The sequence below is a fragment of the Modestobacter lacusdianchii genome, from assembly GCF_054177765.1.
Genome location: NZ_JBJJTJ010000003.1, coordinates 111889 through 168392, shown reverse-complemented (window position 1 = coordinate 168392; position 56504 = coordinate 111889). Strand labels below are relative to the sequence as shown.

Below are 56504 nucleotides of genomic sequence, written 5' to 3'. Positions count from 1 at the left end.
GGACGTCGTGGTGGTCGTCGGCGACGGTGCCGGCAGCCTGCGGTTCGGGCCCGGGGACGCCGGTGACCTGCGCGGCTTCGGCGTCGACCTGGAGGTGCCCTTCGCCGGACGGGTGCGCCCGCAGGGCCACCGCGTGCCGTTGCCGCACGTGGTCGGAGCCTGGCTGCTGGAGCACGCCGGGCACACCGGGGCCCGGCTGGGTGTGGGCCCGGACGACCTCGGGCCGGCGCTGGCCGACGTCCCCGGCCCGATCGGGGTGCTGGCCATGGGCGACGGCTCGGCGCGCCGCGGTGACAAGGCCCCCGGTGCCCTCGACCCGGCCGCGGCGCCGTTCGACGCCGCGGTCACCGCAGCGCTCGCCGCCGGCGACCCGGACGCCCTCGCCGCCCTGGACCCGGCGGCGGGCGAGCAGCTGATGGCCGCGGGCGTGCCGGTGTGGCGGGCGGTGGGGGCGGCGCTGCGGGGCCGGGAGCCCGCCGCCCAGCTGCGGTACGACGACGCGCCGTTCGGTGTGGCGTACCCGGTGGCCACCTGGCGGGTGCGGTGAGCGGGCCGCCGGTGGTGGCGGTCGTCGGCCCCACCGCCACCGGCAAGACCGCGCTCGCCGTGGCACTGGCGCACCGGCTGGCCGCCCGCGGGGTGGGCGCGGAGGTGGTCAACGCCGACTCGATGCAGCTCTACCGCGGCATGGACATCGGCACCGCCAAGCCCACCGCGGCCGAACGGGACGGCGTGCCGCACCACCTGCTCGACCTGTGGCACGTCCGCGAGCCCGCCTCGGTGGCCGAGTACCGGCAGCGCGCCCGGGCCGAGGTCGACCGGCTGCGCACCGCCGGCGTCGTCCCGCTGCTGGTCGGCGGCTCGGGCCTGTACGTGCGGGCCGTGCTCGACGAGCTCGACTTCCCCGGCACCGACCCGGTCGTCCGCGCCCGGTTGACCGATGAACTGGCCACCGAGGGCGCCGCCGCGCTGCACACCCGGCTCGCCGGGCTCGACCCGGCGGCCGCAGCGGCGATCCTGCCGAGCAACGGGCGGCGGGTGGTGCGGGCGCTGGAGGTCATCGAGCTGACCGGGCAGCCGTTCACCGCCCGCCTGCCCGAGCCCACCGCCCACTACCCGGCGGTGACGATCGGGCTGGACCGCGCGCCGGCCGAGCTGGACGAGCGGGTCGCCCGCCGGGTCGACGTCATGTGGGCCGCCGGGTTCGTCGAGGAGGTGGCGGCGCTGGCCGCCGACGGCCTGCGCGAGGGGCCCACCGCGTCACGGGCGCTGGGCTACGCGCAGGTGCTCCAGCAGTTCGACGGGGAGCTGTCGGCCACCGAGGCCCGGGAGCGCACGGTCACCACGACCCGGCGGTTCGTCCGGCGGCAGCGCTCCTGGTTCCGCCGGGACACGGCGACCAGCTGGTTCGACGCCGCCCGCCCGGACCTGGTCGAGGCGGTGGAGGCGCTGCTCGCCGACCGTACGATCGAGCCGTGATCGACAGCGACGGCGGCCCGCGGGTCCTCCTGGGGCACGGCACGGAGAACGACTTCGTCGTCCTGCCCGACCCCGACGGCTCGGTCTGGCCGGAGACCCGGCTGGACGCCGAGCTGGTCCGCCGGCTCTGCGACCGGCGCGCCGGGCTGGGCGGGGACGGCGTGCTGCGCGTCGTCCCGAGCCGGCTGGTGCCCGACGCCCCGGCCGTGCTGGGCGAGGCGCTGGAGCGGTGCGAGTGGTTCATGGACCACCGCAACGCCGACGGATCCCACGCGGAGATGTGCGGCAACGGGATCCGGCTGTTCGTGCACGTCCTGCTGGCCGAGGGCCTGCTGGACCGGGCGGCGGCCGAGGCCGGTGTCCTGGTCGGCACCCGGGGCGGCCCGCGCCGGGTGGGTGCCCGCCCCGAGGGCGGCTACTGGGTCGACATGGGCCCGGCACGGCCGCTCGGGCAAGGCACGGCGCGGATCGCCGGCCGGTCGTTCCCGGGGGTCGGGGTGTCGATGGGCAACCCGCACCTGGTCTGCCTGACCGACGCCGAGATCGACACGCTCGACCTGTCCGGGCTGCCCGGCGTCGACCCGGCGATGTTCCCCGAGGGGGTCAACGTCGAGGTGGTCAACGTGCTGGCCGCCGAGGACGCGCCGGCCGGGGCGGGCGCGCACGTGCGGCTGCGGGTGTACGAGCGCGGGGTGGGGGAGACCCGGTCCTGCGGCACCGGCGCCTGCGCCGCCGCCTACGCGGCGCTGGCCGCCGGCGGCCGGACCGCCGGGACCGTCGCGGTCGACGTCCCGGGCGGCCGGCTGTCGGTGGAGTTCGACGGCACGACGACCGTGCTGTCCGGCCCGGCCGTCGTCGTCGCCACCGGCGAGCTCACCGCGGAGTGGCTCGCCGGCTGAGCCCGGTCAGGGCCGGTCGGGCTCGTCCGCGCGGGTCTCGGGGGCGTCGGTCGGGGCCTCGGGCTTGTCGCCGGGGCCCACGTTGCCGGTGCCCCGGGGGGCGCCCCGGCCGGTGTCCTGGTCGGCGCCGCCGAAGAGGTTGCGCGGCGGGTCCAGGCCGGCCGGGTCGCGGCCGGGGTCGTCGATCTCCTGCTCAGGGCTGGTCATCGTCGTCCTCTCGAGCGGTGGACTGGTCCAGCCGCCCTACCCGGCGTCCGGCCGGTCAACCGGCCGGACCGTTCAGCCGGCCCGCTCCGGGTCGGTGCCGGCCGTGGGGGTGCGCGCCTCGGGCAGCGACGTCGCGTCGACCGCCCCCGCGGTGGCGGGGACGGGGTCGTCCGGACCGTCGGGCAGCTCGCGCAGGTGCCACAGCGGGCTGAGGACCACCCAGCCCGCGGCGAGCAACTGGCCGGCCACGGCGATCCACAGCGTGGGCAGCACGCCGACCCAGGTGCCGAGCACGCCGCCGATCAGGCCGCCCAACGGCATCGTGCCGAAGACCAGGAAGCGCACCGAGGCGTTCATCCGGCCCAGCAGCGCCGGGGGGCAGAGCCGCTGCCGGAAGCTCACCTGGGTGACGTTGTAGACCACCACCGCCCAGCTGAAGCCCAGCTGGCCCAGCGTCAGCAGCACCAGTGGCGCGCCGACGGCGGCGAGGGGCGTGAGCGCGGTGAACGGCAGCGCCACCACGATCGACAGCGGGATCGCCCGGCCCTCGCCCACCCACCGGGCGAACCGGGCCGCGGTCGCCGCGCCGACCAGCCCGCCCACCGCCCCGGCGGAGAAGACCAGGCCCAGCGTGCTCTCCGACAGCTCCAGCTCACGCAGCGCGTAGAGCACCAGCAGCGTCGTGGTGATCGAGGAGAACAGGTTGGAGGTGCCGGTGCAGGCCACGATCCGGCGCAGCAGCGGCTGCCGGACGACGAAGGACAGGCCCTCGGCGATCTCGGCGCGCAGCGACCGGCGGCCGGCCCGGTCGGGGACGACGTCGGGTCGGCGGATCCGGCCGAGGAAGAACGCCGACAGCAGGAAGGACGCCGCGTCCAGGGCGATCAGGAACGGGGCGCCCATCACCCGCAGCAGCACGCCGGTGACCCCCGGGCCGGCGACCTGGGCGACCGCGCGGCTGGCCTCGAGCTTGCCGTTGCCGTCGACGAGCTGGTCGCGGTCGACCAGCGCGGGCAGGTAGCTCTGGTAGGCCACGTCGAAGAACACCGTCGCGGCGCCGGTGAGCGCGGCCACGACGAACAGCTGGCCCAGGCTCAGCACGTCGAGCAGGTAGGCGACCGGCAGCGTGGCCAGCAGTGCCGCGCGCGTCAGGTCGGCGGTGACCAGCACCCGCTTGCGCCGCCAGCGGTCCACCCAGGCGCCGGCCGGCAGCCCGATGAGCAGGAAGGCGGCCGTCTCCAGCGCGGTCAGGAAGCCCATCTCCAGCGGCGTCGCGTCCAGCAGTGAGACGGCCAGCACCGGGAGGGCGAGCAGGGTGACCTGGGTGCCGACCTGGCTGACGGTCTCGGCGGCCCAGAGCTGGCGGAAGTCGCGGTGCCTGAGCAGGCTCCGGTCAGTGGTCACCGGACGAGCCTCCCGCCAGCGATTGGGGGATGTCAATCAGTCGGGCGGCGCGTCGTCCTAGGCTGGTCGCGATGACCGAGCAGCCCGCACCCGAGCCCGCCGGGCGGATCTCGGGGGAGCGCCGGCCGGCCACCGACGCCGAGGCGCGCGCGCTGGCCTCCGCCGTCCGGATCCGGATCCTGCGGCTGTGCCTGGACCAGGCGTTGACCAACAAGGAGATCGCCGAGCGGCTGGGCCGCAACCCGGCGACGGTGCTGCACCACGTGCGGACGCTGGTGGACACCGGCTTCCTGGTCGCCGAGGGGGTCCGGCGCGGCACCCGCGGCGCGCGGGAGGTGCCCTACCGGGCGACCGGCAAGAGCTGGCTGATGGACCTCGAGGGCCGGCCGGCCCCGGCGCGGGACCCGCTGCTGGCCGCCTTCCTGGCCGAGGTCACGGCGGTGGGGGAGCAGCGGCTGTCCAGCAGCCGGCTCGGGCTGCGGCTGGGGACGGCGGACCTCGCCGAGTTCCGCCGCCGGCTGTACGGGCTCCTCGACGAGTACGCCCGGCTGCCGGCCGACCCGGAGGGTGAGAAGTGGTCGGTCTACCTCGGGATGCACCCGGACCCCTGATGCGTTGTACCCGGCGATGACAACAGCTCGCACGACAAGTCAGTCGCCCTCCACGGAGAGGCGTGTCAGGCTGGACACGATGACGACAGCCCAGAACCGCGCAGTCCTCGACGAGGCCGAGGCGCGGGTTGACAAGGCCGCCCGCGCCCGCGCCGCCGGCACCCGACCGGCGCCGGCCGGCCAGTGGGACACCCCGGACGAGACCACCGGCTCCTACGTCCGGGAGGAGCGCGGTGCCCTGCGACGCGTCGCCGGGCTCTCCACCGAGCTCACCGACGTCACCGAGGTCGAGTACCGGCAGCTGCGCCTCGAGCGCGTCGTCCTGGTCGGGGTCTGGACCGAGGGCACCGCGGCCGACGCGGAGCGCTCGCTGGCCGAGCTCGCCGCCCTCGCCGAGACGGCCGGTTCCCAGGTCCTCGACGCACTGATGCAGCGCCGCGACAAGCCCGACCCGGCCACCTACGTCGGCTCGGGCAAGGCCGCCGAGCTCCGGGACGTCGTGGCCGCCACCGGCGCCGACACGGTGATCTGCGACGGGGAGCTCGCCCCCGGCCAGCTCAACCAGCTGGAGAAGATCCTCAAGGTCAAGGTCGTCGACCGGACCGCACTGATCCTGGACATCTTCGCCCAGCACGCCACCAGCCGGGAGGGCAAGGCCCAGGTCGAGCTCGCCCAGATGCAGTACATGCTGCCGCGGCTGCGCGGCTGGGGTGAGTCGCTGAGCCGGCAGGCTGGTGGCCGTGTCGCCGGTGGTGGCGGGATCGGTACCCGTGGCCCGGGTGAGACCAAGATCGAGACCGACCGGCGGCGGATCCGTTCGCGGGTGAGCAAGCTGCGCAAGGAGATCGCCGGCATGGCGACCGCCCGCACCACGCAGCGCAACTCCCGCGACCGCAACGCCACCCCCAGCGTGGCGATCGCCGGCTACACCAACGCGGGCAAGTCCAGCCTGCTCAACCAGCTCACCGACGCCGGGGTGCTGGTGCAGGACGCGCTCTTCGCCACCCTGGACCCCACGGTCCGGCGGGCGCAGACCCCGGAGGGCCGGGAGTTCACGATGACCGACACCGTCGGCTTCGTGCGCCACCTGCCCCACCAGCTGGTCGACGCCTTCCGCTCCACGCTCGAGGAGGTCGCCGCCGCCGACCTGCTCCTGCACGTGGTCGACGGGTCCGACCCCGACCCGCTGGGGCAGATCGACGCGGTGCACATCGTGCTCCAGGAGATCGACGCCCGGTCGGTGCCCGAGCTGATCGTGGTCAACAAGGTCGACGCGATGAGCGAGGACGACGTGCTCGCGCTGCGCCAGGCACTGCCCGGGGCGGCCTGGGTCTCGGCCCGGACCGGCGAGGGCATCGAGGCGCTGCGTGACGTCATCGCCCAGCGCCTCCCGCACCCGCACATCGACGTCGACGTCCTCGTCCCCTACGACCGGGGTGACCTGGTCGCCCGGGTGCACCGGGACGGCGAGGTGATCGAGGAGCGGCACGAGGCCGAGGGCACCCGGCTGACCGCACGGGTGGACGCCGGACTGGCCGCCCAGCTCGAGGACTTCGCCGCGCCGGTCGCCGGGGTCTGACCGACGACCCCGCTGCCCCCGCCCGCACGTATGGCGTGCGGCATGTGGCAGCGGGGTAGCGGTACGGCCCGGCGGGTCACGGGGAGGTCACGATCCCGGTACCGTGACGCGGTGACCAGGGGAGCGGTGGACCAGCCGTCCACGGCGGCGAGCCCCTCGCCGCCGCCTCCGCCGCGGGGCATCGACATCGGCCGCCCGCCCTGGTGGGTGCTGGTGCTCGCCGCCCTGGTCACCGTCGTCGTCACCGTCGACCTGCTCAGCCGGGGCTGGCTGGAACGGATGGACCTCCGGGTCTCCGAGGTGGTCAGCGACTGGGACCTGCGCAACTCCGATGCCTACTGGCTGGTCTGGGTGTTCACCCAGGCCGGCGGGCGAGGGTTCATCCTCATCGTGCTGGCCGGTCTCGTCGGGTGGTTGGCCCTCCGGCAGCGGACGCTCGTCCCGCTCCTGCGCGTGGTCATGGCGCTGGCGCTGCTGACCACCGTCGTCTACGCCTTCAAGTGGGGCACCGGCCGCACCGCCCCGGCCTTCCCCGGCTCCTTCTTCCACCGCGACGGGGCCAGCTACCCCTCCGGCCACGTCGCCAACGCGGTGCTCATGTGGGGCGTCGCCCGATGGCAGGCGGTGGAGTTCTCCCTGCCCGCCCCGGTGCAGCGAGCGGCCTGGCTGCTCAGCATCGTGGGGCCGGTGGTGACCGGAGTGGCCATGGTGGCACTGGACTTCCACTGGGTCACCGACGCGGTCGTCGGCCTGGCCGTGGGGCTGCTGCTCTTGGGCGTGGTTCATGCACTCGACGCGATCACGGTGTCACGCTGGGCCCGTGCCAGGGCAGGCCGAACGCAGGCGTAGCCGGACCGGCCGCCGCGTGCGGTCCTCCGGGGTGCTGGCCTGCGCGCCGCTCGGCGTGCTCGTCGCCCTCCTGCCGGCCGCTCCAGCCGTTGCAGAGGACGCCGCTCCCTACGGCACCCCCAGCACCCGCTGCGAGATCACCGACCCGCGGCTGCCGGAGCTCTCCGGCCTGGCCGGCGCCGGCGACACCATGCTCGCGATGAACGACGGCGGCGACCAGGCCGAGGTCTTCGTGCTGGCCGGGGACTGCACGGTCGCCGAGGTGCGCACAGCCGCCATCGACCCCTACGACCCCGAGGACCTCGCCCTCGCCGCGGACGGCACGCTCTGGTTGGCCGACATCGGCGACAACCTGGGGGAGCGGGCCACCGTGGCCCTCATCGGCATCCGGCCCGATGGCAGCAGCACGCTGACCCGGCTCACCTACCCCGACGGCGCCCACGACGCCGAGGCGCTGCTGATGGCCCCGGACGGCACGCCCTACCTGGTCACCAAGGAGGTGCTGGGGGCCAGCTCGGTCTACCGGCCCGACGCGCCGCTCGCCGACGGGGCGACCGTGCCGATGAGCCGGGTGCTCGGGCTGGGCTTCACGCTGACCGGCACCCCGGGTGGCCCGGTCGGCCGGGCGGGGCAGCTGCTGGTCACCGGCGGGGCGGTCTCCGCCGACGGCCAGCGGATCGCGTTGCGCACCTACACCGACGCCTACGTGTGGCCGCTGTCCGGGTCCGACGTGGTGGGTGCCCTCGGCGGCACGCCCGTGCGGGTCCCGCTGCCCGAGGCGCCCCAGGGCGAGGCGATCGCCTTCGCGGCCAACGACCGCGACCTGCTGGTCGCGAGCGAGGGGCTGCCCTCAGCGGTCACCCTCGTCCCGGCCACCGGCGACCTCTCCGTCGCAGCAGTGAGCGCCCCGGCGGCGGAGGAGGCTGCCGAGGCGGGCGGGGACACCCGGCCTGTCGCACCGGTGACCGCCGGCCTGATCGCAGCCGGGGTCGCCACGGTGCTGGTCTGGCTGGGCGGCAAGCTGCGTCGTCGCCCTGCCTGACGCGGTCAGCTCCCCGGCCGGCCGCCCAGTTGCCGGCTGCACTCCTGCGCGGCACCGGCCACCTGCTCCCCGTAGACCGGCCACAGGCGCCGGGGGAACCGTTGCACCGGCAGCGACAGGCTCAGGGTGGCCACCGGCCGACCCGTCTCGTCGACGATGGCGGCGCCGACCGCAGCGATGTCGGGGTGCCGGGTGCCCACGGTGACCGCGTAACCGCGCCGGCGCACCCGTTCGAGCTCGCGCAGCAGCGCCTCGACGTCGGTGTCGGTGTGTGGGGTGAGCGCCTCCAGTGGAGCGGCCCGGAGCAGGGCCGCTGCCTGTATCTCCGGCATCGCGGCCAACAGGGCCTTGCCGGACGCCGTGGTGTGCATGGGCGCGCCGTGGCCGACCACGGCGTTGGTCCGCACCGGGTGGACGCCCTCGATCTTCTCCAGCAGCACGACGCGCCGCTCCTGCGGCACCGAGAGGTGGACGGTCTCGCCGGTCGCCGCGGAGAGGGTGTGCATCGCCGGCAGGGCGATCTGCCGGATCTCGTCGTCCCCCCGGTGTCGGGAACCGATCGCCATGGCCTTGGCGGTGAGCGACCACCGGGTGGGTTCGTCCCCGGTGGACCGGATCCAACCCAGCTCGCCGAGGGTCGACAGCATCCGCTGGGCGGTGGACTTCGGCAGGGCCATGGCCCGGGACAGCTCGCTGACCCCGACCGGTTGTCGTTCCGACACAGCCTCCAGCACGGCCAGGGCGACGGCCACCGACCTCATGTGGTTGACGTCACCCCAGCGCCTCCCTAGTGTGGCCCGCGTCATACCGTGCCATCGTGCGGCAAAGCGTGCCACACAGTGGCACAGCAGGTCAACAGTCTGGAGCGTCGACGTGTCAGATCCCGTCCGGACGGGCGCCCTGTCGGGGGTGCGGGTCCTCGACCTCACCCAGGTGATGGCGGGGTCCTACTGCTCCCTGTTGCTGGCCGACATGGGTGCCGACGTGGTCAAGATCGAACGTCCGGAGGGCGGGGACGACACCCGCCGCATGTCCCGGGGCCCCGACGTCGAGCTCTCACCCGCGTTCAACGCCATGAACCGGAACAAGCGGGGCCTGGCCGTCGACCTCAAGGACCCCCGCGGCGCCGATGTCGTCCGACGGCTGGCCCGCGACGCCGACGTCCTGGTGGAGAACTTCCGCCCCGGTCTGCTCGACCGGTTCGGGCTCGGTCAGGAGGCGCTGCGCGCCGACAACCCCGCGCTCATCTACTGCTCGATCTCCGGCTTCGGGGCGACCGGCCCCTACGCCGGTCGTGGCGGGTACGACCTGGTCGCGCAGGCGATGAGCGGGCTGATGAGCATGACGGGCGAGCCCGGCCGGGCGCCGGCGAAGGTCGGCGTCCCCGTGTGCGACCTCAACGCCGGGGTCTTCGCCGCCTACGGGGTTCTCTCCGCCTACGTCCACCGGCTGAAGACCGGGGAGGGGCAGTTCGTCGACGCTTCCTTGCTGGAGGCGGGTATCGCCTACACCGTCTGGGAGACGGCCATGTTCTTCGGCCTCGGGGACGTCGCCCGGCCCATGGGGTCGGCGCACCGCCTCTCGGCCCCCTACGAGGCGCTGCCCACCGCGGACGGCTGGATCGCCATCGGGGCGGCCAACCAGCGGAACTGGGAACGGCTGTGCGTCGCCCTGGACGCGGAGGACCTCGCTGCCGACCCTCGCTTCACCGACAACGCGGCCCGGATGGAGCACCGCATCGAGCTCGCCGGCGAGCTGGCGACCAGGCTGCGTGCCCGGCCCACCGCCGAGTGGCTCCGACTCCTCGAGGCCGTCGGGGTGCCCAGTGGTCCGCTGTACGACATCGAGCAGGTCTACGCCGACCCGCACGTGCAGGCCCGCGGCATGGTCGTCGAGACCGTCCACCCGCGGATGGGCACGGTCCGCCACATCGGCGCCCCGGTGAAGCTCTCGGGCACCCCCTCCGCCGTCCGGCGTCCGGCGCCGCTCCTCGGTCAGCACAGCCGGGAGGTGCTGACCGAGGCCGGCATGGCGTCGGCGGAGATCGACGAGCTGCTCGCCGCCGGCGTGCTGCTCACCACCCCCGTGGACGACCCGGCCGGACCCGCGCCGGAGGCCGAGCCCCAGACCACCGAGCCGACGGAGGCACTCGCGTGACCCACCTGGTGATGTCCGGACTGACCAAGGACTTCGGCGCCGTACGCGTCGTCGACGGGGTCGACCTCTCCATCGAAGAGGGCGAGGCCGTCGTCCTGCTCGGGCCCAGCGGCTGCGGGAAGACGACCTGCCTGCGCATGATCGCCGGCTTCGAGCGCCCCGACGCCGGGGAGATCCGGCTGCGCGACCAGGTCCTGGTCGGGGGGCGCACGTTCGTGCCGCCGGAGAAGCGCCGGATGTCGGTGGTGTTCCAGAGCTACGCGCTCTGGCCGCACCTGAGCGTCCGGGAGAACGTCGGGTACGGCCCGACGACGGCGAAGGCGAGCCGGGGCGAGGTCCGCCGGCGGACGGATGAGGCGCTCGCCATGGTCCAGCTCGACGGGCTGGCCGACCGTTACGCCCACCAGCTCTCCGGCGGCCAGCAGCAGCGGGTCGCCCTGGCCCGCGCGCTCGTGAACGACCCGGCCCTGCTGCTGCTCGACGAGCCGCTGTCCAACCTCGACACCCGGCTGCGCGAGGAGATGCGCTCGGAGGTCAAGCGGATCCAGCGGTCCTTGGGCGTGACGATGGTCTACGTCACCCACGACCAGGCGGAGGCGTTGTCGCTGGCCGACCGGCTCGTGGTCATGCACGACGGGCGGGTGGTGCAGGTCGGCCCGCCCGAGCAGGTGTACCGGCGTCCGCGCACCGGGTTCGTGGCCCGCGCACTGGGCGCGACCAACGTGCTCCCGGCGACCGTCTGCGGCGTCTCCGGCGGTGACACCGTCGTCCTCCGCCTCCCCGGTGGGGTGCTCACCGAGGCTCTCCTCCCGGCGCCGGCCAGGCTGCGCGAGGGCGACGAGGTGCTGGTCTCGGTGCGGCCCGGGGACGTGCGGCTCGCGGCTGCCCACCCGGGGGTGCCGGTCGGCGGGGTGGTGCGGGAGGCGCTGTTCTTCGGCGACCACGTGCAGTACGCCGTCGAGGTCCCCGGCCTGGCCGAGCCGCTCAAGGCCACCGGCCCGAGCGCCGGCCGCCTCGACGCCGGTGCGGCGGTCGCGCTCACCGTCGACCGGGGGGCGGCCGCCGTGCTCGGCGACCGTCCGCAGTCGGCAGCACCCGACACCACTGCCGCCGCCCCGGCGCCCGCCACCACCCCGACCGCGGCATGACCCCCGGTCGGATGGTCCGTTCCCCCCGCCCCGCCCACCCGAGAAGAGGTCCCGTGTCCACCCATGGTCCCGCGCGCCGCCTGTCCAGCTGTCTGACCATCCCGCTCGCCGTTGTGCTGGTCGCCGCCTGCGGCAACGGCTCCGACAGCTCGGCCTCGGGTGCCGGATCCGGCGGATCGGGCGGTGCGGCGGCCGTCGAGGGGATCGACCCGGCGCTCGTCGAGGCGGCCCAGGAGGAAGGTGGCGTCGTCCTGTACGCCGGCGGGCACACCCGGCCCGGGCTGGAGCTGCTGCAGCAACGGATGCAGGACGTCTTCGGCATCCAGGTCACCTTCACCCGCGAGGACTCCGGCGCGATCGCCAACTCCATCTCCGCGGAGCTGGCCAGCGGGTCGGTCAACGCCGACGTCGTCAGCCTCACCGACCCCGGCACCATGCAGGACTGGGCGGACGAGGGCGTCATCGCCGACGCCGGGGTGGCCAACCTCGACGACGTCCGCGAGGGCCTGGACGACCCGGGCAACCCGCAGGTGCCATACAGCCTGGCCCCGCTGGGGATCATGTACAACTCCGCCAACACCGACCCGGCCGATCTCCCGACGACCTGGGAGGAACTGGCCACCGGGGACTTCGGCGCGGTCATCAGTGCCGATCCCGGGGCCTCGGGCACGGCGCTGGCCTACTACACGATGGTCACCGGCCTCTACGGCGAGGAGTGGCTGGAGCAGCTGGCCGGTCGCCAGGTCGCCGTCACCGACAGCAGCCTCGCGCTCGCCCAGCTCGTGCTGACCGGCGAGGCCGACATCGGCATCCCTGCCATCGAGTCCGCGGTGATCAGCGCCGCTGACGAGGGCGAGCCGCTGGAGATCGCCTTCATGGAGGACGGCGTGCCCTCGTTCGCCTCCGAGCTCGCGATGCTGACGGACGCGCCGCACCCGAACGCCGCGAAGCTGCTGGTCCAGTACCACCTCAGCGAGGACTTCCAGGCCGCGCTGGCCGAACAGGGTGGCCGCAGCGTGCTCGAGGACGGCCCCCAGCCGCCGGACGCCGCCGACCTCTCCGAGGTCACCCTGCTCACCGCTGACCTGTCGGAGATCGAGTCCCGTGGCGGGGACGTGGTCGCGCGCTTCGCGGAGCTCTTCAACCGATGAGCCGGCGAACGAGCGGTCCGACCGTGCAGTCGGGGTGCCGGACATGGCGCTGACCAGCTCGGCCGCCACCACCACGGCGGTCAGCGACCTGGCGGGGGCCCCGCCGGGGGCCACCGCGCCGCCGCGCCGGAGAAGCCCGGGCCAGCGGCGGGGCACCGGCTTCGAGCGGGCGATGCGCTGGGTCTGGGTGCTGGCGATCGTGGCGTTGATCGGCTACCCGATCGCGCAGGTCTTCGGGCAGAGCTTCGTGGCTGACGACGGCGGGTTCACGCTGGGCAACTACGGCCTGCTGGTGAGTGAGCCGCGTCTGGTCGAGGCTGTCCTCAACTCACTGTGGATCGCGGTCGGCACCGTGGTGGGCAGCCTGCTGCTGGGATTGCCGGTCGCCTGGTTCGCGGTGCGCACCGACCTGCCGTTCCGGCGGTTCTTCCGGGGCACCGCGGTGCTCACCTTCGCCGCGCCGAGCTTCATCGCCGCGCTGGGCTGGATCCTGCTGCTCGGGCCGCGCAACGGGCTGCTGAACACGACGTTGATGTCGCTGTTCGGCCTGGAGTCCGCGCCCTTCGACATCTTCAGCCCGTGGGGGATCATCTTCGTCCTCTCGCTGTTCCTCTACCCGCTCGTGTTCCTGCCGGTCTCGGCCGCGCTGGAGGGCATCGACCCGGCCCTGGAGCACGCGGCTGCGAGCTTGGGTGCCTCCCGGCTGCGGGTGCTGCGGACGGTCACCTTCCCCGTGATCGCCCCGGCCCTGATCGCGGGTTCGATCCTGGTCTTCGTCAGCGCTGCGGTCATCTTCGGCCCGGTCGCCATCCTCGGGGCGCCCACCGGCTTCCAGACCATCCCGACCGTGCTGCTGAGCCTCATGCAGTTCCCGCCCCGGATCGAGGCCGCGGCGGTCATCTCGGTGCCGATCCTGGTGATCATCGCCGCGCTGCTGCTGGTCCAGCGGCGCCTGGTCGGCGGCCGGAAGTTCACCGTGATCGGTGGCAAGCCGGGGCGTCAGGAAGTCACCCGCCTCGGGCCGGCGGCGCGGGCCGCCGGGCTGGCCTTCTGCTCGCTGGTCGTCGTCCTCAGCATCGTGCTGCCGTTCGGCATCCTGCTGGCGACGTCGTTCCGGGAGGCGCTGGGCCGGCCGTTCGGGGCGGACAACTTCACCCTGACCGGCAACTACGAGCAGGTGTTCAGCCAGCCACTGATCACCGCGGCGATGGGCAACAGCCTCCTCCTCGCCCTCGCGGCGACGGTGATCGCCCTCGCTCTCGCGCTGCTGGCCTCCTGGCTGGTGCACCGGACCCGGGCCCGCAGCAACGCAGTGATCGCGCCGGCGATGGCCGCGCCGCTCGCCTTCCCCGGCGCCGTCCTGGGGATCGGGCTGATCATCGCGTACGCCGCCCCGCCGTTCGGGCTGGGCGGGTCGATGTCGATCCTGCTCATCGCCTACGCGGGCAGCGCGCTGCCGCTCACCTTCGCCTACGTGCACGCGGGGATGGGGCAGATCGGCGCCGAGGTCGAGGAGGCCTCGAGGAGCCTGGGCGCCTCGTGGGCCCGTACCTGGCGGAGGATCACCGTCCCGCTGCTGCGCCCCTCGTTGCTGGCGGCCGGGCTGCTCAACTTCGTCCTGCTCTTCCGGGAGCTGGAGATGTCGGTGTTCCTCTACACCGGCGCCAACCCCACCATCGCCACCGTCCTCTACAACCTGTCCAACGAGTCGCTGTACCAGCGGGTGGGCGCCCTGTCGGTGGTCATCCTGCTGATCAACATCGTCGTGGCGGTCATCGCCATGCGCCTGCTCGACCGCCGACCGGGTGAGTCCGTCCGGCGCCGTCGCCCCGCTCCGTCCCGCACCCCCGCACTCTCGGAGGAGAACGCATGACCGTGACCACGACCGACGTGGGCCCCGGGGTTCAGCTGCGCTACGAGACCCCGCACATCGCCGTCCTGACGCTGGACAGTCCGCCGTCGAACACGTTCAGCTGGGAGAGCCGGCGGTCGTTCATGAGGGCGCTGGACGTCCTCGACGCCGACGAGCAGGTCCGCTGCCTGGTGATCACCGGCGAGGGGCGGGCGTTCACCGCGGGCGCCCACCTCGGTGAGGACCAGTCGATGACCGACGAGCAGCTCACCGACTATCTGGCCGAGTTCGGCCGGGTGCTCAACGGCGTGCAGCACTTCCGGACGCCGGTCGTCGCCGCCATCAACGGCCCGACGATCGGCGGGGGACTGGAGTTCGCCCTCTGCTGCGACATCAGGATCGCCTCCACGGACGCCTTCTTCGTCGCGGCCGGCGTCAACGTCGGGCTCATCGTGAGCTTCTGGCGGCTGCCGCGCGTCGTGGGGCTAGGGCCGGCGAAGGAGATCCTGCTGACCGGGGCCCGGTACACCGCCCAGCAGGCGCTGAACTGGGGGCTGGTGACCGAGGTGCACGAGCCGGCCGACCTGATGGACGCCGCGCTCGCCAAGGCCCAGCGGATCGCCACCCGGGCTCCGCTGTCGGTCGAGGTCACCAAGCAGGCGGTCACCGGCGCGTTCGAGATGGACTTCGCTCAGGGGCAGGCGCTGCAGACCCAGCGCTTCCTGGAGATGTTCCGGACCGAGGACCACCAGGAGGCGCTCCGGGCGTTCTTCGAGAAGCGGGACGGGGACTACCAGCGGCGCTGAACGGCATTCCCCGAGACGGCCGGCGACCCCGCGGGGTCGCCGGCTGTCGACAGGTGGGTCAAACCCGGCGGAGCACCGTGACCACGCGGCCCAGCACGGTGGCGTCGTCGCCGGGGATCGGCTCGTAGGCGTCGTTGTGCGGCAGCAGCCACACGTGCCCGTCGCGGCGCTTGTAGGTCTTCACCGTCGCCTCGCCGTCGATCATGGCCGCGACGATCTCGCCGTTCTCCGCGGTCGGCTGCTGGCGGACGACGACCCAGTCGCCGTCGCAGATCGCCGCGTCGACCATCGAGTCGCCGGCCACCTTCAGCATGAAGAGGGTGCCCTCGCCGACCAGCTCCCGCGGCAGCGGGAACACGTCCTCCACGGCCTGCTCCGCCAGGACCGGACCACCGGCGGCGATCCGGCCGACCAGCGGCACGTACGTGGGGCGGGGGGTGGCGGCCTCGTCGAGGCCGCTGCCGGCCCCGGCGCCGGCCAGCGCGGCCGGGTCGGCGGCGGGCGCCCCGGGGGTGTCGCCGGGCAGCCGGACGTCGAGCGCGCGGGGCCGGTTCGGGTCGCGCCGCAGCCAGCCCTTGCGCTGCAGCACCGACAGCTGGTGGGCCACCGACGAGGCCGAGGACAGGCCGACGGCCTCGCCGATCTCCCGGACCGAGGGCGGGTAGCCGCGCCGCTCGATGGAGTCGCGGATGACCTCGAGCACCCGGCGCTGCCGCTGGGTCAGGCCGTCGCCGGCCTCGCCGCGGTCGGGGAACTCGCGGACCGCCGCGCCACCACCCGCGACGGCGTCGTCGTCCGTGGCGCGCGTGCGCCGGGAGGAGCTCGCGCCGCCGTCTGCTGTCGGGCCGTCGGCCGCCATGTGTCCTCCTCGTCCGGCTGCCGGGGCAGCGTCTCCGGGTGCCTGTCGACCGGGGCGCCCGGCCGCCGGGCCGGTGGCCGGGCAGGGCGGCCCCGTGTCGATCGCAGGTGCACCGTAGCGGGTTGCACCGGTGTAGTTCAAACAGGTGTTCGAAGAAATCCGGTGTCGAGGGGTGGATCTGTCACTGCCGTGCGGTAGACATCGCACAGACGTTCGAGTCGAACAGGCGTTCGAGTGCACCACCTGGTCGCCCGGTCCCTCGGTCGTCGTCCCGTCCGGCACAGTCAGACAGCAGGAGCGTCCCGATGGTCAGCCCGCAGCGCAGCCTCACCGCCTCCACCCCGGCGTCGTCCCGCCCGGGTCCGGTCCGGCCGGCCTCGGCCCGCCCGGCGCCGGCCCGTGCCGTCGGGGTCCGGGGTGCCCAGTCCGTCGCGCCGGCCGTCGCCCGGCGCGACCCGGCCAGGCCGGGTGGTCGACCCGTCCGGGTCGACGGGGTCGCCGCGGCCCGTCCGGTGCGGGGCGGGTGCGGGCGCGACGGGTCCGCCACCGGCAGGGTCGCGGGGGAGTGGCCGCCGTACGACCTCGGTCCGGCGCCACTGCGGCTGACCGACCGTGGCCGGCGGGTGGCCGCCGGGCTGTCGGTCGCCATCGGTCTGTCGATCGCTGCGGCCACCGTGGTCGTCGTCGAGCTCGGTGACCGGGACGGCGGCCTCCGGCTGGCCGGTTCCTCGACCGTCGTCGTCCAGTCGGGGGACACGTTGTGGTCCATCGCCCGGGAGGTCGCGCCGGAGGAGGACCCGCGGGCGGTGGTCGACGCGATCGTGGAGCTCAACGGGCTCGACAGCGTCGACCTGCTGCCCGGTGCGGAGCTGGAGCTGCCCTGACCTGCCCGGCAGTGGCCTCAGGGCTGGGTGGCAGTGGCGCTCCACGCCTGGTGCGGACGGGGCGGACGCGACGGAGGAAGACGACACGCCGCCCCGGGGTTGCGTACCTGTAGGGGTCGGGAGCTAACCTGACCCCAACATCTTGTGTGACAGAGATGTAGTTCTCATCCACAGGCGCTTCCCCAGGTCAGTCCCAGGACATCCACCGGATGTCCCCCGGTCGGTCCACAGGGAGCGTCGGACGGTCGCTCTCGCGGCCCGCCGATCGAGGAGGTGCCCGGTGCGCTGTCCCTTCTGCCACAGCCCTGACAGTCGGGTCGTCGACTCGCGGGAGACCGACGAGGGGGCGACCACCCGTCGTCGTCGGTCCTGCCCGGTCTGCGGCCGCCGGTTCACCACCGTGGAGGAGCCGGTGCTCGCCGTCGTCAAGCGCAGCGGCGTCAGCGAGCCCTTCGACCGCAACAAGGTCATCGCCGGGGTGCGCCGGGCCTGTCAGGGCCGGCCCGTCGACGAGGCTCAGCTGGCCGTCCTCGCCGCCAAGGTCGAGGACGCCGTGCGGGCCACGGGGTCCGCCGAGGTGCCGAGCAACGAGGTCGGCCTGGCCATCCTGGGCCCGCTCCGCTACCTCGACGAGGTGGCCTACCTCCGGTTCGCCAGCGTGTACCGGTCCTTCAGCTCCGCGGCCGACTTCGAGAAGGAGATCGCCGAGCTCCGGCGGCTCCGCTACGGGGCCACCGGCCGCCCCGAGTCCGACTCCACTGACCCGGAGTCCACCGACCCCGCTGACGGGGCCCCGCCCGGCGACGCCGCCGGGCCCGCCCCGTCCCGCTGACACCGGCGCCCGTGCCGTCAGCAGCACCGACCACCGCCTCCCGACGCCCATCGACGTCGCAGCCACCACTCGCACACCCGAACGCCTTCCAGGGGAGCACGCCTTGACCGAGACAGCCGACCGCGTCGCCACCAGCCGCAACCGCCGCACCGCCGCCAAGGCCCCCACCCGGGGCAAGGGGCTGAAGGTGAAGCGCGTGTTCACCACCGCTGGTGTGCACCCCTACGACGAGGTCGTCTGGGAGCGCCGCGACGTCGTCATGACCAACTGGCGGGACGGCTCGATCAACTTCGAGCAGCGCGGGGTCGAGTTCCCGGCCGAGTGGAGCATCAACGCCACCAACATCGTCACCACGAAGTACTTCCGGGGTGCGGTCGGCAGCCCGCAGCGCGAGACCAGCCTCCGTCAGCTCATCGACCGCGTCGTGCTGACCTACGGCGCGGCCGGCCGCGAGCACGACTACTTCGCCAGCGAGGCCGACGCCGAGGTCTTCGAGCACGAGCTGACCTGGATGCTGCTGCACCAGGTGTTCAGCTTCAACTCGCCCGTCTGGTTCAACGTGGGCACCGCCTCCCCGCAGCAGGTGAGCGCCTGCTTCATCCTCGCGGTCGACGACACGATGGACTCGATCCTGAACTGGTACCGGGAAGAGGGCCTGATCTTCAAGGGCGGCTCCGGCGCCGGCCTCAACCTCTCCCGCATCCGCTCCTCCAAGGAGCTGCTCTCCTCCGGCGGCACCGCCTCCGGCCCCGTCTCCTTCATGCGCGGCGCCGACGCCTCCGCCGGCACGATCAAGTCCGGTGGCGCCACCCGCCGCGCGGCGAAGATGGTCGTCCTCGACATCGACCACCCCGACATCGAGGAGTTCATCGAGACCAAGGCGCGCGAGGAGGACAAGATCCGCGCGCTGCGGGACGCCGGGTACGACATGGACCTGGGCGGCAAGGACATCACCAGCGTCCAGTACCAGAACGCCAACAACTCGGTCCGGGTCAACGACGAGTTCATGCGTGCGGTCGAGAACGGCACCGAGTTCGGCCTGCGCGCCCGCTCCGACGGCTCGGTGATCGAGACCGTCGACGCCCGTGAGCTGTTCGGCAAGGTCACCAAGGCCGCCTGGGAGTGCGCCGACCCGGGCATCCAGTACGACGACACGATCAACGACTGGCACACCAACCCCGAGACCGGGCGGATCAACGCGTCCAACCCCTGCTCGGAGTACATGAGCCTGGACAACAGCTCGTGCAACCTGGCGTCGCTGAACCTGATGAAGTTCCTCAAGGACGACGGCACGTTCGACGCCAAGAACTTCGTCAAGGCCGTCGAGCTGATCATCACCGCGATGGACATCTCCATCTGCTTCGCCGACTTCCCGACCGACCCGATCGGTGAGACGACCCGGGCCTACCGGCAGCTGGGCATCGGCTACGCCAACCTCGGCGCGATGCTGATGGCCACCGGCCACGCCTACGACTCCCGGGGCGGCCAGACGCTGGCGGCGGCGATCACCTCGCTGATGACCGGCACCGCCTACCGCCGCTCCGCCGAGCTGGCCGGCGTCGTCGGCGCCTACGAGGGCTTCGCCCGCAACGCCGACGCCCACGCCCGGGTGATGCGCAAGCACGCCGCGGCCAACGACGCCATCCGCCCGGTCGGCGCCGACGACGCCGACGTGCTCAAGGTCGCCACCCAGCAGTGGCAGGACTGCCTGGCCATCGGCGCCGAGAACGGCTGGCGCAACGCGCAGGCCTCGGTGCTGGCCCCCACCGGCACCATCGGCTTCATGATGGACTGCGACACGACCGGCATCGAGCCGGACTTCTCGCTGGTCAAGTTCAAGAAGCTGGTCGGCGGCGGCTCCATGCAGATCGTCAACCAGACGGTCCCGCGGGCGCTGAAGAGCCTGGGCTACCAGGAGGAGCAGGTCGAGGCGATCGTCGAGTACATCGCCGAGCACGGGCACGTCGTCGACGCCCCGAGCCTGCGCCCCGAGCACTACGAGGTGTTCGACTGCGCGATGGGCGAGCGCTCCATCTCCCCGATGGGCCACGTCCGGATGATGGCCGCGGTGCAGCCGTTCATCTCCGGCGCGATCAGCAAGACGGTCAACATGCCGGAGTCGGCGACCGTCGAGGAGGTCGCGGACATCTACTTCCAGGGATGGAAGATGGGCATCAAGGCCCTGGCCATCTACCGCGACAACTGCAAGGTCGGCCAGCCGCTGTCCGGCGGCAAGGGCAAGAACGACGGCACCAAGGCCGAGGCCACCGTCGAGGAGACCGCCCCGGCCGCCACCGCCCTGTCGCACCCGGTGCGCAAGCGCCTGCCGAAGAAGCGCACCAGCGTCACCACCTCGTTCAGCGTCGCCGGCGCCGAGGGCTACATGACCGCCGGCATGTACGAGGACGGCAGCCTGGGTGAGGTCTTCCTCAAGCTGGGCAAGCAGGGCTCGACCCTGGCCGGCGTGATGGACGCCTTCTCGATCGGGATCTCCCTGGCCCTGCAGCACGGGGTGCCGCTGGAGACCTACATCCAGAAGTTCACCAACATGCGGTTCGAGCCGGCCGGCATGACCGACGACCCGGACATCCGGATCGCCCAGTCGGTGATGGACTACATCTTCCGTCGCCTGGCGCTGGACCACCTGCCGGTGGAGACCCGGGCCAGCCTGGGCATCTTCTCGGCCGAGGAGCGGGCGGCTCAGGTGTCCGGCTCGTACGGCAGCACCTCCGCCTCGACCCCCGCGGTCACCGAGGAGGAGGACGTCGACCTGGAGCAGCTGCGCGGCTCCGCGCCGATCGAGACCGCCAAGGTGGAGGAGAAGGTCACCCCGGCCGGTCCCAAGTCGGTCAAGGAGGCCCACTCCTCGGCCGAGCTGCTCGAGCTGGTCACCGGAACCGCCACCGACGCCCCGCTGTGCATGACCTGCGGGACGAAGATGCGCCCGGCCGGCAGCTGCTACGTCTGCGAGGGCTGCGGCTCCACCAGCGGCTGCAGCTGATGCGGTCGGCCACGGAGTCCAGGCCCGCAGCTGACCTGGACTCCCTGGCCTGAGCGCCCGGTCCCACTGGCCCGGTCCCCTTCGCGGGGGCCGGGCCAGTGGCCTCTCGGGCGCCTGCCCGGGTCGGTCGGCCACGAGAGGGGCGGCCGCGCCGCGGCGGGCAGGGCGGCATGATGATCACCGCTGGGCGCCACGAGGCCCGGACTGGACAGCGGCGGTGGCCTCGACCGGCCGCTCACGGGGGCGGGGAGGGTGGAATCGGTGGGGGTCGCGGTGAGCGGCGGGCACCAGCTCGCCCAGAGCAGCGGGCGGGCGTTCGGCGGTGCGCTGCTCTTCTCGCTCCCGCTGCTGATGACCATGGAGCTCTGGCAGCTGGGTGTCGCCATCCCGCGGTACCGACTCGCCCTGCTGGTGGTGGGCACCGTGCTGCTCGTCGTCTTCCTGTCCCAGCACTTCGGTGCCGGGTCGCCGGGGATCGGCTGGCGCGGGTCGCTGGCCGACGCCGGGGTGGCGTTCGTGATGGCCGCGGTCGCCGCCGCCCTGGTCCTCGGGGTGCTGTCGGTGATCGAGCCGCTGCGCGGCTGGCGGGACGCCCTCTCGGTCATCGCCATCGAGATGCTCCCGGCGGCCATCGGCGCCTCCTTCGCCCGCAGCCAGCTCGGCTTGGGCGGCCGGCGGGTAAGGACGACGACCTACGGCGGGGAGCTGCTGCTGATGGCGGCCGGGGCGATCGTCTTCGCCGCCAACATCGCCCCCACCGAGGAGGTGGTGCTGCTGGCGGCCGAGGTCGGTCCCTGGCACCCGGTGGCCCTGGTCGTGCTGTGCCTGGTGTTCATGCACGGGTTCGTCTACTGGGTCGGGTTCCGCGGCCAGGAGGCTGCCGTCGGCGGCGTGCTGCGCTCGTTCCTGACCCTGACCGTCGTCGGCTACGTGATCGCACTCGCCCTGTCGGCCTACCTGCTGTGGACCTTCGGCCGCTTCGACGACGTGGGCCTGGTGATGGCGGTGACCGAGTCCGTGGTGCTGGCGCTGCCGGCCAGCCTCGGCGCGGCCGCCGCCCGGCTGATCCTGTGAGGAGGAGATCGTGAGCGGGCAGACGGCGGACGAGGGTCCGGCGCGCGAGGGTCTCGCGTACGAGGGTCCGGCGCGCGAGGGGCCGGCGCGCGAGGGCCCGGCGCGCGATGGGGACGCCCGCGAGCCGGGCGTGGACGCCGCGGGGGAGACCAGCCGCGGCGAGTACGCGCTCGGGGTGCTCGGCGCGCTGATCGTCCTGCTGGTCCTGGGCTTCCTGGTGCACCAGGCGGTCGTCGTCCGGGACAGCGACCCGGAGCTCTCGGTCACCACGGCGCCGGCCGAACCGGTGGACGGCGGCTGGTCGGTGGCGTTCGAGGTGCGCAACGACGGCGGCACGACCGCCGAGCAGGTCCAGGTGACCGGGGTGCTCGAACGCGACGGCGAGGAGGTCCAGGAGGCCACCGCCACGATCGCCTACGTCCCGCCGCACAGCCGGCAGTCCGGTGCGCTGCTGTTCACCGTCGACCCCGGCACCGGCAGCCTGGAGGTCCGGCCGGCCGCCTACACCCTGCCCTGACCCGGGGGGGGGCGGTACCGGCACAGACCGAGCCCGGTCACCGCTCGGGTTGCTCGCGCGCGCGGGCAGGAACGGTGTGGCGGGTCGTGCGGTCGCGGCGGTCGTGGTCCCGGCGTCGGTGGCTCGTGGTGAGGTGCGGTCATGACGTGGGAGACGCACCCGGTGACCCCGGACCGCTTCGACGACTTCGCCGACGTCGTCAACCGCACCCGGCGGGCCGACCACTGCTGGTGCCTGTCCCACCGGCTGCGCGCCGCCGAGATCGAGGAACTGGGCGGTGGCAGCCGGGAGCAGGCCATGCGGCGGTTGTGCGAGCGCGAGCACCCACCGGGGGTGGTGACCTACCGCGACGGCGAGCCGGTGGGCTGGTGCAACACCGGTCCGCGGTCCGAGATCACCCGGCTGACCGGCTCGCGGCTCATCCGGCCGGTCGACGACCTGCCGGTGTGGAGCATCGTGTGCGTCGTGGTCCGCGCCGGCCGTCGCCGGCAGGGCGTGACGCAGCCGCTGATCGAGGGCGCGGTCGCCTACGCCGCCGCGCACGGGGCACCGGCGGTCGAGGCGTACCCCGTCGACCCGCCCGGACGGATGGACCTGACCATGGCCTTCGTGGGCACCCGGTCGATGTTCGAGCGCGCCGGGTTCCAGGTGATCGGGAGCACCGCGGCGAAGGCCAGCCGGATGCCCCGGCTGGTCATGCGACGGACACTGCCCTGACCCGGCGGGCCGACCGTCCGATGCCGTCTACCGCTCGGCCGGACCGGGTAGGCCGGTGGGGCCGGTGGGTCGTGCAGCCCCGCCGGGAGCCGGAGCAGGACAGAGGAGCAGACATGCGCAGTGCCCCCGATCGGCCGGCTGGACGCCGTGCGGCCGCGGCCGTGCTCGCCGTCCTCGGGGTCGGCGGGCTCGTGGGCTGCGGTCAGGACGAGGCGGCCCCCGACGGCGTGACCGCCGAGCAGCTCCAGGACGTGCGGGACGACGTCGCGACGCTGCGCGAGCGGGTGGACGAGCTCGAGGCCGCCCGCTCGTCGGCTGCCGCGACCACGACGTCCGCGAACACGACGTCCGCGACCACGACGCCGACGACCACCGCACCGGCCGAGCCGACGCCCACCTTCTCCGCGGGGGACGACGTGTCGCTGGGCGGCGAGGTCACCGGGCTGATCTCCACGACGGCGGTCGGCAGCGCCTTCCGGCTGGCCACGAGCGAGGGAGCGACGGTCACCGTCATCTCGCCGACCCCGGTCGCGGAGCTGGGCACCGGGGACGCCGTGCAGGTGTCGGGGGTGGCCACCCGCGTGCAGCGCAGCTCCTTCGAGCGTGACTTCGGCATCGCCGCCGACGTGCTCCTGGACGACCCGGGCGCCTTCCTGACCGAGTACGCCGGGCAGCTCGCCGTCGCGGCCGACCGGGTGCAGCAGGGGGAGGGGACCGCGGACTGAGCCCGGCTCAGCCCGGCTCAGGAGATCCCGGCGGTGCCGGGGTCTCCTCGGAGGAGGCCGGGTGGGTGCGCAGGAACTCCGCGACCCGGTAGGCCACCGCGAGCACCGGCACGGCCAGCAGCGCACCGGCGACCCCGGCGGCCAGCCCCCCGGCGGTCACCCCGAGCAGGATGACGACCGGGTGCAGCTGGACCGCCCGCCCCATGATCACCGGCTGCAGCACGTTGCCCTCGACCTGCTGCACGACCAGCACCACGACCAGCACGACGACCGCGTCGGTCACGCCGTTGGTGACCAGGGTGACCAGCACGGCGACCGCCCCGCTGACGGTGGCGCCGACGATCGGCACGAAGGCGCCGAGGAAGGTCAGCAGGGTCAGCGAGAGCCACAGCGGCACGCCGAGCAGCAGGAGTGCGGCCCCGATGCCGATCGCGTCGATCAGCGCCACCACCAGCACGCCGCGCACGTAGCCGGCCAGCGTCGCCCAGGCGGCGCGGCCGGCGCCGTCCACCCGGGCACGGTTGCGGTCGGGCACCCGCTCCAGCAGCCAGGCCCACATCCGGTCGCCGTCCTTGAGCAGGAAGAACACCAGGAAGAAGACCAGCACGATCGCCCCCAGCACGACCACGCCCATCCGGGCGCCGTCCTCGGGGCTGGGCGTGGCCTCGTAGAGGCGGCTGACGATCTGGTTGCGGACGTCGGCGACCTGCTGCGGGTCCAGCGAGAGCGGCCCCTCGATCGCCCAGACCCGGATCCGGTCGATGCCGGCGGCCAGCGGGCGGGTCAGGTCCTGCAGGCTCTCCGCGGCCCGGAAGCCGACCAGGAAGGCGATCCCGCCGATCACGGCGAGCAGGGTCAGGACGCCGGTCAGTGCGGCGAGCGCCGGTGGGGCACCGGCCCGGCGCAGCAGCCCGGCGATGGGTGCGGTCAGCGCGGTCAGCAGCACGGCGACGGCCAGCGTGAAGGTGACCATCGGCAGCCGGAACAGCAGCCAGAAGACCAGCCAGACGACGGCGCTCAGCACGACCGCCGCACCGCCGACGGCGATCACCCGCAGCGCCCACCCGGGCACGGCGCCGGACGCCGCGTGGTCGGGCTGCGGGGCGAGCGGAGGCGCCGTGGCCCGCGGCGCGAGCGCTGCCACGGGGGCCTCGGTCAGCACCGAACCGGTGCCCTGGCCGTCCCGGTCGGCCGCGGGACCGGCCTCGCGCGGCCGCGTCCGGTCGGCGGTCCGGCCTCGTCGCCTCATCGATCGCTCCTGGGTCGGGTGCCCGGGCTCCCGGGGTGGTGTGCCGCCCCCCGACGACCGGGGAGCCCGGCGGCGGACGGGCCGGGCCGGGCCGGGCCGGGTGCGTGGACGGGACCCGGCGCGCGGGGGGCGGGGCCGGCGGCGTCGGTCGTCTCGCTGCGGCTACCCGGGCGGTGGTGCCGGCCAACCCCGGACCAGCTCACCGCCGGCCGTCCTGCTCGGAGGTCGCCGCCGCCGACGCATCGAGGTCCTGCCCCTGGCGGCGGTCGGCCCGCCGGAGCATCTGCGGGTGGTCCCACGGTGCGGGCGCTCAGCAGGTCGGGCCGTCCTCGTCCGGGCGGGCGATCGGCTCGACCGGCGGGGTGGTGCTGGCCACCGCCGGCCGGTCGGCACCCGCCGTCCGGCCGAACTCCTGGGTGGCCCAGACCGAGCCGTCAGCGGCGCAGAAGACGCCGACGCCCAGCCGGTCCCACCCGGGGTTGAGCACGTTGACCCGGTGGTCGTCCGAGCGCATCCAGCCGACGTGGACGGCGCTGGCGGGTACCGGGCCGGTGGCCCGGAAGATGTTCTCGCCCATCGCGCGGAAGCCGGTCAGCTCCTCGCGCTGCAGCACCGACCCGATGTCCTGGTGCTGGAACCGGCCGGTGTCGGCCATCTCCGCGCTCCAGTCCCGGGCGACGCCGGCCAGCGCGTCGTCCCAGGCCACCGGTTCGAGCCCGCGGGCCTCCCGCTCGGCGTTGACCCGGTCGAAGACGACGCGGGCGATGCGGTCCTCGGCCGGCACCGACGGGTCGTCGGCGGGCGCGGACCCCGGTGGTGGCGCGGAGGCGGTGGAGCCGTTCTCGACCACGGCACACCCGCTGGCGCCGACGAGGACGAGCAGGGCCGACAGCAGGACCCGGACGACGTTCACCGGCTCGGCCTACCCCTGACCGGCGGCCACACGCCCGGTGCGGGGAGAGGTCACGAGATGGTCATGACCCGCTCAGCGGTCACCCGAGCGCACCGGCCGGCCGGGCAGCGCGGACAGCTGCAGCTCGCCGTCCCGGACCACCGGGGTGCCCCCGACCAGGACGTGCCGGAAGCCGGTGGACGGCGCGACCCGGGTGTACGTGGCGCGGTCGGTGACCGTGTCCGGGTCGAGGACGACGAGGTCGGCGTCGGCGCCCACCTGGACCCGGCCCTTGCGCCGCATCGCCGGGACGGCGCCCTCCAGGAGCTGCGCGGGCAGCAGCGAGGAGCGGCGCAGCGCCTCGGTGAGGGTGAGCAGGCCGCGCTCCCGGACCAGCCAGCGCAGCGTCCGCGCGTAGGAGCCCGCCGAGCGCGGGTGGGTGAGCAGCCCGGGCGCCGGCGGCCACGCGTCGAGATCCCCGGTCCCGCCCGAGGCGACCAAGGGCTCTCCGCCGGAGGCGACCAGGGGCATGTGGCCGGAGGCGACCAGGGGCATCGCGTCGGTGGCGATGGCGGTGTCGGGCAGGGTGAACGAGCGTTCCAGCACCGCCAGGTCGGCCGGGTCGTCCTCGTCGAGGAAGTGCACCACCACGTCACCGCCCGGGTCGGCGGCGCGCAGCTCGGCCAGCCGCGCGGCGTCGGCGACCCGCTCCCCGGTGCGCAGGTAGGTCAGCTGCTGCGGGCCGATGCCCAGCCGGGACAGCCCGTCCGGGGCGAGGAACGCCGCGCCGATCACCGTCGCCCCGGCGCCGTAGGGGTAGGCCTCGGTGCTGACCCGGACGCCGCGACCGCGGGCGGTGTCGATCGCCCCGGCGACCTCGTCGATCATCCGGGTCGAGGTGCTGTTCACGTGGCACATGTGCATGTGCGCGCCGGTGCCGGCCGCGGCGGCGATCACCTCCAGCGCGCCCTCCAGCGAGGTGCCGGGCTCGGCGGTGGAGATGTACCGGGTGTGGGTGAAGGTGGGCACGCCGAGCCGGGCGGCGAGCCCGGCCAGCCGGAAGTACTCGGCCCGGCCGCTGTCCGGGGCGTAGCCGACGAGCACCCCGATGCCGATCGCACCGTCGGCGACCGCGCCCTCCAGCAGGTCGAGGACGCGGGCGACGTCCCGGTCGGCGGCCGGCCCGCGCCAGTTCGGCAGCGACTGGTGGGTGGCGAAGAGGTCCAGGGAGCCGTCGGTGTCCAGCGGCACGCCGTCCAGCACGTGCATCCGGGCGTCGGTCCAGGAGGCGGAGAAGCCGAAGTTGACCGGCCGGCCCTCGGCCTCGGCGCGGGCGTAGGCGCCGGCCACCGGCAGCACGCCGGCCTCCAGCTCCAGTGCGGTGGTGACGCCGTCCAGCGCCTGCAGCCGCAGCCCGGTGGTGCTCTGGGCGTGGCTGTGCAGGTCGATGAAGCCCGGCGCCAGCACCTGACCGGTGACGTCCCAGACCTCCCGGGCCGGCGGGGCGACCTCCCCGACCGAGGTGATCGTGCCGCCGGTGATGCCCACGGCGCGGACCCCGTCCAGGCCGGTCTCCGGGTCGACGACCCGGGCCCCGGACAGGACGAGGTCGGCGATCGGTGCCGGCATCAGGCCTTCCGCGGGTTGGCCCGCACCCCGTAGTGCAGGTACTCGGCGCCGCCCGGCAGCGTGTAGAAGACCACCGCCATCCAGGTCTCCGACTCCGGCGCCCGAGTGGCGAACACCCCCTGCTCCACCGGGTGCAGCGCCAGCTCCTCCACGGTCGCCCCGGACTCCTCGGCGATCTTCCCGGTCGGGATCACCCGCATGACCAGGCCGCCGTCGCGCTCGAACACCTCGGTGGTGATCGAGCTGCGCTCGTAGGTGCCGACGTAGCGGGCGAGCTCCACCTCCGGCGCCTCCGCCGGCGGTTCCAGCTGCTCGGCGACCCGGACGCCGGCCAGCTCGGAGAAGACCTCGCTGTACAGGTCCTGGAACAGGTCGCGCGGCTGTCCGCCGTTGGTCAGCAGCGCCACCGCGATGCCGCCGTCGCCGTCGGGGTCGGGCAGCACGCGCAGGAAGGCGTTCTGGCCGAACGTCGTCCCGTCGTGGCACGGCATCACCGTGAACGCGGTGGCCCCGGGCGAGATCGCCACCGCGATGACCGGCCAGGAGGACGAGGACCCGACCGCACCGGGCAAGCGGCGGCCTGGCATCCCGGTCCCGCGGCCCGGCGACGCCCGGGAGGTCGCCGCCGTGGTGGCGTTCCTCGCCTCCGAGGCGGCCGGCTACGTCACCGGCGCGTCCTGGCCGGTGGACGGCGGCATGATGCAGATGGGCCCGCAGGCCGGCTCGCACCTGACGTCGGACGACTGGCGCCGCCCCTGACCGTTCACGAGAGAGGGGCCCGGTGCCCGAGCTGGACGAGCTGGCCGACGAGCTCTACGCCGTCCCGCCGGAGGAGTTCGTCGCCGCCCGCACCGCGGCACGCGACCGGGCCAGGGACACCGGGGACAAGGAGCTGGCCAAGGCGGTCGCCGCGCTGCCCAAGCCGACCACGGCCGCCTGGGTGTGCAACCTGCTGTCGCGGCGCCGGCCCGACGAGGTCGGCCAGCTGATCGAGCTCGGCGAACTGCTGCGCCAGGCCCAGGCCGACCTCTCGGCCGAGCAGCTGCGCGCCCTCGGCAAGCAGCGCAACCAGGTGGTGGCCGCACTCGCCCGGCAGGCCCGCGCGGTGGCGCACGCCGAGGGGCACGACGTGAGCACCGCGGTGGCCGAGCAGGTGGAGGGGACGCTGCGCGCCGCGATCGCCGACCCGGACGCCGGGAAGGCCCTGCTGGCCGGCCGGCTCACCACGGCGCTGACCTACAGCGGGCTGGGCCCGGTCGACCTCAGCGGAGCGGTGGCGACCCCCGTGCGCGCCGGCGGCACGGCACCGGCCGCGACCGAGGCCAAGGCCGAGGCCGAGGCCAAGGCCAAGAGCGGGACCGGGACCGGGCCCGACACGGAGGCCGAGGCCACGACGGCGCGGTCGTCGGGCCCCGCGGGTGCCGCCGCCGGCCAGGACGCTGCGCGACGCCGCAGGGAGGCCGAGGAGCGCCGCCGGCAGGAGGCCGAGCAACACCGCCGGGAGGCCGAGGAGCAGCGCCGCCGGGAGGCCGAGGAGCAGCGCCGCCGGGAGCTGGACCAGGCCCGGCAGGACGCGGAGGAGGCCGCCGGCGTCGCACGGGACGCCGCCACGACCGCCGAGGACGCCGAGCAGCAGCTGGCCGCCGCCACCGACCGGCGGGACGAGCTGCAGGAGGAGGTCGCCCGGCTGGCCGAGGAGCTGCGCCGGCTGGAGCGCCGGGCCGGCGAGGCGGTCACCGCCGTCGACCGCGCCGAGCAGCGCCGGGACGCCGCCGTCCGCCGGGCCGAGACCGCCGCCGCGATCCGCGACCGGGCCGCCGCCCGGGTCGAGCAGCTGGCCGCCGGCGCCGACTGCACCCGGAACCGGCGATGAGTTCGGGGCCCGGGCGGCGTCCTGGCTGGGGGCGCCGCGACCGGCGGCGCGGGAGGAGACCAGCATGACCGAGCACGACGGCGGAGCACGCGACCCCCAGGGCTGGGTGGCGCAGACCTACGACGGCCTGGCCGACCTGCTGGCAGCCGAGGCCGGTGCCTGGGACGCACCGACCCTGTGCGCGGGTTGGCGGGCTCGGCACGTGGTGGCGCACGTGACCATGCCGGCGCGCCTGTCACCCGAGCAGTTCGGCGCCGAGATGGCGGCGGCCGGCGGCGACTTCTCCCGGCTGTCGGACGCCGTGGCCGCCCGGGACGCCGCGCTGCCCGTCGGCGAGCTGCTGGCCGCGCTCCGCTCGCCGGTGCTGCACGCCTGGCAACCTCCGGGCGGAGGCGCCGCCGGTGCGCTCAGCCACGCCGTCATCCACTCCCTGGACGTCACCGTCGCGCTCGGCCGGCCGCCGGTGGCACCGGCTCCGGCCCTGGTCGCCGTCCTCGACCAGCTGACCGCCGTCGACGGTGCGTTCTTCGGCCTCGACCTCGGCGGGGTGCGTCTCGAGGCCACCGACGCCGACTGGGCCTGGGGGAGCGGCGACGTCGTCCGAGCCGACAGTGGCGCGCTGGTGGCGCTGCTCGCCGACCGGCGGTTGCCCGACGGCCGGTCGCTGGGCGGCCGCTGACCCGGCCCGCCGCCCGGGTCAGCCGTCGCCGAGGCGGGCGCCGGGGTCGGTGGCCCGGCCGCGCCGGCGCTTCAGCGCGTAGAGCTCGGCGTCGGCCCGCTGCAGCAGGGCCGGCAGCGAGTCGCCCGGCCGGGCGGTCGCCGTCCCGAACGACCAGCTGATCGGCGCACCGTCCAGCCGGGCCAGCAGCTCCTGCGCCCCGGCGTGGTCGGTGTCGGGCAGGCAGAGCACGAACTCGTCACCGCCGTGCCGGCCGAGCAGGTCCGAGGTGCGCAGCCGGGCCCGCCAGTGCGCGGCGACCTCGTGCAGCAGCCGGTCGCCGGCGCTGCGCCCGTCCCGGTCGTTGACCAGCTTGAAGTCGTCGAGGTCGAGGATGGCCACGGTGAGGGGCTCACCGACCCGCTTCGCCCGGGCGAGGCAGCGCTCGGCCTCCTGCTGCCAGGCGCGGCGGTTGGCCAGCCCGGTGAGCGGGTCGGTGGCGGCGTCGGTGCGCAGCCGGCTGCTGAGCCGGCCGTGCGCCTCGGTGAGCAGCAGCGTGTTCACCACCGCGACGAGCCAGGCCATCGCGAACCCGCCCGGCGCGGCGAGCACCGCGCCGACCGTCGCGGCGGTGACCAGCCACAGGGTGTGTGCCCGGGCGGCGCGCAGCGGGAGGAAGTGCGCGGCGTAGAGCCCGACCACGATGAGCACCGGCCCCAGCCCGACCACCCCGACCGCGGTCGCGGAGCACGCGGCGAGCACCGCCAGCAGCGTCGAGTAGAGGGCCAGCGCGCCGTGTTCCACGGCGACGGTGACCCGCCGGCCGGCCAGCAGCAGCCCGACGGCGACCACCCCGCCGACCGAGGCCAGCACCCACAGCAGGCCCACCGGCGTCCGCGGGCTCATCGGGTGCAGGGCGCCGATGGCGCAGAGCAGGCCGCCGGTGCCGTGCAGCAGGGCGAGCAGCCCGACCCGCAGAGGGAGCCGCTCGTCCATCCACCGCCCCGTCCGCTGACCCGTCGTCGCGATCATGTCGCTGAGCAGGCGCTCAGCGGAATGATCCTGGGGCATGGGGCACCCCCACGGGGTGAGCGCCGCTCAGGCGACGGTGGCGGTGTCGCGGCGCACCCGGGTGACCGCCAGGGCGAGCGCGCCCAGCGCGCCGACCACGGCGAACACGTAGAAGCCCCACGGGAACGCGATGCCCGCCCCGAGCAGCGCCCCACCGATCACCGGGCCGGTGATCGCGCCGACCCGGCCGACCCCGGCCGCCCAGCCCAGCGCCGTGGCCCGCACCTGCGGCGGGTGGTTCGCGCTGACGAACGCGTACACCAGCACCTGGGCGCTGAACACGAAGCAGCCGGTCAGGAAGGTCATCGCGTACACGCCGACCAGCGGGAGCCGCACCGAGAGCAGGGCCAGGAACAGCGCGCCGGCGGCGAACCAGACGATGCCCGCGACGCGCGGGCCGATCCGCTCCGCGACAGTGCCGGCCACCAGCAGCCCCACCACCGCCCCGACGTTGAGCACCAGCAGGAAGGCCAGCGCCGCCCCCAGCTCGTAGTCGGCCTCGCGCATGATCGTGGGCAGCCAGCCGTTGAGGCCGTAGACCAGCAGCAGCCCCATGAACGAGGTGACCGCGATCGCCAGGGTGGTGACCAGCCGCCCACCGGTGAACAGCGTGCGGATCGACGCCCCCGCACCGGTCGCCAACGGCGGCGCCGCCTCGAGCGTCAGGCCGTGCCGGGCGGCGACCTCCTCGGCCTCGGCCCGGCGTCCGTGCGCGAGCAGGAAGGACGGCGACTCCGGCAGGTGCCGCAGCATCAGCGGGACGACGACGACCGCGGGCGCCGCGCCGATGACGAACATCCAGCGCCAGCCCAGCGGCTCGACGACGACGATCGCCAGCGCCGCGGTGAGCACCGCACCCACGTGGTAGCCGGTCATCATCGTGGTCGTGGCGCGCCCGGCCGCCCGCCGGGTGAACTCGTTGACCATCGCGATCGCGGTGGGCAGGCAGCCCCCGAGCCCCAGCCCGACCAGGAAGCGCAGCAGCCCGAACACCCCGGCGTTGGGCGCCACCGCGCAGAGCAGGGTGAACAGCGAGAACGACGCCACCGCGCCGATCAGCGCCTTGCGCCGGCCGACCACGTCGGTGAGCGCGCCGATGGTGAGCGCGCCGATCGTCATGCCGACCAGGCCGATGGTGACGACGAACGTGGCGCCGCCGTCCGACAGCGCCCACTCCTCCGGCGTGCGCAGGGTCGGGACGACCGTGCCGACGACCACCAGGTCGAAGCCGTCGAGCAGGACGGCGATCCAGCACAGGGCGGCGACCCAGCCGGAGGCGCGGGTGGTCGGGGGTGGGGCGGTGGTCACGCGGGCCTCCGGGCGAGCGTCGTTGCTGCGGCGTGGAGCGCTGCGGCGTCGTGGCAGATTAGGGCGCGGTGACCTGCACCACCGCACGGGGCCTTCTGCTGGACGGAACACCGGTGCCGTGCGTCCCGGCGGGTGCGGCACCCTCACCGGAGCTCACCGACGAGACGAGGGGACACATGGCACTGCTCGAGGACGGCGCGTGGCAGGGCAAGGTCTGGACCGGGTCGTGGTCCGACGGCAGCGGGGGCACCTACACCGCCGTCGAGCCGGCCACCGGCGCCGAGCTGGGTGGGGTCGGCAGGGCCACCCCCGCCGACGTGGCCGAGGCCGGTCTGCGCGCCGCCGCGGCGCAGCGGGAGTGGGCGGCGCTGCCGTTCGAGCGGCGCGCCGCCGTGCTCCGCCGGGCCGGCGACCTGCTGACCGAGCACGCGCAGGAGGTCAAGGAGTGGCTGGCCCGGGAGTCCGGCGCCATCCAGCCCTTCGGCGACTTCCAGGTGCACACCTCGGCGCAGGAGTGCTACGAGGCCTCGGCGTTGCCCAGTCACCCCTACGGCGAGCTGCTGCGCACCGGGTCGCCCCGGCTCTCCTTCTCCCGCCGGGTGCCGGCCGGCGTGGTCGGCGTCATCGCGCCGTTCAACGTGCCGACGATCCTGGCGATCCGGGCCATCGCCCCGGCGCTCGCCCTGGGCAACGCCGTCGTCCTCAAGCCCGACCCGCGCACCGCCATCTGCGGCGGCGCCGTCTTCGCCCGGGTCTTCGAGGAGGCGGGCGTGCCGGCGGGGGTGTTCCAGGTGCTGCCCGGCGGCGCCGACGTCGGCGAGGCGCTGGTCACCGACCCGTCGGTGCGGGTGATCGCGTTCACCGGCTCGACCCGGGCCGGCCGCGCCGTGGGTGCGCTGGCGGGGCAGCACCTGAAGCGGGCGCACCTGGAGCTGGGTGGCAACTCCGCGCTCATCGTCATGCCCGACGTCGACGTCACCGCGGCCGCCTCGGTCGGGGCCTGGGGCACCTTCGCCCACTCGGGGCAGATCTGCATGGCCACCAGCCGGCACCTGGTGCACGCCTCGATCGCCGAGGAGTACACCGCCGTCCTGGCCGGGAAGGTCGAGCACCTGCCGGTCGGCGACCCGTTCCGGGAGCAGGTGGCCCTCGGCCCGCTGATCGACGCCGGCCAGCGGGACCGGGTGCACGAGCTGGTCACCAGCAGCGTCGGCGGGGGCGCGACGGTGCGCACCGGCGGCACCTTCGAGGGGCTGTTCTACCGGCCGACCGTGCTCGGCGACGTCCCGGTCGACGCGCCGGCCTACGAGCAGGAGATCTTCGGCCCGGTGGCCCCGGTGACGCCGTTCTCCTCGGTCGACGAGGTCGCGGCCCTGGCCGCCGGCACCGAGTACGGCCTCTCGCTGGGCATCCTGACCCGGGACGTGCACGCCGGGCTGCAGCTGGCCGAGCGCATCCCGGCCGGGCTGGTGCACATCAACGACCAGACGGTCAACGACGAGGCGGTCGCCCCGTTCGGCGGCGTCGGCGCCTCGGGCACCGGCTCCCGGCACGGCGGGGTGCAGGCCAACATCGAGGCGTTCACCGAGACCCAGTGGGTCACGCTGCGCGGCGACCTGCCCAGCTACCCGTTCTGAGCCCGACACGGCGACGGCCCGGCCCCCGCGAGCTGCGGGGACCGGGCCGTCGTGGTGGTGCGGTGCGTCAGGCGGACTCGCGCCCGGTGACGTCGACCGGCTCGCCGAGGTGCCGCTTGCCACCGGTCTTCGAGACCTCGAAGTCCGAGCCGAGCTCCTCCAGCGCCAGCCGGCCGTAGACCTGCTGCTGGGTGGCCGTGCGCTGCCCACGGCCACGGCCGAGGAAGCTCACCGCCCAGCCGAGCACCGTGGTGAACCGGCTCTTGAAGCCCACGACGTACACGACGTGCACGACCAGCCACAGCACCCAGGCCAGGAAACCGGTCAGCTTGATCTTGCCGAGGTCGGCCACGGCGGAGAACCGGGCGACCGTCGCCATGCTGCCCTTGTCGTGGTACTTGAACTCCGGCTTCGTCGGCCGGCCGGCGACGCGCGCCTTGACCGCGTCGGCGGCGAAGCGGCCACCCTGGATGGCGACCTGGGCGACACCGGGGAGCCGGTCCAGCGACATCATGTCGCCGACGACGTGCACCTCGGGGTGCCCGGGCAGGGTCAGGTCCGGCTCGACGGAGACCCGGCCGGCGCGGTCGACCGCGGCGCCGGACTGCTCGCCGAGGACCTTGCCCAGCGGGCTCGCCTGGACGCCCGCCGCCCAGATCTTGGTGGCCGAGTGGATCCGGCGCTCGTGGCCCTCGCCGTCCTTGACGACGATGCCGTCGGCGTCGACGTTGGTGACCATCGCGCCCAGCTGGACCTCGACGCCGATCTCGTTGAGCCGCTTGTGCGCGTTCTGGCCGAGCGAGTCGACGAACGGCGGCAGCACCTTGGGCGCGGCGTCGAGCAGGATCACCCGGGCGCTGGTCGGGTCGATCCGCCGGAAGTCCTTGCGCAGGGTGCGGCGGGCCAGCTCGGCGATCTGCCCGGCCATCTCCACGCCGGTCGGGCCGGCGCCGACGACCACGAAGGTCAGCAGCCGGTCGATCTCGGCGGGGTCGGTGGCCAGCTCGGCGAGCTCGAAGGCGCCGAAGATCCGGCCGCGCAGCTCGAGGGCGTCGTCGATGCTCTTCATGCCCGGGGCGAACTCGGCGAACTGGTCGTTGCCGAAGTAGGACTGCCCCGCGCCGGCGGCGACGATCAGCTCGTCGTACTCGTGCACCGTGGTGCGGCCGAGCACGGTCGAGGTGACGGTGCGGGCGGCCAGGTCGATGTCGGTGACCTCACCGAGCACCACGCGGGCGTTGTCCTGGTCCTTCAGGATCTGCCGGGTGGCCGGGGCGATCTCGCCCTCGGAGAGGATGCCGGTGGCCACTTGGTAGAGCAGCGGCTGGAAGAGGTGGTGGGACGTCTTCGCGACCAGGGTGATGTCGACCGGGGCCTTCTTCAGGCGCTGGGCGGCGAAGAGACCGCCGAACCCGGACCCGACGATGACCACCCGGGGCCGACGTCCGGTGGACTGGGTTGCGGTGGTCACGGTGCCTCCTGATGTCGTCATGATGACTCATCCTCCCACTACTGCTCTGGATCTTCCGGCCGCCCTCCGCTGCGGGGCGTCGTCGTCCCGGACACAGTCGGCATGAAGGAGAGCAGCCTGGAGGCGAACGGTGTTCCTGAACTCGTGTGCGTCCCGGGTCTCGGTCTCGACGACCGCTCCTGGGCGCGGGTCCGGCGGCGTGCCGGCGGGGCCGTCGTGCGGCTGCCGGGCATGGGGGAGCGCGGTCGCATCGGCACGGTGGCCGAGCTGGCCGACCGGCTGACCGCAGCGCTCGGACCCGGGCCCGTCGTGCTGGCGGGGCACTCGCAGAGCTGCCAGGTGGTGGTCGCCGTGGCCGAGCGCGACCCGCGGGTGGTGGGGGTGCTGCTGCTCGGCCCGACCACCGACCCGAGACTGCGCCGGGTGCGCGTGCTGGCCGGCCGGTGGCTGCGCACCGCGCTGTGCGAGCAGTGGTGGCAGGCCCCGCTCATCGTCGGGCAGTGGCTGCGCACCGGGCCGCCGGCGATGACCCGGCTCTGGCGGCGCGCCTCGCCGGACCGGATCGACGAGCGGCTGCGCCGGGTGGCGGTGCCGGTGCTCGTCGTCCGCGGGGCCCGGGACGCGCTGTGCGGTCACGACTGGGCGGCGCACCTGGTCGCCTGCGCCCCGCGCGGCCGGCTGGTCGAGCTGGCCGGCGCGGCGCACATGCTCCCGATGACCCGCCCGGACGACGTCGCGGGACTCGCCCTCGACCTCAGCCGGTCGGTGCGCTGAGCCGCCCGTGATCTGAGCCGGCTCGCGCCGGCCCAGGCCGTCGATCAGGCGGCGACGGCCTCGCGGGCCCGGGAGACGGCCTTGCCGGCGACGGAGAGCTTCGCGGCGTCCTTGGCCGCCTTCCGGGTGGCCTTGCGGCTGGCGCGGGAGGGCTTGCGGGTGCCGATGCGTGCCTCGCGGCCGACCAGCCCCTGGGTGATCAGGCCGAGGCCGATGCCGAGCATCCAGACGTCCTTGGCGATCGGCAGCCCGTCCTGGGTCGGGGCGACGCTCTTGCCGGGCTTCGTCATCCCCGGCGTGCGCAGGTACAGGCCCAGCAGCCCGGCGGAGAAGCCGGTGAGTGCGGCGCCCGCGACCACGCCGGGCACCAGCGGGGTCAGCAGCAGGGCGCCGACGGTGATCTCGGCGGTCGACAGCCCCTTGGCGAAGGTGGTCGCCGGCACCTTCTTCAGCACCGGGTATGTGCCGGCGGCGAAGCCGTGCAGGCCGGCGGCGGTCTCGGCGTCGGCGCCGCGCTTGCCGAGCCCGGAGTTCAGGATGAACGCGCCGGTGGCGATGCGCGGGGCGATCTCGCTGGGGGTGATGGGCAGGCGCATGGGTGGACCTCACTCGCGACGGGGGATGCTGCAGTGCTCAACATCATCGTCGCCGTCCGGCCGTCGTGCCGCGACCGGGGGCCGGGAACGCGACCGGGCCGGTGGTGGTCGTCCGTGCAGGACGGCCACCACCGGCCCGGCGTGGTCGGCTGAGGTCAGCGGCCGCTGCGACCGCGGCCCCGGCCGGCGCCGCTGGGCGCCTGGCCGGCGCGCGCGGCCAGCTCGGCGCGGGTGCGCGCCGGGCCCGCCGACCGGGTCTGGCCGCCACGACCGGAACCGCCGGACGACGACTGCCCGGTCGACGCCGAGGCGCCACCGCCACCGCCACCGCCACCGCCGGAGCGGCGACGGCGACCGCCGCCGGTGCCCTGCGGCTGCGGCGCCGGGGCCGGGGCCGGCTCGACGTACGGAGCAGCCGGACCGGTCAGCGCGGTGATCTCCCGGGCGCCGGGCTTGATCGCCGAGACCTCCGGGGTGATCCCGGCCTGGCGGGCCAGGGTGCGCACCTCGGCGGCCTGGTCGGGGGTGGCGATGGTGACCACGGTGCCACCGGCACCGGCGCGGGCGGTGCGGCCCGAGCGGTGCAGGTAGGCCTTGTGCTCGGCCGGCGGGTCGACGTGCACGACGATCGACACGTCGTCCACGTGGATGCCGCGGGCGGCGATGTCCGTCGCGCACAGCACCCGGGTCTCACCGGAGCTGAACGCCTCGAGGTTGCGCTCGCGGGCGTTCTGGCTCAGGTTGCCGTGCAGGTCGACGGCGGGCACCCCGGCGGCGGTCAGCTGCTTGGCCAGCTTCTTGGCCTGGTGCTTGGTGCGGGTGAACAGCACGCTGCGGCCCAGGCCCGAGGCCAGCTGCTTGACGATCTCGCCCTTGTCGGCGGGGTCGACCCGGAACACGTGGTGGGTCATCGTCGAGACCGGCGCGACGGCCGGGTCGACCGAGTGCGTGGTCGGGCTGGACAGGTACCGCTTGACCAGCACGTCGACGCCGTTGTCCAGGGTGGCGGAGAACAGCAGGCGCTGGCCGACCTTCGGGGTGCGGTCCAGCAGTCGCTTGACGCCGGGCAGGAAGCCCAGGTCGGCCATGTGGTCGGCCTCGTCGAGGATGGTGATCTCGACCGCGCCGAGGTCGGCGTGACCCTGACCGATCAGGTCCTCCAGCCGGCCGGGGCAGGCGATGAGCACGTCGACGCCGGCGGCGAGCGCCTGCACCTGCGGGTTCTGCCCGACGCCGCCGAAGACGACGGTCGAGCGCATGCCCAGCGCCCGGGCGAGCGGGTCGACGACGGCGTTGACCTGGTTGGCCAGCTCGCGGGTCGGCACCAGGACCAGGGCGCGGGGGCGCTTGGGCTGGCGCTTGCTGCTGGAGCCGGCGAGCCGGGCGACCAGCGGGAGGCTGAAGGCCAGCGTCTTGCCCGAGCCGGTGCGCCCGCGGCCGAGCACGTCACGCCCGGCGAGGGTGTCCGGCAGCGTGGCGACCTGGATCGGGAACGGCGCGGTGATGCCGCTGGCGGTGAGCACCTCGACCAGCGGAGCGGGCACGCCCAGCTCGGCGAAGGTGGTGTCGGTGGGCAGCACGGTGGCGACGTCGCCGGCCGGCACGACCGGGGCGACCGGCACGGCCTCCTGCGCGCGGGACGCCTCACGCGCGGCGGGCTGCTGACCCTCGGGGCGGGGGCCGGTGCCGCGGCCCCGGCCGCCACGGCGGCGACGTCCCTCGGAGCCGCCCTCGGCGGGCGAACCGGACGGCGCGGTGGGGGCACGGAAGGCGGGGGAGCCGGTGCTCGCCGACGGGGCGGCGGCCGGGCGGGTGGCGCGACGGCGCGCGCGGTCGGCGCCGTCGTTCTGGGCAGGGCTGGACGGGCTGGAAGTCATCTGGTGGTCCTCAACACTCCGGTGGCCACCGTTCGTCCACCGGGTGCGGGGCCGCCACGATGGGGCCGCGTCGCTCTCCGGGTCGGACGTCGGGTCGCCGGCGCGCCTCGGTGGCGCAGCCTCGCGCCGACGTCGAGTCCACCTGCTCTCGGATGAGCGGGGGGCGGCGCCGGTGCCCTCACTCTGCCAGACGTGCCCGGTCACCGGGCGCATCCGGAGGAGGGACTGATCACATCGAGCGGCGGGCTGTTCAGGACGCCGGAGGCTCGGTGGAGCTGTCCCGGTGCTCGGCAGGGGAGGTGAGCACGGAGATCCCGCCCTTGGACTCGAACACCGCCAGGTGTACCTGGCTGACGTCGGAGATCCCCTGCTGGCGGAGCAGGGCGCCCAGGTCGGCGTCGAGCAGGCCGGCCCGGCGCAGCCGCCGGTGGTCGACCTCGCCGTCCCGCACGAGCACGTGCACCGATGGGTCGATCGCCCGGTGCACCCAGGGGAGGAGCCGCAGCCGGCTGACCGCGGTGTGCACGAGGGCCAGCGCGATCAGGGCGACCGCACCGGTCGACCACGGCGTCTGGGCCGACGTCGCGGTGCGGCCCACGATGGCGCCGACCGCCACCGCGACGATGAAGTCGTAAGGGGTCATCTGGCCGACGGTGCGGCGTTCGCTGAACCGGAGGACGACCAGCGCGGTCACGAACATGAGCGCGGCTTTGAGGGCGGCGTGCCCGGTGGCGGACAGGTCACCGAAGAGGACGTCGGAGAGGGGCATGCACCGGCCATGCCCCCGACCCCCCGCAGGGATGTCCGGGTGTGACGTTCCCCCCGTCAGCCCGCTGGCCTTCGCGCTCCGACCATGGGCCGGCTCACCGGCGGCGGCCGTGCCGCAGGCGGGTGACCCGGGCCAGCGCGTCGACGGCGCCGACCGGACGGGTGAAGCTCATCGGGTTGACCGGCAACGCGAACCGCAGACGGGTGATCGCCTTGGCCCGGGTGAACTCGCGCAGCCCGTCCTCCCCGTGGATCCGGCCGAAGCCGCTCTCGCCGACCCCGCCGAAGGGCAGCGCGGGCACCGAGGCGAAGGTGATCACCGAGTTGATCGCGGTCATCCCGCTGCGCATCCGCCGGGCCAGGCTCATCGCCCGCGCCGGGGACCCGCTGAACACCGAGCCGCCCAGGCCCATGGCCGAGTCGTTGGCGCGCTGCAGGGCCTCCTCGACGTCGGCGACCCGGGAGATGGTCAGCGTCGGCCCGAACGTCTCCTCGCGGACGGCGGCGGAGTGCTCCGGGACGTCGAGCAGCACGGTCGGGGCGACGACGCCGCCGTCCACCGTGCCGCCGGTCGCGATCGTGCCGCCGGCGGCCACGGCGTCGTCCAGGTGCCGACGGACGACGTCGGCCTGGGCGGCCATGGTCATCGGGCCGTAGGTGGCCCGCGGGTGCGAGCCCGGGCGCAGGTCGCCGACCCGGGCGGTGACCTCGGCGACGAAGCGGTCGTAGACGGCGCTGGTGGCGTAGACCCGCTCGATGCCGATGCAGGTCTGCCCGGCGTTGCTCATCCCGCCCCAGACCGCGGCGTCGGCGGCGGCGGCCACGTCGGCGTCGTCGTCGACGATCATCGCGTCCTTGCCGCCGAGCTCCATGAGGACGGGCGTGAGCGTCTCGGCACAGGCGGCCATCACCTTCCGGCCGGTGGCGGCCGAGCCGGTGAAGGCGAGCTTGCCGACGCCGGACCGGCACAGCGCCGCGCCGGTCTCCCCGAACCCGGTGACCAGCCCGAACGCGTCCGCGACGTCGGGGACGGCGGCCCGCCAGGCCTCGGCCAGCCACGCGCCGACGGCCGGGGTGAACTCGCTGGGCTTGAAGACGACGGCGTTGCCCGCGGCCAGCGCGTAGGCGATGGAGCCCATCGGGGTGAAGACCGGGTAGTTCCACGGACCGATCACGCCGACCACGCCGAGCGGCTGGTACTCCAGGTACGCGGCCTGGTTGGCAGCCAGCAGCCCCGGGCGCACACGGCGGGGGCCGAGGGTCTTCCGCGCGTGCGCGGCCGCCCAGGCCAGGTGGTCGATGGCGAGGGTGACCTCCAGGGCGGCGTCGTCGTGCGGCTTGCCGTTCTCCCGGTGCACCAGGTCGGCCAGCTCGTCGATCCGCCGGGCCAGGTGGCCGCGGTAGGCGGCCAGCCGCAGCGCCCGCTCCGCGAAGCCGAGGGCTGCCCACCGCTCGGCGGCCGGCCGCGCCCGCTCGACGACGGCGCGGACGGCGTCGCCGTCGTGCACCGGGAAGACCGCGACGACGGCGCCGGTGGCCGGGTTCGTCGACTCGAAGGTCCCGGCGGTGTCGCGGCCGACGGCGCTGTCCAACTCCTCGCTGAGTGGCATGTGACGGAGGTTACCCACGGGTACCCGATGTCCGACCGGTCGCTCGTTCCGACCGGCTGCTCGTTCGACCGGCTGCGTGGTGGGTGGCCAGCCCGAGCAGCGTCCACGGTGGACCCGTGGCCCACCGCTCCTGACGCGTCACTCCACAGGCGCCGTTCCTCCCGTGCCGTTCCTGAGTCGCCCCTCCCGGCGGGGTCTGCACCGGCGCCCACGCTGGGGGTCGGCGCCCTGAGGGGTGTGTCCGGCTCGGCGGGCAGTCGACTCCCCGCCCCGGTGGACTCGCTGCGCCGCTGTGTCGCTGCGCCGCTCCGTCGTCGTGGCCGAGCGGTCGTCAAGGGGGTGTTGCGATGTGTGGACAAGGTCCTGACCTGCTGTTTCGCGTTGTGTGGTCGCCCCGACGGCGGTAGACTTCGTACACGTGTTCGAACCGGTCGGGAGGTGTCGTGAGCGAGTTGATGTCGGCTCTGGACGCCCTGGCCGCGGACGATCTGCACGGCCTGACCGAGGGTGCGGTGCTGGACCGGACGGCGTTGCTGGTGGCGGTGCAGAACCGGGTGGCGGCGGAGCTGACCCGCACGGTGCGGCACGGGGAGCTCACCCAGGCTGCCGAGCACGACGGGTTGAAGTCGATGCGGTCGTGGCTGATCGGGCACGCGCGGCTGTCGGCGAACGACGCGTCGCGGGTGGTGCGGTCGGGGCGGGCGTTGGAGCACTTCCCGGCGCTGGCGGCGGGGTTCGCCGACGGGTCGGTGACCGCGGCGCAGATGGACGTCGTTGCCACGGCGGTGGGGGAGCCGGAGCGAGCGCGGGCGGCCGAGCGGGACGTGGACCTGGGTGCGTTCGATCGGGTGTGGGCGCAGGTGGCGGTGGGGTCACCGCACCAGTCGCTGGCGGTGGCGGTGCGGGCCTTCGAGGACGCGTTGGACCCCGATGGTGTCGAGCCCGATCCGACTGAGGGCAGGCGGCTGACGATCGCGAAGCACGCTGACGGCAGCATCACGGGTCGGTTCGACCTGGATGCGGTGGGTGGCGAGAAGGTGCAGGCGGCGATCGAGTCGATCGTGCAGGCCGACCGCCCCAAGGGCGATGAGCGCACCCGTGCGCAGCAGAACGCCGATGCGCTCGTGCAGCTGTGTGACAACCAGCTGGCCTCGGGCGACCTGCCGATCCTGCGGACGGTCAAGCCGCACGTCGTCGTCGGTGTCGACCTCGACGACCTGGTCGACCCGGCCACGGGGGCCGGTGCAGCCGATCTGGGGTTCGGGGCGACGATCTCCTCCGCTCGTGCTCGCTGGGTGGCATGCGATGCCAGCATCTCTCGCATCGTGATGGGCCCCGACGGCACGCCGTTGGACCTGGGCCGGGACCACCGGGTGGTCACCCCGGGCCTGCGCAAGGCGGTGGAGCGGCGGGACAAGAGCTGCGTGTTCGCCGGCTGCGGGGCTCCGTCGTGGTGGTGCGACGTGCACCACCTCATCCACTGGCTGCACGGCGGTGAGACCAACCTCGAGAACTCAGCGCTCCTCTGCGAACGGCACCACACCAAGGTCCACCACGGGTTCCGGGTCCAGCGAGATCCCGGCGGGCGATGGCGCACCTGGCGACCCGACGGCACCGAGATCCTCGTCGGCCCGCTGATCCAGTAGGCGCTCCACGCTCGCCGTGCTGCCGTGCTGCCGTGCTGCCGTGCTGCCGTGCCGTCGTGTCGTCGTGCCGTCGTGCCGTCGTGCCGTCGTGCCGTCGTGCCGTCGTGCCGTCGTGCCGTCGTGCCGTCGTGCTGGCGTGCTGGCGTGCTGTCGGGTCGTCGTGTGGCCGTGACGCCGACCGGGTCGGCGGTTGCCTGGGGCAGGGACGGTGAGCGCCTGGGTCCCGTCGCCGCCGTCCGAGCTGGGGCATGCTGCGCGGATGGTCGATCCCGCCGAGCTGCGCCGCCGCGTCCTCGCTGCCTGGACCGACTCCCCGGCCCGCTTCCGGGAGGACGCCAACGCCGAGGAGGACCTGGTCCGCGGTGGCTACCGTGACCGGCTGCTGGTCGAGCTGGCGCAGAACGCCGCCGACGCCGCGGCCCGGGGCGGGGTGCCCGGCCACCTGCGGCTGGAGCTGACCGGCGGCACGCTCCGTGCCGCGAACACCGGCGCACCGCTGGACGAGGACGGGGTGCAGGCGCTGGCCACCCTCCGGGCCAGCGCGAAGCGGGACAGCTCGGCGAGCGTCGGCCGCTTCGGCGTCGGTTTCGCCGCCGTCCTCGCCGTCAGCGACGAGCCCGCCGTGGTCTCCACGGACCGGTCGGTGCGGTTCAGCGCCGCCGACACCCGCGCCGCGGTCGCCCACGTCCCCGCGCTGGCGACCGAGCTGGCCCGCCGGGGCGGTGGTGTGCCGGTGCTGCGACTGCCCTTCGCCGCGGACGGCCGCCCACCGGCCGGGTTCGTCACCGAGGTGGTCCTGCCACTCCGCGACGACGCGCGCGACCGGGTCCGCACGGCGCTCGCCGCACTCGACGCCGACCTGCTGCTGGCGCTGCCCGCGCTCGACCGGGTCGACGTCGTCCTGGACGGCGGCACCCGCACCCTCACCGCCGAGCGGGACGGCGCCGAGGTGCGTCTGCACGACGGTGAGCGGACGGCGACCTGGCGCGTCGTCCAGCGGTCCGGCGAGCTGCCGGCGGAGCTGTTCGCCGACCGGCCGGTGGAGGAGCGCGACCGGCGCGGCTACACCGTCATCTGGGCGGTGCCCAACCCCGACGGCGTCCTGGACCCGCTGCCGGGTCGGCAGGTGCTGCACGCGCCCACCCCCAGCGACGAGCCGCTCTCGCTGCCGGCCCGGCTGATCGCGCCCTTTCCGCTGGGCCCCGACCGACGGCACGTCGCGCCCGGGCCGGTCACCGACGCGCTGGTCGAGGTGGCCGCCGACGCCTACCTCCAGCTGCTTCCCGACCAGCCCGCCGACCCCGCGCTGCTGCGGCTGGTCCCCGCGGTAGGCCTCGCCGCCGCCGAGCTGGACGCGGCCCTCTGCCGGGCGGTGCTCCAGCGGCTGCGGCACCACGCCTGGCTGCCGGCCGCCGACCCGGAGGAGCCGCCGCTGCGGCCGGACCAGGCCGTGGCCCTCGACGACCCCACCGAGCAGCGGGTGGTCGCGCTGGTCGGCGTGCTGCCCGGGCTCCTGCCCGCCGACTGGTCCCGGCGCTCGGACGCCCGGGTGCTCGGCGCGCTCGGCGTCCGGCGTGCCGGGCTGGCCGAGGTGGTCGAGGCCGTCCGCGGCGTGCGGCGCCCGGCGGAGTGGTGGGCCGGCCTCTACGCGGCCCTGGACGGCGCAGACCGCGACGAGCTGGGCGCTCTCCCGGTGCCGCTGGCCGACGGCCGGGTCGCCCAGAGCCCCGCGGGCGTGCTGCTGGCCGAGCCGGAGCTGCCCGCGGTCCGGCTCGCTCCGCTCGGGCTGCGGATCGCCGACCCGGTGGCGGCGGCCGGAACGGCGCGCCGGGTGCTCGAACGGCTCGGTGCCCGGCCGGCGACGGCCGCCGCGGTGCTCGCCGACCCCGACGTGCGGGCCGCGGTGGAGAGCTCACTGGACCGCGCCGACGACGGGGAGGACGTGGAGCAGCTGGCCGACGCCGTCCTGACGCTCGTCGCGGCGGCCGACCCGGCGCCGGGGGAGCTGCCGTGGCTGGCCGAGCTCGCGCTCCCAGACGACGACGGCGGGTGGGCACCGGCCGGCGAGCTGGTGCGCCCGGGGTCGCCGCTGGCCGACGTGCTCCGACCCGGTGCGCTCGGCGCGCTGGACCCGGAGTTCGCCCGGGCGTACGAGGCACGGGCGCTGCGCGCGGTGGGGGTGCTGGACACCTTCGCGCTGCTGTCCGCCGACGACACCGACGAGCTGGACGTCGACCGCGTGGAGGAGTGGGTGGACGCCGTCCTGGACCGGTTGCCGGTCGACGCGCCCCCACCGACCTGGCCACCGCTCACCGCTGTCCGAGACCTGGAGCTGGTGCGTGACTGGGAGCGGGCGCTGCCGCTGCTGGCGGCGCTGCCCGCCGCGGCCCGGGCCGACGTCGACCTCGGGGGCGTCACCGCCCCGGGCTACCTGCGCTGGTGGCTCCGTACGTCGCCGGTGCTGCGCGGTGACCGGCCGGACCGGCTCCGCGCCGCTGATGGGGTCGAGTTACAGGGACTGTACGAACCGGTCGGTGACCTGGCGCCTGAGCTGCTGGACCTGCTGCGCCCACCGGCCACCGTGGCCGACGTCGTGGCCGACGTCGAGGGCGCCATCGACCTGCTCGACCGGCTCGGCGACCCGGCGCGCACCGCCTCGCCGGCGGTGCTGCGCACGGTGTACGCCCAGCTCGCGGCGGCACTGGAGGACGTCGAGGTCGACCCGCCGGCCCGCGTGCGGATCGGCCCGACGGAGGTCGTCGCCGACGCCGTCGTGCTCGATGCGCCGTGGTTACAGCCACTGGTGCGAGTGCGCGTGGTGCCGGCCGGTGGCGCCCCGGCGGCGGTCGCCGACCTGCTCGACCTGCCGCTGGCCAGCGAGCAGGTGCGCGCGCGGGTGACCAGCCGGCCGGCCCGCACCGTCCCGTGGCGGGACGTGCCCGGGGCGGGCCTCGCCGCCGCCCGGCTGGGGCTCGCCGAGCTGTCCGGGTCGGTGGCGGTGCACCCGGAGCTCACCGTGACCGGCGGCCGCGCCGTCCCCTGGTGGCCGGGGGAGGACGCGGACGCCGTGGACGGCAGCCCCGGCGCGCTGGGGCGGGCCCTGGCCTGGCGCTGCGGCGCGTGGCCGCAGCGCCAGGCGCTCGCGGAGGCGTTCGCCCATCCGCAGCGCGCGGTGGAGCTCGCCGCCGAGGACGCCGTCAGCCGGCAGTCGGCTCAGTAGCAGCGAGCCGGCTCAGTAGTAGCGCGGGATGGCCTGCGCGCCGGCGGCGTGACCGTGCCGGCTGTCGGCCCGGGGACCGTGCCCGCTCTCGCGTCCACCGGCCCTGGGCGCCTGCTGGTTGGCCAGCCACGCCTCGTGCAGGGAGAGCCAGTGCGCGGCCGTGAGGTCCGCGGCGCGGGACGTGGGCGACAGCCCCTCGGCGTGCAGCCAGCGCACCCCGGCGGTGCCGGGCAGCTGACTGCGCAGGGCCGCTCCGAGCGCGGGACGCCTGCTCGCCCCCGGGGCGGCCAGCACGGCGTGCACCAGCCGGTCGAAGCCCGGGTGGGCGTCCTCCGGCAGCTGTGCGCGGGCATCGCCGGCGGGGCCGGAGAGGGCAGGGGTGGGGCGTGACATGGGGACCTCCAGGAGGGCAGGGGGCAGCCCGCGACGTCGGCGCGGGCGCGCCGGGAACGGGGGAGGAGCGGTCGGCCGGTCACGGACCGGCGGACGGCGGGGCCGGCGGTGCGGCGCCCGGGATCAGCTCAGGAGGTGTGCAGCCGCAGCCGCAGCAGGGTGTCGCCCATGTCGCCGACGGTAGGGACGGCGTCCGGCGCCGTCCACCGCTTTACGGTCAGGTCAGGAACCCGCCCGGTCCTGGGCCCCACGTGCCTTGGCGGCCTGCCGGGCCTGGTGCGCGGCGTACCGCGCGGCGTCCTTCTCCCGCTTGGGGGTGTTCTTCTCCCACTTCGCCTTGCGGCGTGCGGCGCGGGCCTGCTCGCGGGCCTCGAAGTCGGGGTGCTCGGACCAGGTGCTGGACAGCTGGACGACGACCACGGCAGCGCCCCCGAAGATGAGCACCATCGCACCGAGCACCGGGTCCGCGACGAACGCCAGGACGGTCAGCGCCACCCAGGCGAGCCCGGCGACGACGGTCCGCTGCGACAGGGCCGGCTTCGACATGCCGACCAGTATCCGCCCGCTGCCCGGACGGGGAGCGGAGGTGGCGGATCGGACGGGCCACGCCAGGACCGGGGGCGGACACGCCCGCCGCCCCGGTCACCGCCGTCGGCGTGGCAGACCCCGCCACGCCGGGGCCCCTTGTGCGTGATCGTCCGGGTCCCTAACGTCGCGTGTGCGGTTCAACCACCAGCCGCGACCGGGCGCCCGTTCGCCCGGCGCACGAGGCCGGCGGGGCTGCCGTCGGCCGCGATGGGTCTGCCGGAGGTCCAGATGACCGCACTCCCGATCGACATCGACCCGACCCGCATCGACGTACGAGCCGCCACCTCCTCGGCCGGCTGCACGATCACGATCAGCGGCGAGGTCGACTCCGCCACCGCTCCCGGGCTGCGCAACTGCCTGCTCGAGGTGCTGGGGCGCCCGGGCACGGCCAGCGTGGAGGTCGACCTGAGCGGGGTCACCTTCCTCGACTCGGCCGGGCTCTCCGCCCTGGCCACCGCCCACCGCACCGCCGAGGCCGCCGGCCGGCAGCTGCTCATGCGGTGCGGCACCGCGCGCGCCGTGGTCCGCCCGCTGCAGATCACCGGCCTCTGGGACGTCTTCACCGTCGTCGACGCCTGACCCGGGCGCCGCCGGGCGGCCCCCCGACGGGACGGCGGTGGGGCGAGGATGGCCCGATGGACGCCACCGACGCCGTTCCCCCGCAGCTGCACCCCGAGCTCGCCGCCCTGCTGCCGCGGTTGAGCGCCCTGCTGAGCCCGCCGGCCCGAGAGGTCGGGCTGGACGCGGCCCGCGCCCGGTTCGCCGCGCTGCTGGGCGCCGGGCTGGCCGCAGGCCCCGACGTCCCGGCGGAGGACGTGCTCCTGGCCGAGGGGCTGTCCGGCCGGGTGTACCGCCCGGCCGAACCCGGCGGTGCCACCGTGGTCTTCCTGCACGGTGGCGGCTGGACGCTGGGCAGCGTGGGCGACTACGACGGCCTGGCCCGCCGGGTGGCCGCCGGGCTGGCCGCGGTCGTGCTGTCGGTCGAGTACCGGCGCGCGCCCGAGCACCCCTTCCCGGCGGCGATCCAGGACGCGGTCGCCGCCACCCGCTGGGCGCTCGACCACGCCACCGAGCTCGGCGGGGACCCCGGGCGGGTCGCGGTCGCCGGGGACAGCGGCGGCGGCAACCTCGCCGCGGTCGCCTGCCAGCAGCTGCGCGACGCCGGTGGACCGCAGCCGGCGGCGCAGCTGCTGTTCTACCCCAACGTGGCGCGGGGCGCCGACCAGGCGTCGGTCCGCGAGTTCGGGCACCTGCCGTTCCTGACCCTGGCCGACATGGGCTGGTACACCCGCAGCTACGTGCCCCGCGGGACCGACCTCGGCGACCCGCGGATCAGCCCGGCCGAGGGGGACCTCGCCGGGCTGCCGCCGGCCCTGGTGGTCACCGCGGGGGTCGACCCGCTGCGCGACTCCGGCCGGGCCCACGTCGAGGGGCTGCGCGCCGCCGGCACCCCCGCCGAGCTGGTCGAGCTGCCGGACATGCCGCACGGCTTCGCCCACCTGGTCGCACTGTCCCCGGCCGCCGACGCCGCCCTGTCCCGGGTGCTCGACCGCGCCGCCCGGTTCGTGCCCCCCGGGTGACCGGACCCGGGAGAACTCCGGTGCGCACCCGGGCGACGGGACCTACGGTGCGCGGGTGGTCGAGTACTCCTGGCGCGGACCGTTCGCCAACGCCGACGTCAACGCGCTGCACGCCGAGGGCTTCGGGCACCGGCTGCTCGACGACGACTGGGTCGCCCAGGTCGAGCGGTACAGCCTGGGCTGGGTCACCGCGGTCGAGAGCGGCGAGCTGGTCGGGTTCGTGAACGTGGCCTGGGACGGCGGGGTGCACGCCTTCCTGCTCGACACCGTCGTGCGCGCGGACCGGCGGCGGCAGGGCATCGGCCGGGCGCTGGTGGTGGCGGCGGTGGCCGGGGCGCGGCAGAGCGCCTGCGAGTGGCTGCACGTCGACTTCGACGAGCACCTGCGGGGCTTCTACCTGGCCGACTGCGGCTTCACCGCCACCGGCGCCGGCCTGGTCCAGCTCCGCTGACCACCCCGGGGGCAGAGAGGGCCAGCTCTGCCCCGTGGTGGTCAGGTGGCGGGGTCGCGGTCGGGGAAGCGGGCGCGCACCAGCGCGTAGCCGCCGAAGGCGACGAACCCCGCGGCCACCGCGGTGAGCAGCCACTGCCCCGTGGGCACGGCGCCGATCGCGTTCATCGCACCGTCCAGGCCGGTCGCCGTCGACACGTCGCGGGTGGCCGCCGCGTACACCAGCAGTCCGCCGGAGACGGCGAACGCGATGCCCTTGGCGACGTAGCCGACCGCGCCGACCCGCTGGACCAGCGGCTCCCAGCGGTCGGGGGTGGCGTCGAGGTCGACGTCCCGCATGAACGTCCCGGTGACCCCGCGCACCAGCACGTACACCCCGACCGCGGCCACCCCGACGCCCACCGCGCCGACCAGGGTCGAGCCGCCGGGGATCTCCAGCGCGTCGTCGGCCAGCTCCTTGAACCGCTCGTCGGCCTGGTACCGGACGCCGGCGGCGAAGAACAGCGCCGTCCCACCGAGGACCGCGTAGACCACCGCCTTGGCCCCGCACTTCGCGCAGACCACGGCGACCCGCAGCCGGTGCTCGGGGCGCAGCAGCCCGGTCCACCAGCGCAGCACCTCCCCGGCCTGCCACAGCGCCAGCGCCAGCATGCCGAGCCCGATCACCCAGAGCAGCACCTGGCCGCCGGGTGTGTCGGCGACGGTCTGCAGCGCGCCGGTCTGGTCGGCGTCCTCGGTGCCCGGCTGCAGGAACCAGGCGATGCGGAAGGTCAGCCAGCCGATGAGCACGTGCAGGACGCCGTAGGCCACCAGCCCGACGCGGGCCAGGTGCTCGAGCACCGGGTGGTCGGTGACCTCGCGGGCGCGGGTGACCGCGTCGTGCACCCGCTGCGGGACGGCGTTCACCCGGTGATCGTGCCCGAGCCGCTGGTGCGCCGCGCGCCGGTGCGGTGCCCGCCGGGAGCCGCTGTCAGGTGCGCTGCGGAAACCGGGCGCGGAAGAAGCAGAAGACGCCGAACGCCGCGATGCCCAGCGCGACCAGGGTGAGCAGTGCCTGCCCGAACGGGGCGTCGAGCAGGGTGCGCATGGCGCCGTCCAGCCCGCTGGCCTTCTCCGGGTCGAAGGTGACCGCCGCCCAGCCGATGAGGCCGCCCACCACGCCCAGGGCGACGCCCTTCGCCGGGTAGCCGACCTGGCCCAGCCGCTCGATCACCCGGCGCTGCCCGGCGGAGGCGTCGGCGGTGTCGATCTCCTTGAGGAAGCCCTTGGTCAGGCCCTTGTGCACGTGGTAGACGCCGACCCCGAGCAGCACCAGGGCGGCCACCCCGACCAGGTAGCGCCCACCCGGCCAGCCGAACACCCCGGCCACCGTCTGCTCCTCCTGCCCGGAGCTGGACTGCCCGCCGCCGGTCGCGAACCTGATCGCGGTGACGGCGAAGAACACGTAGACCACCGTCTTGGCCACCGCCTTGCCCACCTTGACCAGGGCGTTCTTGCGGGCGTCGCCGGAGCCGCCCAGCGCGCCGCGGTACCGCAGCACGACGGCCAGCTGCCACACGGCCAGCGCCAGCAGGCCGATCGCCAGCACCCACAGCAGGGGCGTGCCGAAGGGCTGGGCGGCGAGGGTGGCCATCGCGCCGGACTGGTCGGCCGAGCCGCCACCGCCTCCCCAGGCCAGCTGCAGCGCCAGCCAGGCGATCAGCAGGTGGACGACGCCGTAGGCGACCAGCCCCACCCGGGCGAGGTGCTCCAGGGCGTCGCTGTCGCCCGCCCGACCCGCTGCCGAGACCGTGCCCGAGGTGCCCATGACCACTTCCTCCTGCCGCCGTGTGCTCGACGATCGCCGGGATGGCGGCGCTCAGCGTGGCACAGCGGGGCCTGCTCCGCCGGGGCAGCCGTGCACCGCGGCGGCGGTGGGGGAGACTGGTCGCCGTGACGAACGCCGTGACCGCCGGCCGGCTGGCCGCGACCGCCCCGACCACCCCGGCGCAGGCCCGGTCGACCTGGCCGCGCATGGCCCTGCTGGGCGCCGTCCTGCTCGTCCTCGCGGTCGTGGCCGTGGTCTGGGGCGGCGTCGGTCCGCGACTGCTGCTGGGCGGGATCGGCGTGCTCGCCGCCGTCCGCGGGGCGACGATGCTGCGCGGCGCCCGCAACGGCCGGTTCGACCGGTCGGGGGCCGTCATCGGTGCGGTCGCGATCTGGCTGGGTGCGGTGCTGCTCGCGGTGGCGCTGCTGTCGGGCACCGCCACCGGGTGGGCGTTCGTGGCCGCCGGGGTGCTGGCGCTGCCGGCGCTGGCCACGGTCTCGGCCGTGCGCCGGGCCGCTGCCCTGACCGGCGCGGCCGCCGTCGCTGCGGCGGCGGTGCTGCTGGCCGCGCTCGGTGGGGTCGACGCGCTGCTGGGCGCCGGCCGGCTGCTGGCGGCGGTGGTCGTGGGCGTGCTCGGGGTGGCCAACCTCGCCGGCGCGCTCGGCCTGGCGCGGATCGCCCGCCGGCCCGCTCCGGCACCGGCGGCCGGCTGCGGCGGTTGCGCCTGCGGGGCCGGCGGCTGCGGCTCGCGCGGCTGACACCGCCCCGCCCACCCCGCGCCGCCCCGCTCCGTCCACCCCGCGCAGCACCTCCCGGAACGGGAACGCACCGCACGGCACCCGGTGCCATCCAGTGGTCTCACCACGGACACCTCCACGTCACGAGGGCGACCTAGCGTCGGTCCCGCGGTGGCGGGTGGCTCCTGCCTGCCGCCTGGACGACGCCGGGGCACCCGGCGGGGCGAGAGGAACCGGACATGCGCACCATCGAACGGACCGTGTGGACCTGCGAGAACTGCAAGCGCACCAACTCCAGCACCCGCAAGCGCTGCGCCGACTGCGGCACCACCCGCGACTGACCGGCACCGCTGTACCTGCGGCCGTGCCCGACGGCGCGCCCGGCCGCGGCACCGGCGCACTCCCGCCTGGACCGATGGGTGACCGGCCCGCCGGGTGGTAACCCGCAGGGCATGGTCGGTCCGGTCCCCGCTCTCCTGATCGACACCGCGGGCCGGGTCGTGGCCCGCCCGCTCGCTGCCCTGGCCCGGGCGCGGGGCGGCAAGCCGATGCACCCCTCCGGCGTCACCTTCCCCGGCCGGCTCGAGCGCACCGGGCTGCGCCGCGCCACGGGCACCGGGTGGCTGGACGGCGCCGGCAGCCACGACGTCGTCGTCCGGATGTCGCGGGGGGCGGGGCTGCCGCGACCGCTCCCGGACCTGCTGGGGTTCGCGGTCCGGGTGGTGGGCGACCCACCGGTCGACCTGCTGCTGTCCTCGGCCGGGAGCGGGCGGTGGACCCGTCGGGTGCCGGTGCTCCGGCGGGACGCCGCCTGTCCGTACGGATCGATCATGGCCTACCGCAGCGACGCCGGGCCGGTCTGGCTGACCGCCTCCCCGGAGGCGTCCGGCCTGCCGTCCGACCCCGCCGGCCTGACCGCCGCCGGCCCCGGCCTGCAGGTCACGCTCTGCGCCGCGATCGGTGCGGGCCCCTGGGAGCCCTTCGCCCGGATCACCCTCGGTGCCGCGGCGGAGCCACCCGCCCCCCGGTGCACTTCGACGCCGTGCTGCACGCCCCGCCCGGGTTGCGGGCCGACGGACCGCTGGCCCGGTTCCGCCGGCCGGCCTACGCCGCGGCCCGGCACGCGCTGGGGCAGCCGATGGCCGACGAACCGGACGGCCGGTGACCGGGCACGTCGTCGTCGTCGGCGCCGACCTGACCCGGCTGTCCTGCGACGACGTGCTGGTGCCCACCGACCGGTCGCGCTGCCGCCGGCTCCGGGTGCAGCTGGGCCGGCCACGAGGTGCTGCGGCTGCTGCGCCGGCTCGGCCACGGCGACGGCGGCGCAGCAGCCGGCCGGTGGCACGACGGGGCCGGGAACGGGTGGTTGTGCCGGTGGCGAGCTGGGCACGGGGTGCCCATGATCCGCAGGCCCCGCCTCGACGAGTCGATCCCGATGCTGGCCAAGGGCTACGCCTGGCTGCCCGACCGGCGCCGCGCCGCCGGGCGGGACACCGTGCGCACCCGGCTGATGGTGCGCCAGACGCTGGGCGTCGAGGGGCCGGGCGGAGCGCGGTTCCTGTACGACGAGCGCCACGTCCGGCGCAGCGGTGCGCTGCCCGAGCCGGTGGTGAGCACGCTGTTCGGCCACGGGGCGGTGCACACCCTGGACGGCGAGGCGCACCGGGTGCGCAAGTCGATGTTCGTCGACCTGCTGATGGAGCCCGAACGGGTCTGGCAGGCGGTCGGGTGCATCACCGAGGCCTGGGACGACGCGGTGCCCCGCTGGGCGGCGCAGGAGCGGGTGGTGCTGTTCGACGAGGCCGCCCAGGTGCTGACCCGGGGCATCTGCGCCTGGTCCGGCGTCCCGGTCACCGGCGAGGAGGTGCCGGCGCTGGCCCGGGACCTGACCACCATGGTGGACGGCTTCGCCACCGGCGCCCCGCGGCACTGGCGGGCCCGGCGGGCCCGGCAGCGACGGGAGGCCTGGCTGGCCGGCATCGTCGCCGACGTGCGTTCCGGTGCGCGCACCGCGCCGGCCGGGTCGGTGCTGGCGGCCGTGTCCGGGCACCGGGACTCCGAGGGGCAGCTGCTCGAGCCGCGGGTGGCGGCGGTCGAGGTGCTCAACGTGATCCGGCCGACGACGGCGATCTGCTGGTTCGTGGCCTACGCGGCGCACGCGCTGCACCGCTGGCCGCAGCACCGGGCGCGGCTGCGCGCCGGTGACCGGGCGTTCGCCGTCGCCTTCGCCCACGAGGTGCGCCGGTTCTACCCGTTCGCGCCGTTCATCGGCGGCCGGTCCCCGCAGGAGGTCGAGTGGGACGGCGAGCGGGTGCCGGCCGGCTCGATGGTGCTGCTGGACCTGTGGGGCACCGACCACGATCCGCAGCTGTTCCCCGAGCCGTTCGCCTTCCGCCCGGAGCGCTTCCTGGCCGGGGACGAGGTGCGCGAGATCGGTGCCTGGGAGCTGGTGCCGCAGGGGGCGGGTGACCCGCGCACCGGGCACCGCTGCCCGGGTGAGGACATCACCGTGGCGGTGCTCTCCGCGCTCGCCCTCCGGCTGGCCCGGCTGGAGTACACGCTGCCGGAGCAGGACCTGGACATCTCGCTGCGGCGCATCCCGTCCCGGCCGGCCAGCGGCGTGGTGCTCACCGACGTCCGGGCGGGCTGACCCGGTCCGACCGGTGCGGAGGCTGGTGACCAGGTGCCGGCGTCGCGTAGTTTCTGCACATGAGCGTCCGCACACGGAACGACGTCCGTGTCAGCGGCCAGGTCGGCGGCCGGCCGATGGTCTTCGCCCACGGGTACGGCTGCGACCAGATCATGTGGCGATTCGTCGCCCCCGACTTCGAGGTGGACCACCAGGTGGTCACCTTCGACCACGTGGGGTTCGGGGGCTCGGACCTGTCGGCCTACGACCCGGTGCGGTACGGCTCGCTGCGTGGCTACGCCGCCGACGTCGTGGAGGTCATGCGTGAGCTCGAGCTGACCGACGCCGTCTTCGTCGCGCACTCGGTCAGCGCCATGATCGGGGTGCTGGCCCACGCCGCCGCCCCGGAGCTGTTCGGCGCCATGGTGATGGTCGGCCCGAGCGCCCGGTACGTCGACGACGGGGACTACGTCGGCGGCTTCTCCCGGGAGCAGATCAAGGAGCTGCTGGCCAGCCTGGACGCCAACCACCTGGGCTGGTCGGCGACCATGGCCCCGGTGGTCATGGGCAACCCCGACCGCCCGGAGCTGGCCGCCGAGCTGACCAACAGCTTCTGCCGGACCGATCCCGACGTGGCGCGCCAGTTCGCCCGGGTCTCCTTCCTCTCCGACAACCGGGCCGACCTGCCCGGTGTCGACGTGCCCACCCTCGTCCTGCAGTGCTCCGAGGACGTGATCGCCCCGGAGACGGCCGGCCGGTACGTGCACGAGCACATCGCCGGTTCGGTGTTCACCCAGCTCGCCGCGACCGGTCACTGCCCGCACCTCAGCGACCCGGAGGAGACGACCGCCGCCGTCCGGGCCTGGTTGTGACGGCCTCCCACGTGGGCGCGACCGAGCGGCGTCACGCGGGGGAGCAGCGGGCGCATCTGGACCAGCTCCTGGACGACGACCCCGCCGACCTGTACGAGAACGCGCCCTGCGGGTACCTCTCGACCCTGCCGGACGGGACGATCGTCAAGGTCAACCGGACGATGTGCACCTGGCTGGGGCTCCCCGCCGAGCAGGTGCTGCGCACCCGGCTGCGCGACCTGCTCAGCACCGGTGGGCAGGTCTTCCACGACACGCACCTGGCGCCGCTGCTGCGGATGCAGGGCGCCGTGCGCGAGGTCGCCCTCGACGTCGTCCGGGCGGACGGCTCGCTGCTGCCCTGCCTGGTGAACGCGGTGGAGGTGCGCGGCCCCGACGGGCAGGCGCTGATGGTCCGCGCCACGCTGTTCGAGGCGACGGCGCGGCGCCGGTACGAGCGGGAGATCCTCACCGCCCACCGGGTGGCCGAGGCCTCGGAGGCGCGTTCCCGGACGCTGCACCAGGTGGTCGTCGAGCTGGCCGGGGCCACCTCGGTGGCCGACGTCGCCGCGGTCGTGGTGCAGCAGGCCCGCTCGGCGCTGCGGGCCCGGGGAGCGGCGTTGCTGCTGGTCGACGAGGGCGAGCCCGGCCCGGCTCCGGTCGCCGGGGGCCCGACCCCCGCTCCGGAGCCGGAACTGGTCCTGACCCGCAGCGACGGGCTGCCCGTCGAGCTGCTGACCGAGCTGGCCACCGCGGCGGGTGGCCGGATCGCGCTGGAGCTGGCCGAGGGGCTGCGGGTCGTGGCCGTCGACCAGCGGCTGCACGAGCGCCGTCCCCGGATCGCCGCCGCCCTGGAGGCGGCGCAGCTGTGGACGATGGTCGTCGTCCCGGTGGTGGCGGCCGACACCCGCCGCCTCGGTGTCCTGGTGCTGGGGCTCGGGGGTCCGGACGACGGCGAGCTGATCGACCTGGACGCCCCCGAGGCCGGCGAGCTCTCCGACGGTGACGTCGAGCTGCTCGGGACGCTGGGGCGCCAGGCCGGTCAGGCGCTGGAGCGCGCCAGGCTGCGCGAGCAGACCGTCCGGCAGGCCGAGCGCTCGGCCTTCCTGCTGCACGCCGCCCGGCAGATGGCCGGGGCGACCGGGGTGGGCGAGACGGTCGAGCGACTGGCCGACCTGGCCGTGCCCCGGCTGGCCGACGTCTGCCTGCTCGACCTGGTGACCGAGCACGGGGCGCGCCGGGTCGTGGCCCGGCACGGCGACCCGGGGCGGCAGCACGTGGTCGACGCCCTGCTGGAGTGGGCACCGCCGGCCCGGGAGCTGCCCTACCCCGCCCAGCGGGCACTGGCCGAGGGGCGCACCCAGTGGCTGGTCGCACCGGACGACGCCTGGCTCGCCGGG

The 56504-nt window shown here is 75.1% G+C and carries 53 protein-coding genes (2 of these 53 only partly in view); 34 read left to right on the top strand and 19 right to left on the bottom strand.

The window, feature by feature from the left end:
* The 3 genes in view from ACJTNH_RS03405 to dapF are tightly spaced (each overlapping or abutting the next) and all read left to right on the top strand, a layout consistent with a single transcriptional unit that may run on beyond the window.
* A protein-coding gene (locus ACJTNH_RS03405; protein ID WP_458172868.1) for a hypothetical protein crosses the window boundary here: on the top strand, nt 1-547 show its 3' portion. It extends 146 nt beyond the left edge of the window; the window shows 547 of its 693 coding nt (coding positions 147-693); its start codon lies beyond the left edge, outside the window; the stop codon is at nt 545-547.
* Nucleotides 544-1479: a tRNA (adenosine(37)-N6)-dimethylallyltransferase MiaA gene (gene miaA, locus ACJTNH_RS03400; RefSeq protein WP_458172867.1), complete on the top strand. Its 936-nt coding sequence runs from the start codon at nt 544-546 to the stop codon at nt 1477-1479. The genes ACJTNH_RS03405 and miaA overlap by 4 nt, the downstream gene beginning before the upstream one ends.
* A complete protein-coding gene (dapF, locus tag ACJTNH_RS03395) occupies nt 1476-2378 on the top strand; it encodes a diaminopimelate epimerase (RefSeq protein ID WP_458172866.1) in 903 nt (300 codons plus the stop codon). The genes miaA and dapF overlap by 4 nt, the downstream gene beginning before the upstream one ends.
* A 6-nt stretch (nt 2379-2384) precedes the next feature.
* Here the strand turns inward: dapF and ACJTNH_RS03390 are convergent, their stop codons facing one another.
* Nucleotides 2385-2585, bottom strand: coding sequence for a hypothetical protein (locus ACJTNH_RS03390; RefSeq protein WP_458172865.1), 201 nt, complete (start codon nt 2583-2585; stop codon nt 2385-2387).
* A 72-nt stretch (nt 2586-2657) separates the two neighbouring features.
* The gene (locus ACJTNH_RS03385) at nt 2658-3989 is read right to left on the bottom strand and encodes an MFS transporter (RefSeq protein ID WP_458172864.1); all 1332 of its coding nucleotides are present in this window, start codon (nt 3987-3989) and stop codon (nt 2658-2660) included.
* Nucleotides 3990-4060: 71 nt separating this feature from the next.
* Between ACJTNH_RS03385 and ACJTNH_RS03380 the strand changes: the two genes are divergently transcribed.
* The 4 genes from ACJTNH_RS03380 (at nt 4061) to ACJTNH_RS03365 (ending at nt 8070) form a co-directional block, all read left to right on the top strand.
* Entirely contained in the window at nt 4061-4600 is a 540-nt protein-coding gene (locus ACJTNH_RS03380; RefSeq protein ID WP_458172862.1) for an ArsR/SmtB family transcription factor, read from the top strand.
* Between the two features lie 79 nt (nt 4601-4679).
* Nucleotides 4680-6179, top strand: a complete 1500-nt coding sequence (gene hflX / locus ACJTNH_RS03375) for a GTPase HflX (RefSeq protein WP_458172861.1) — start codon at nt 4680-4682, stop codon at nt 6177-6179.
* Between the two features lie 111 nt (nt 6180-6290).
* Complete coding sequence (locus ACJTNH_RS03370; protein WP_458172860.1) at nt 6291-7028, top strand: phosphatase PAP2 family protein; 738 nt, start codon at nt 6291-6293, stop codon at nt 7026-7028.
* A gap of 16 nt (nt 7029-7044) precedes the next feature.
* Entirely contained in the window at nt 7045-8070 is a 1026-nt protein-coding gene (locus tag ACJTNH_RS03365; RefSeq protein ID WP_458172859.1) for a hypothetical protein, read from the top strand.
* 5 nt (nt 8071-8075) lie between these two features.
* On the opposite strand, the gene ACJTNH_RS03360 is transcribed toward ACJTNH_RS03365, so the two are convergent.
* Nucleotides 8076-8831 (bottom strand): IclR family transcriptional regulator, encoded by a 756-nt coding sequence (locus ACJTNH_RS03360; protein ID WP_458172858.1) that lies wholly within the window; start codon nt 8829-8831, stop codon nt 8076-8078.
* A gap of 112 nt (nt 8832-8943) precedes the next feature.
* Here ACJTNH_RS03360 and ACJTNH_RS03355 point away from each other — a divergent pair, with 112 nt between their 5' ends.
* The 5 genes from ACJTNH_RS03355 to ACJTNH_RS03335 are packed head-to-tail and all read left to right on the top strand — an operon-like array spanning nt 8944 to nt 15184.
* A complete protein-coding gene (locus ACJTNH_RS03355; RefSeq protein WP_458172857.1) occupies nt 8944-10227 on the top strand; it encodes a CaiB/BaiF CoA transferase family protein in 1284 nt (427 codons plus the stop codon).
* Entirely contained in the window at nt 10224-11375 is a 1152-nt protein-coding gene (locus ACJTNH_RS03350; RefSeq protein ID WP_458172856.1) for an ABC transporter ATP-binding protein, read from the top strand. Before ACJTNH_RS03355 ends, ACJTNH_RS03350 begins: the two co-directional genes overlap by 4 nt.
* Before the next feature lie 53 nt (nt 11376-11428).
* Complete coding sequence (locus ACJTNH_RS03345) at nt 11429-12526, top strand: ABC transporter substrate-binding protein (protein ID WP_458172855.1); 1098 nt, start codon at nt 11429-11431, stop codon at nt 12524-12526.
* Between the two features lie 43 nt (nt 12527-12569).
* Nucleotides 12570-14399: an ABC transporter permease gene (locus tag ACJTNH_RS03340; RefSeq protein WP_458172854.1), complete on the top strand. Its 1830-nt coding sequence runs from the start codon at nt 12570-12572 to the stop codon at nt 14397-14399.
* Entirely contained in the window at nt 14396-15184 is a 789-nt protein-coding gene (locus ACJTNH_RS03335) for an enoyl-CoA hydratase/isomerase family protein (RefSeq protein ID WP_458172853.1), read from the top strand. The genes ACJTNH_RS03340 and ACJTNH_RS03335 overlap by 4 nt, the downstream gene beginning before the upstream one ends.
* Nucleotides 15185-15242: 58 nt before the next feature.
* On the opposite strand, the gene lexA is transcribed toward ACJTNH_RS03335, so the two are convergent.
* Nucleotides 15243-16043, bottom strand: a complete 801-nt coding sequence (gene lexA / locus ACJTNH_RS03330; RefSeq protein WP_458172852.1) for a transcriptional repressor LexA — start codon at nt 16041-16043, stop codon at nt 15243-15245.
* Between the two features lie 305 nt (nt 16044-16348).
* On the opposite strand from lexA, the gene ACJTNH_RS03325 reads away from it, so the two are divergent.
* The 7 genes from ACJTNH_RS03325 to ACJTNH_RS03295 all read left to right on the top strand — a co-directional run bounded on the left by ACJTNH_RS03325 (nt 16349) and on the right by ACJTNH_RS03295 (nt 23793).
* Nucleotides 16349-16927, top strand: coding sequence for a LysM peptidoglycan-binding domain-containing protein (locus ACJTNH_RS03325; protein ID WP_458172851.1), 579 nt, complete (start codon nt 16349-16351; stop codon nt 16925-16927).
* A gap of 280 nt (nt 16928-17207) precedes the next feature.
* The gene (gene nrdR, locus ACJTNH_RS03320) at nt 17208-17759 is read left to right on the top strand and encodes a transcriptional regulator NrdR (protein WP_458172850.1); all 552 of its coding nucleotides are present in this window, start codon (nt 17208-17210) and stop codon (nt 17757-17759) included.
* A 103-nt stretch (nt 17760-17862) separates the two neighbouring features.
* Entirely contained in the window at nt 17863-20760 is a 2898-nt protein-coding gene (locus tag ACJTNH_RS03315; RefSeq protein ID WP_458172849.1) for a vitamin B12-dependent ribonucleotide reductase, read from the top strand.
* A 261-nt stretch (nt 20761-21021) separates the two neighbouring features.
* A complete protein-coding gene (locus ACJTNH_RS03310; RefSeq protein ID WP_458172848.1) occupies nt 21022-21834 on the top strand; it encodes a TIGR02587 family membrane protein in 813 nt (270 codons plus the stop codon).
* A 10-nt stretch (nt 21835-21844) separates the two neighbouring features.
* Nucleotides 21845-22351, top strand: a complete 507-nt coding sequence (locus ACJTNH_RS03305) for a hypothetical protein (RefSeq protein WP_458172847.1) — start codon at nt 21845-21847, stop codon at nt 22349-22351.
* 141 nt (nt 22352-22492) lie between these two features.
* Nucleotides 22493-23068: a GNAT family N-acetyltransferase gene (locus ACJTNH_RS03300; protein ID WP_458172846.1), complete on the top strand. Its 576-nt coding sequence runs from the start codon at nt 22493-22495 to the stop codon at nt 23066-23068.
* Nucleotides 23069-23181: 113 nt separating this feature from the next.
* Nucleotides 23182-23793, top strand: coding sequence for a hypothetical protein (locus ACJTNH_RS03295; RefSeq protein WP_458172845.1), 612 nt, complete (start codon nt 23182-23184; stop codon nt 23791-23793).
* 7 nt (nt 23794-23800) lie between these two features.
* Here ACJTNH_RS03295 and ACJTNH_RS03290 read toward each other — a convergent pair whose 3' ends face one another.
* The 4 genes from ACJTNH_RS03290 to ACJTNH_RS03275 all read right to left on the bottom strand — a co-directional run bounded on the left by ACJTNH_RS03290 (nt 23801) and on the right by ACJTNH_RS03275 (nt 28090).
* Entirely contained in the window at nt 23801-25042 is a 1242-nt protein-coding gene (locus tag ACJTNH_RS03290; RefSeq protein ID WP_458172844.1) for an AI-2E family transporter, read from the bottom strand.
* Between the two features lie 310 nt (nt 25043-25352).
* On the bottom strand, nt 25353-25955 hold the full coding sequence (locus tag ACJTNH_RS03285; protein ID WP_458172843.1) for a CAP domain-containing protein: 603 nt from the start codon (nt 25953-25955) through the stop codon (nt 25353-25355).
* A 72-nt stretch (nt 25956-26027) separates the two neighbouring features.
* Nucleotides 26028-27563 (bottom strand): amidohydrolase family protein, encoded by a 1536-nt coding sequence (locus ACJTNH_RS03280; RefSeq protein ID WP_458172842.1) that lies wholly within the window; start codon nt 27561-27563, stop codon nt 26028-26030.
* Entirely contained in the window at nt 27563-28090 is a 528-nt protein-coding gene (locus ACJTNH_RS03275; RefSeq protein WP_458172841.1) for a hypothetical protein, read from the bottom strand. The genes ACJTNH_RS03280 and ACJTNH_RS03275 overlap by 1 nt, the downstream gene beginning before the upstream one ends.
* On the opposite strand from ACJTNH_RS03275, the gene ACJTNH_RS03270 reads away from it, so the two are divergent.
* The 3 genes from ACJTNH_RS03270 (at nt 28068) to ACJTNH_RS03260 (ending at nt 30115) form a co-directional block, all read left to right on the top strand.
* Nucleotides 28068-28322 (top strand): SDR family oxidoreductase, encoded by a 255-nt coding sequence (locus tag ACJTNH_RS03270; RefSeq protein ID WP_458172840.1) that lies wholly within the window; start codon nt 28068-28070, stop codon nt 28320-28322. The two genes, ACJTNH_RS03275 and ACJTNH_RS03270, sit on opposite strands and share 23 nt — an antisense overlap.
* Nucleotides 28323-28344: 22 nt before the next feature.
* Nucleotides 28345-29436 carry a hypothetical protein gene (locus ACJTNH_RS03265; RefSeq protein WP_458172839.1) on the top strand — a complete coding sequence of 364 codons (1092 nt, stop codon included), beginning with the start codon at nt 28345-28347 and terminating at the stop codon, nt 29434-29436.
* Between the two features lie 64 nt (nt 29437-29500).
* Nucleotides 29501-30115, top strand: coding sequence for a maleylpyruvate isomerase family mycothiol-dependent enzyme (locus ACJTNH_RS03260; RefSeq protein ID WP_458172838.1), 615 nt, complete (start codon nt 29501-29503; stop codon nt 30113-30115).
* A gap of 18 nt (nt 30116-30133) precedes the next feature.
* Here ACJTNH_RS03260 and ACJTNH_RS03255 read toward each other — a convergent pair whose 3' ends face one another.
* Together ACJTNH_RS03255 and ACJTNH_RS03250 are read right to left on the bottom strand one after the other, a co-directional pair.
* The gene (locus ACJTNH_RS03255; RefSeq protein ID WP_458172837.1) at nt 30134-31090 is read right to left on the bottom strand and encodes a GGDEF domain-containing protein; all 957 of its coding nucleotides are present in this window, start codon (nt 31088-31090) and stop codon (nt 30134-30136) included.
* 102 nt (nt 31091-31192) lie between these two features.
* A complete protein-coding gene (locus tag ACJTNH_RS03250; protein ID WP_458172836.1) occupies nt 31193-32473 on the bottom strand; it encodes an MFS transporter in 1281 nt (426 codons plus the stop codon).
* A 176-nt stretch (nt 32474-32649) separates the two neighbouring features.
* Here ACJTNH_RS03250 and ACJTNH_RS03245 point away from each other — a divergent pair, with 176 nt between their 5' ends.
* Entirely contained in the window at nt 32650-34110 is a 1461-nt protein-coding gene (locus tag ACJTNH_RS03245; protein WP_458172835.1) for a benzaldehyde dehydrogenase, read from the top strand.
* A gap of 67 nt (nt 34111-34177) precedes the next feature.
* On the opposite strand, the gene ACJTNH_RS03240 is transcribed toward ACJTNH_RS03245, so the two are convergent.
* Nucleotides 34178-35581 (bottom strand): NAD(P)/FAD-dependent oxidoreductase, encoded by a 1404-nt coding sequence (locus ACJTNH_RS03240; protein ID WP_458172834.1) that lies wholly within the window; start codon nt 35579-35581, stop codon nt 34178-34180.
* A gap of 102 nt (nt 35582-35683) precedes the next feature.
* Between ACJTNH_RS03240 and ACJTNH_RS03235 the strand changes: the two genes are divergently transcribed.
* On the top strand, nt 35684-36355 hold the full coding sequence (locus tag ACJTNH_RS03235) for an alpha/beta fold hydrolase (protein WP_458172833.1): 672 nt from the start codon (nt 35684-35686) through the stop codon (nt 36353-36355).
* 44 nt (nt 36356-36399) lie between these two features.
* Here ACJTNH_RS03235 and ACJTNH_RS03230 read toward each other — a convergent pair whose 3' ends face one another.
* From ACJTNH_RS03230 to ACJTNH_RS03215, 4 genes are all read right to left on the bottom strand, one after another.
* A complete protein-coding gene (locus ACJTNH_RS03230; RefSeq protein WP_458172832.1) occupies nt 36400-36951 on the bottom strand; it encodes a hypothetical protein in 552 nt (183 codons plus the stop codon).
* A gap of 155 nt (nt 36952-37106) precedes the next feature.
* Entirely contained in the window at nt 37107-38828 is a 1722-nt protein-coding gene (locus ACJTNH_RS03225) for a DEAD/DEAH box helicase (RefSeq protein WP_458172831.1), read from the bottom strand.
* 250 nt (nt 38829-39078) lie between these two features.
* Nucleotides 39079-39597, bottom strand: a complete 519-nt coding sequence (locus tag ACJTNH_RS03220) for a DUF421 domain-containing protein (protein WP_458172830.1) — start codon at nt 39595-39597, stop codon at nt 39079-39081.
* 94 nt (nt 39598-39691) lie between these two features.
* Nucleotides 39692-41206 carry an aldehyde dehydrogenase family protein gene (locus tag ACJTNH_RS03215; protein WP_458172829.1) on the bottom strand — a complete coding sequence of 505 codons (1515 nt, stop codon included), beginning with the start codon at nt 41204-41206 and terminating at the stop codon, nt 39692-39694.
* Nucleotides 41207-41649: 443 nt separating this feature from the next.
* Here ACJTNH_RS03215 and ACJTNH_RS03210 point away from each other — a divergent pair, with 443 nt between their 5' ends.
* Together ACJTNH_RS03210 and ACJTNH_RS03205 are read left to right on the top strand one after the other, a co-directional pair.
* A complete protein-coding gene (locus ACJTNH_RS03210; RefSeq protein WP_458172828.1) occupies nt 41650-42852 on the top strand; it encodes a DUF222 domain-containing protein in 1203 nt (400 codons plus the stop codon).
* A 259-nt stretch (nt 42853-43111) separates the two neighbouring features.
* Nucleotides 43112-46072 (top strand): sacsin N-terminal ATP-binding-like domain-containing protein, encoded by a 2961-nt coding sequence (locus tag ACJTNH_RS03205; RefSeq protein WP_458172827.1) that lies wholly within the window; start codon nt 43112-43114, stop codon nt 46070-46072.
* Nucleotides 46073-46084: 12 nt separating this feature from the next.
* On the opposite strand, the gene ACJTNH_RS03200 is transcribed toward ACJTNH_RS03205, so the two are convergent.
* Together ACJTNH_RS03200 and ACJTNH_RS03195 are read right to left on the bottom strand one after the other, a co-directional pair.
* Nucleotides 46085-46465, bottom strand: coding sequence for a hypothetical protein (locus tag ACJTNH_RS03200; RefSeq protein WP_458172826.1), 381 nt, complete (start codon nt 46463-46465; stop codon nt 46085-46087).
* A 222-nt stretch (nt 46466-46687) separates the two neighbouring features.
* Entirely contained in the window at nt 46688-47011 is a 324-nt protein-coding gene (locus tag ACJTNH_RS03195; RefSeq protein WP_458172825.1) for a hypothetical protein, read from the bottom strand.
* A 270-nt stretch (nt 47012-47281) separates the two neighbouring features.
* Between ACJTNH_RS03195 and ACJTNH_RS03190 the strand changes: the two genes are divergently transcribed.
* From ACJTNH_RS03190 to ACJTNH_RS03180, 3 genes are read left to right on the top strand one after another with little or no spacing between them, the layout of a single operon-like run.
* Nucleotides 47282-47632 carry an STAS domain-containing protein gene (locus ACJTNH_RS03190; protein ID WP_458172824.1) on the top strand — a complete coding sequence of 117 codons (351 nt, stop codon included), beginning with the start codon at nt 47282-47284 and terminating at the stop codon, nt 47630-47632.
* 56 nt (nt 47633-47688) lie between these two features.
* Complete coding sequence (locus ACJTNH_RS03185) at nt 47689-48633, top strand: alpha/beta hydrolase (protein ID WP_458172823.1); 945 nt, start codon at nt 47689-47691, stop codon at nt 48631-48633.
* A gap of 55 nt (nt 48634-48688) precedes the next feature.
* Complete coding sequence (locus tag ACJTNH_RS03180) at nt 48689-49084, top strand: GNAT family N-acetyltransferase (RefSeq protein WP_458172822.1); 396 nt, start codon at nt 48689-48691, stop codon at nt 49082-49084.
* A gap of 41 nt (nt 49085-49125) precedes the next feature.
* Here ACJTNH_RS03180 and ACJTNH_RS03175 read toward each other — a convergent pair whose 3' ends face one another.
* The gene (locus ACJTNH_RS03175; protein ID WP_458172821.1) at nt 49126-49989 is read right to left on the bottom strand and encodes a DUF1206 domain-containing protein; all 864 of its coding nucleotides are present in this window, start codon (nt 49987-49989) and stop codon (nt 49126-49128) included.
* A 64-nt stretch (nt 49990-50053) separates the two neighbouring features.
* A complete protein-coding gene (locus ACJTNH_RS03170; RefSeq protein WP_458172820.1) occupies nt 50054-50890 on the bottom strand; it encodes a DUF1206 domain-containing protein in 837 nt (278 codons plus the stop codon).
* A 125-nt stretch (nt 50891-51015) separates the two neighbouring features.
* Between ACJTNH_RS03170 and ACJTNH_RS03165 the strand changes: the two genes are divergently transcribed.
* The 5 genes from ACJTNH_RS03165 to ACJTNH_RS03145 form a co-directional block, all read left to right on the top strand.
* On the top strand, nt 51016-51648 hold the full coding sequence (locus tag ACJTNH_RS03165; protein WP_458172819.1) for a hypothetical protein: 633 nt from the start codon (nt 51016-51018) through the stop codon (nt 51646-51648).
* A gap of 1006 nt (nt 51649-52654) precedes the next feature.
* On the top strand, nt 52655-52792 hold the full coding sequence (locus ACJTNH_RS03160) for a hypothetical protein (protein ID WP_458172818.1): 138 nt from the start codon (nt 52655-52657) through the stop codon (nt 52790-52792).
* Between the two features lie 234 nt (nt 52793-53026).
* Nucleotides 53027-54277 (top strand): cytochrome P450, encoded by a 1251-nt coding sequence (locus ACJTNH_RS03155; RefSeq protein ID WP_458172817.1) that lies wholly within the window; start codon nt 53027-53029, stop codon nt 54275-54277.
* A 59-nt stretch (nt 54278-54336) separates the two neighbouring features.
* A complete protein-coding gene (locus ACJTNH_RS03150; protein ID WP_458172816.1) occupies nt 54337-55128 on the top strand; it encodes an alpha/beta fold hydrolase in 792 nt (263 codons plus the stop codon).
* A gap of 11 nt (nt 55129-55139) precedes the next feature.
* Nucleotides 55140-56504, top strand: partial view of a SpoIIE family protein phosphatase gene (locus ACJTNH_RS03145; protein WP_458172815.1) — the 5' portion only. 921 nt of this gene lie beyond the right edge of the window; only the first 1365 of its 2286 coding nucleotides appear in the window; it begins with the start codon at nt 55140-55142; its stop codon lies off the right edge, out of view.

Excerpts from the sequence above, each read along its gene's own strand:
- ACJTNH_RS03205 (WP_458172827.1), top strand. The coding sequence starts at position 43,112 with ATGGTCGATCCCGCCGAGCTGCGCCGCCGCGTCCTCGCTGCCTGGACC.
- ACJTNH_RS03325 (WP_458172851.1), top strand. The coding sequence starts at position 16,349 with ATGGTCAGCCCGCAGCGCAGCCTCACCGCCTCCACCCCGGCGTCGTCC.
- ACJTNH_RS03195 (WP_458172825.1), bottom strand. The coding sequence starts at position 47,011 with ATGTCGAAGCCGGCCCTGTCGCAGCGGACCGTCGTCGCCGGGCTCGCC.
- lexA (WP_458172852.1), bottom strand. The coding sequence starts at position 16,043 with ATGGCGGCCGACGGCCCGACAGCAGACGGCGGCGCGAGCTCCTCCCGG.
- ACJTNH_RS03255 (WP_458172837.1), bottom strand. The coding sequence starts at position 31,090 with ATGGACGAGCGGCTCCCTCTGCGGGTCGGGCTGCTCGCCCTGCTGCAC.
- ACJTNH_RS03245 (WP_458172835.1), top strand. The coding sequence starts at position 32,650 with ATGGCACTGCTCGAGGACGGCGCGTGGCAGGGCAAGGTCTGGACCGGG.
- ACJTNH_RS03155 (WP_458172817.1), top strand. The coding sequence starts at position 53,027 with ATGATCCGCAGGCCCCGCCTCGACGAGTCGATCCCGATGCTGGCCAAG.
- ACJTNH_RS03290 (WP_458172844.1), bottom strand. The coding sequence starts at position 25,042 with ATGAGGCGACGAGGCCGGACCGCCGACCGGACGCGGCCGCGCGAGGCC.
- ACJTNH_RS03220 (WP_458172830.1), bottom strand. The coding sequence starts at position 39,597 with ATGCCCCTCTCCGACGTCCTCTTCGGTGACCTGTCCGCCACCGGGCAC.
- ACJTNH_RS03185 (WP_458172823.1), top strand. The coding sequence starts at position 47,689 with ATGGACGCCACCGACGCCGTTCCCCCGCAGCTGCACCCCGAGCTCGCC.
- ACJTNH_RS03170 (WP_458172820.1), bottom strand. The coding sequence starts at position 50,890 with ATGGGCACCTCGGGCACGGTCTCGGCAGCGGGTCGGGCGGGCGACAGC.
- ACJTNH_RS03360 (WP_458172858.1), bottom strand. The coding sequence starts at position 8,831 with ATGAGGTCGGTGGCCGTCGCCCTGGCCGTGCTGGAGGCTGTGTCGGAA.
- ACJTNH_RS03215 (WP_458172829.1), bottom strand. The coding sequence starts at position 41,206 with ATGCCACTCAGCGAGGAGTTGGACAGCGCCGTCGGCCGCGACACCGCC.
- ACJTNH_RS03260 (WP_458172838.1), top strand. The coding sequence starts at position 29,501 with ATGACCGAGCACGACGGCGGAGCACGCGACCCCCAGGGCTGGGTGGCG.
- ACJTNH_RS03200 (WP_458172826.1), bottom strand. The coding sequence starts at position 46,465 with ATGTCACGCCCCACCCCTGCCCTCTCCGGCCCCGCCGGCGATGCCCGC.
- ACJTNH_RS03230 (WP_458172832.1), bottom strand. The coding sequence starts at position 36,951 with ATGCGCCTGCCCATCACCCCCAGCGAGATCGCCCCGCGCATCGCCACC.
- ACJTNH_RS03280 (WP_458172842.1), bottom strand. The coding sequence starts at position 27,563 with ATGCCGGCACCGATCGCCGACCTCGTCCTGTCCGGGGCCCGGGTCGTC.
- ACJTNH_RS03235 (WP_458172833.1), top strand. The coding sequence starts at position 35,684 with ATGAAGGAGAGCAGCCTGGAGGCGAACGGTGTTCCTGAACTCGTGTGC.
- ACJTNH_RS03225 (WP_458172831.1), bottom strand. The coding sequence starts at position 38,828 with ATGACTTCCAGCCCGTCCAGCCCTGCCCAGAACGACGGCGCCGACCGC.
- ACJTNH_RS03335 (WP_458172853.1), top strand. The coding sequence starts at position 14,396 with ATGACCGTGACCACGACCGACGTGGGCCCCGGGGTTCAGCTGCGCTAC.
- ACJTNH_RS03190 (WP_458172824.1), top strand. The coding sequence starts at position 47,282 with ATGACCGCACTCCCGATCGACATCGACCCGACCCGCATCGACGTACGA.
- ACJTNH_RS03390 (WP_458172865.1), bottom strand. The coding sequence starts at position 2,585 with ATGACCAGCCCTGAGCAGGAGATCGACGACCCCGGCCGCGACCCGGCC.
- ACJTNH_RS03295 (WP_458172845.1), top strand. The coding sequence starts at position 23,182 with ATGCGCAGTGCCCCCGATCGGCCGGCTGGACGCCGTGCGGCCGCGGCC.
- ACJTNH_RS03300 (WP_458172846.1), top strand. The coding sequence starts at position 22,493 with ATGACGTGGGAGACGCACCCGGTGACCCCGGACCGCTTCGACGACTTC.
- hflX (WP_458172861.1), top strand. The coding sequence starts at position 4,680 with ATGACGACAGCCCAGAACCGCGCAGTCCTCGACGAGGCCGAGGCGCGG.
- ACJTNH_RS03150 (WP_458172816.1), top strand. The coding sequence starts at position 54,337 with ATGAGCGTCCGCACACGGAACGACGTCCGTGTCAGCGGCCAGGTCGGC.
- ACJTNH_RS03380 (WP_458172862.1), top strand. The coding sequence starts at position 4,061 with ATGACCGAGCAGCCCGCACCCGAGCCCGCCGGGCGGATCTCGGGGGAG.
- ACJTNH_RS03340 (WP_458172854.1), top strand. The coding sequence starts at position 12,570 with ATGGCGCTGACCAGCTCGGCCGCCACCACCACGGCGGTCAGCGACCTG.